Below are 55,721 nucleotides of genomic sequence, written 5' to 3'. Positions count from 1 at the left end.
TTGCTTCTGCGATCGGCGACGAGGCCGACGCTGTTCCGCTCCCCGCGGCGGACGCACGCCGCGGCCCTACCGCTGAGGACGGTCCGCATGAGATCACCGAGAAACGTCTCCCGAACCCGGCGCACGGCCCGAGGGTGTGCGCTGCTCGCGGCAGGGCTCCTGGCCCTGACCGGCTGCGGTGACAGCGGCGGAGGCGGCGGCGAGGCCGCCGACTATCCGAGCGAGGCCCTCCAGATCATGGCCCCGGCGGACCCGGGCGGCGGCTACGACCAGACGGCCCGGTCGATCGGCAGGGCGCTGACCGAGGGCGGTGTCATCGACACCGGCGCCGAGGTCTACAACGTCTCCGGCGGCTCGGGCACCATCGGCCTGACCCAGTTCGTCGGCGAGAACGCCGGCGATCCGCACCAGCTGATGGTCATCGGCAAGATCCTGGTCGGCGCCATCGAGCAGACCGACGCCCAGGTCTCCCTGGCCGACACCACCCCCATCGCCCGGCTCACCGCCGAGTACGACGCGATCGTGGTGCCCGCGGACTCCGAGTACGAGACCCTCGAGCAGCTCATGGAGGCCTTCCGGGCGGATCCGGGCGGCGTCGCGTGGGGCGGCGGTTCGGTCGGCGGCGTGGACCAGATCCTCGTGGCCCAGCTGGCGGAGGCCGCCGGCATCGAACCGTCCGAGATCAACTACATCCCCTACTCCGGCGGCGGTGAGCTGACCCCGGCCATCCTCTCCGGGGACGTGACCGCGGCGGCCTCCGGGCTCGCGGAGTTCCAGGACCAGATCGACGCCGGCGAGATGCGGCTGCTCGCGGTCTCCAGCGAGGAGCCCATCGAGGGCATCGACGCCCCGACCATCATGGACGCCGGCTACGACGTCTCCATCGCCAACTGGCGGGGGATCGTGGCGCCGCCGGAGATCAGTGACGAGCAGCGCGACGCAGTCGTGGGCATGGTCGAGGAGATGCACGGCACCGAGGAGTGGCAGCAGACCCTGGAGTCCAACAACTGGGACGACTACCTGCTCACCGGCGAGGAGTTCGCGGACTACATCGAGGAGGAGGACGCGGCCATCACCCAGACCCTGACCGATCTCGGGATCGTCGGGTGAGCTCCAGGCCCGCGCGCGCCGAGGCCGGCCCCTCCGGGGGCAGGCTCGGGACCAGGATCGCCGCCGTCGTCGTCGTGCTCGGCGCGGCGGTGGTCCTGGTCGACGCGATCCGCATCGCGAGCTCGGGCGGGTTCGGCCCGCAGCAGCCCGGCTTCTTCCCGCTGATCGTCGGGATCGGGCTGGTGGTCTTCGGGGTCGCGTTCCTGGTGCGCGCCACGGCGGCCCCGGACCGCGCCCTGCTGGAGCAGGCCGCGGAGGAGCACGCGCGCACGCACTGGCGGACCCTGTGGGCCGTCATCGGCGTGCTCGTCGTCTACGCCTTCCTGCTCGAGCCGCTGGGCTACGTCATCGCCACGGCGGCCTTCTTCGCGGTCGTCGCCCGGTTGGCGGGCAGCCGCCACCTGCTGCGCGACGTCGTCGTCGCCGTGCTGTTCTCCGCCGCCGTCTACTTCGGCTTCACCGAGCTGCTCGGCGTGCGCCTGCCGGCCGGCTTGCTGGAACCGGTGCTCTAGGAACCCATGGACGCTCTCTCCGAACTGCTCAACGGCTTCGCCAACGCGCTGGAGCCGCAGTACCTGCTCTTCGCGGCCGTCGGCGTCACCATCGGCACGCTGGTGGGCGTGCTGCCGGGCATCGGGCCGGCCCTGGCGCTGGCCCTGCTGCTGCCGCTGACCTACGGCTTCGACCCCACCGGCGCGCTGATCATCTTCGCGGGCATCTACTACGGCTCCCTGTACGGCGGCGCGATCACCTCGATCCTGTTGAACACCCCGGGGGAGGCCGGGTCCGTGGCCACGGCCATCGACGGCTACCCCATGGCCAAAGCCGGCCGCGCGGGGCCCGCCCTGGCCACCGCCGTCATGGGCTCCTTCTTCGCGGGGATCATCTCGACGCTGGGCCTGACCTTCCTGGCCCCGCTCGTGGCCAACCTGGCCAAGTCCTTCCAGGCCACCGACTACTTCGCCCTGATGGTGCTGGCGTTCGTCTCGGTCACCGCCCTGGTGGGCAACTCGATCATCCGTGGCATGGTCAGCCTCTTCGCCGGGCTGTTCATCGGCCTCATCGGCCTCGACTTCCTCACCGGCCAGCAGCGCTTCACGTTCGGCATGCCGGAGCTGCTGGGCGGGGTGGACATCGTCATCGTGGTGATCGGCCTGTTCGCCGTCGGGGAGGCGCTCTACGGGCTGGCCCAGCTGCGGCTGGCCAAGGCCGAGGCGGCCGTCGAGTTCTCCGGACGCGTCTGGCTGGACAAGGGGGAGCGCAAGCGGGTCTGGAAACCGTGGATCCGGGGCGGTCTGCTCGGATTCTTCTTCGGCTCGATGCCGACCGGCGGCTCCGAGGTTCCCACGTTCCTGTCCTACAACCTGGAGAAGCGGCTCTCCAAGCACCGCCACGAGTTCGGCAAGGGCGCCATCGAAGGCGTCGCCGGCCCCGAGGCCGCGAACAACGCCTCCTTCTCCGGGGTGCTGGTGCCGCTGCTGACCCTGGGCATTCCCACCTCGGCCACCGCGGCGATCATCCTGAGCGCCTTCCAGATCTACAACATCCAGCCCGGCCCACAGCTGTTCGAGAACTCCCCGGACCTGGTGTGGACCCTGATAGCGAGCCTGTTCATCGGCAACCTCATGCTGCTGGCGATCAACCTGCCGCTGGTGAAGCTGTGGGTGAAGCTGCTCTCGATCCCGAAGACCCTGCTGTACACCGGGATCCTCGTCTTCGGCGTGCTGGGCGTCTACTCGATCTCCGGCAGTCTGGTCGAGGTGCTCATCGTCTGCGTGATCGGGGTGGCCGGGTTCTTCATGCGGGTGTACGACTTCCCGGTGGCCCCGGCGATCATCGGCTCCATCCTGGGCCCCATGATGGAGACCCAGATGCGGCGGGCCCTGTCGATCAGCCAGAACGACTTCTCCGTCTTCTTCACCCGTCCGCTGACCGTGGGTCTGCTGCTCGTGGCCCTGGCAGTCCTCGTCCTGCCCTCGGTGCTGCCCAAGATCCTGGGGAAGCGCCGCAACGCCGACGAGGTGGGCGCGGAGTAGGTCTGCCGCTCCGCGGCTGCTTCCGTCCCCTCGCCGAGCGGCTCCGGCCCCCGAAGGGCCACGGCACCGCTGGAGGTCGTCCCCCGCAGGCCCCGGGGACGACCGACGGTGGACGGCGCAGCGCCGCCCGGCCCCGAGGGTCGGGCGGCGTTGCGGTGGGTCCTGCGGGGCGCCCGGCGGGCGCCGGGGCGGATCAGGCCATGCGCGGCGGCGCGAACCAGTGCTTGACCGGGGCCTTGAACGCGGTGACGAGCCACAGCACGTTGACCACGACCAGCAGCAGCCCGAGGACCGCCCCGATGATCCCCGTGCCGCTGAGGCCGACCATGGCGGTCGTCAGCAGCCCGAGGAGCACCCCGAGCGTGCTGAGGATCGCCAGGACGATGCCCAGCACGCGCGCCCAGTTCTTGCCCTTCTTGAGGAACACGTAGACCAGGGCGTAGAGGGCCAGGGCGACCACGATGACGACCACGGAGAAGATCACCCCCACGCTCTGGGTCTGGGCGATCTGCTCCGGGGTCAGGCCCGACTGCTCGTACGTGGCGGACATGTCCGCGCTCGAGGTCGTGATCAGCCCCAGCACCTGGTTGACCAGGTAGATCGCGGCCGAGACGAGGGTCAGGGTCAGGAGCCGCTTGACCTCGGGCGGGGCGGCGCCGGGGCGCCCGCCGCCGTACTGGCCGCCACCGTACTGGCCGGCTCCGTACTGGTCGCCGGACGCCTGGTACTGCGGCGGGCCGCCGCGGGGGTCCTCGGACTGCTGGGGATACGGGTTGCTCATGGAGATCTCCTTCGGGAAGAGGGGTACGGACAGGGCACAGGGAGCGCCCTCCCATCCTCTCCCACGGTGTGCGATCGCACCTCCGCCGGGAGGACGAGGCGTGTCCCGTCCGAGACCCACGGACCCGCGAGATTGCACGCGTCGGCGACCTCGGTGCCCGCGGTCGCCGACAGGTGCGATCTCGCGGAAAAGATCGAGGGAGGATCAGGCGGCGAGCCGTGCGTAGACCACGTAGTTGTCGTCGAACAGGCCGGTGGCGGGGTCGTAGCCGTCGCACGTGATCAGGCGCAGCTCCGCTCCCGCCGTGTTGCCGTACACGGCCCGGGTGGGGAAGGCGTTCTTGGCGTACTGCTCCCCGCGCTCGACGACGAACACCGCCGTGCTGCCGTCCTCCCGGTCGATCTCCACGGTGTCGCCGGGGGCGAGGCCGCGCAGCCCCGCGAAGACGCCGGGCCCGCCGCCGGTGGCGTTGACGTGGCCGAGCAGCACGGCCGGCCCCCGCTCCCCCGGCGTGGGCGACGAGGTGTACCAGGAGGCCGGGGCCCCGGGATGGGTGGGCGGCACCTCCAGGGAGCCGTCCGGACGCAGGCCCAGGTGCAGCAGCCCGGAGGAGGCGCCCACGGCGGGGATCCGCACCGCCACGGGCGCGGATTGCGCGAGCACCGGCGGCTGGGTCTCCGGCGCCGGAGCGGCGTCCGGGCCGGGAGCCGCCGTGCCGGGAGCGGCCGTCGGGGCGGGGGCCGGTGTCTGCGCCGGCGGGGCGGACACCGACGAGGACGCGGACGACGGCGGGGCGGCGGGCTGCGCGGGGGACCCGCCCGCGCAGCCGCTGAGCAGCAGGAGGACGGCCGCCGCAGGGACCAGGCGGCCCCTGCGGCGGCCGGCGGTCGGAACCGTCACGAGGACCGGCCCCGCCGCCCTACGCCCGGCCGGCGCGGCGCCGGCGCACTGCCACCGCCGCACCGGCGGCCCCCAGGACCAGGAGGCCGGCGGCGGCGGGACCACCGGCGGCGGCGCCCTCCTGCACGGCGGCACCGGTGTCGGCGCCGCCCACGGGGACCTCGCCCACCTGGGTGTACGGGTCCGCCCCGGGCACCTCGCCGGGCTGGGCGTCCGGTCCGGGGCCCGCGCCGGGGATCCAGTCGACGATGGTGTGGGTGTATCCCCCCGACTCGTTCTCCACGGGGATGCGGGTCGGGTCGTAACTCCACTCGGCGCTCTCGCACACGATGCCGTCCCCGTCGTCGTCGACGAGGCTCGCGCTGTGGCTGACCGAGCCGACGGGGATGTTGTGGACTCCGTAGCCGGCCGCCGTGGCGCAGTCGGTGAAGACCATCGGATCACCCGGTGCGGCCGCCGCCGGTGCTGCGGTCAGGGCCGCGAGCCCGATCGCCGTCGCCACTGCCGCGCCCGCTGCACTGTGCTTCATGGTGTCCCCTCGATTCTGGAAGTGCTGGTTTGCAAGCGCATCGTAGGCCGGGCACGGCCGCGCCGTCAGTGGCCGAATCGTGATGTTCGCCCGGGCGAACCGCCGAGGTGCCGGCCGTCCGGGGCCGGCCGGCGGCATCGTGACGCCGCCGGCCGGCTTCATGACGCGGCCGCGGGACTCCCCGGCACGGCCCCATCCCCCCGGTCCGGGACAGGACGGTGGTGGTGCGGGAGCGTCAGCGCGCTCGCGGCGGCCTCGTCGAGGACCAGCGTGGCGTGCGGGTGGAACTGCAGCGCCGACGCCGGGCACCGGGCGGCCACCGGCCCCTCCACGGCCGCGGCGACGGCCGCCGCCTTGCGCTCGCCCTGGGCGACCAGGAGCACCCGGCGGGCGTCGAGGATCGTGCCCAGCCCCTGGGTGAGGCAGTGGGTGGGCACGGCGTCGGGGCCGTCGAAGAAGCGCGCGTTGTCGGCACGCGTCTGCGCGGACAGAGCCGTGACGCGGGTGCGGGAGGACAGCGACGAGATCGGCTCGTTGAACCCGATGTGACCGTTGGTGCCGATCCCGAGGATCTGGAGGTCGATGCCGCCGGCCGCGGCGATGGCCTGCTCGTACTCCTCGGCGGCCTCCGCCAGGTCCGGGCGGGAGGCCTCGGGCGCCCGCACCCGCGCGGACGGCAGGCCCCAGGGGCGGGCGATCTCCCGGTCCAGGTAGGCGGCGTAGCTGCGCGGGTGGCCGGGCGCCAGGCCGACGTACTCGTCGAGCGCGAAGCACGTGAGCCGTCCCAGCTCGAGCGAGCCCTCCGCCCGCCGCCGGGCCAGTTCGCGGTAGATCCCGACCGGCGACGAGCCGGTGGCCACCCCCAGCACGGTGTCCGGCTGCGCGGCGATCCGGGCGGCGACGACGTCGGCCGCGTGCGTGCCGACGTCCGCGGCGGTCGGCACGATGACCACGTCCATCGAGCACCTCCCCTGTGGGCTGGGACGTCCATTCTGCTCGGACCCCTGCCCGGGGAGCCAGCCGGGCTCAGGCGTCCGGGTCCAGCTGGGACACCGCGTGCCGGACCACGGCGCCGAAGTCCGGGCCGGAGCCGGGGTTCGCGGCCACCGCCGCCGTGTAGAGGGCGGCCCAGGCTGCGGCGCGGCGCCACACGTCGTCGTCGTACCGGCCGGTCGTGTCGACGATCCCGCGGAAGGCCGCGCGCTGGGGCGCGTCGAAGGCCAGCCACGCGCCGGCGAGGTCGGACGCGGGGTCCCCGGCGCAGACGTCCCCGAAGTCGAGCAGACCTGCCAGCCGCCCGTGCCGGTGCACGAGGTTCCACGGGTGGGGATCGCCGTGCAGCCAGACCGGCGGCCCGGGCCACGGGGCGGCGCGCAGGCCGTCGTCGACGACGCCGCGGAGCCGTTCGGTCCGCCGGTCCTCGAGGGCTGCGGCCGCCGCCGGCCACGGTGGCGGCGCCGTGCGGAGCCGCGCGCCGAGCGGGACGCCCCGGTGGGGGTTGCGCGGAGCTTCCGCCGGAGCCGGCCGGTGCACCGCGGCCAGGGCGTGCGCCAGGTCCGCCGCGAGCCGGCCGCGGCGCGCCACCGGGAGGGTGGCCACGGCCTCGCCGTCGATCCAGCGGACCACCGTCCAGGGCCACGGGTACCCGGCCCCGGGCCGGCCGCGGAACACCGGCCGGGGCACGGCGATCCCCAGCGGAGCCAGCGGCGCGCCCGCCACGGCCGTCCACCGCGCCTCGTGCAGCAGGCACGGGACGGCGGCACGGCGCACCGGCAGGCGCACCGCGTGGGCCGTGCCGAGCCGGAACAGCGCGTTGTCCCAGCCCTGCGCCACCGGCGTCAGGGACCGGTCCAGGAGCCCGCGCAGCTCCTGCGGCAGCTGGGCCTCGAGCAGGCGGCGGACCTGGGCAGCGGTCGGCTGCACCTCGACCTCGGGCATGCTGGCCCCCTCCTCCCGGCTGCGTCGGCTCGAGCGCACCCTACTCCGGAGCGCCGGAACGAGCGCCGGAACGGGCAGCCGGAACGGGTCGCGGGACCGGGGGCCGGCGCCGGAACGGGGCGGACAGCAACATCGCCACCCGGCCGGAGCCGGGTGGCGATGTCAGGTCGGCGGCGGGGCGCTCAGCCCCGTGCCGGAGATCTCACGAGGAGATCAGGGCGTCATCACGCAATGACGGTGATGTTCGCGGCCTGGGGGCCCTTGGGGCCGTCCTGGGTCTCGAACTCGACGCGCTGGTTCTCCTCGAGGGAGCGGAAGCCGCCGGAGTTGATCGCGGAGAAGTGCGCGAACACGTCCTTGGAGCCGTCCTCGGGGGTGATGAAGCCGAAGCCCTTGTCGGCGTTGAACCACTTCACGGTGCCAGTAGTCATGGGGAACCTGTCTTTCTGGGAAACGGAGCGTCCCCGGCGATCGGGGTGCTCGGGCGTTGCGATGCCTGCCAAAACGTCTTCTCAGAAAAACTGCTGCGCCCGGAGTCGGGCGAACTGCTTGAACTGCAAGAACGAAACTTCAACAACTGGTCATGACTGTACAGGTGTTCGGTGAAAAGCACAGTGACGGCCCCCACGTGCCCCGCGCCCGCACCGGGAGCGCTCCGGAATCGTTCCCTCCGGCGCCCCGCGTCCCTAGGCTGTGACCATGGCCACACCAGAGACCCGCACCCGGCCCACCGTCAACTCGGACATGGGCGAGGGGATCGGCCTGCACCGCTTCGGCAACGACCCGGAGCTGCTGCAGATCGTGGACCTCGCCAACGTCGCCTGCGGCTTCCACGCCGGGGACCCGGACATCATGTCCGCGACCGTGGCCGCCGCCGTGGCCCACGACGTCGCGATCGGCGCCCACCCCTCCCTGCCGGACCAGTGGGGCTTCGGCCGCCGCGCCATGGTGCTCACGGCGGAGGAGGTCGAGTCGCTCGTCCGCTACCAGGTGGGCGCCCTCACCGGCTTCCTGCTCCAGCACGGTGCGGACCTGCACCACCTCAAGCCGCACGGCTCGCTCTACGGGATGGTCGCCAAGGACCCGGCGCTGATGGAGGCGGTCGCCGCGGTGGCCGCCGACTACGGCGTGGGCGTGCTCGGGATGGCCGGCACCGCGCACGAGTCCGTGTGCGCCGAGCGGGGCGTGCCGTTCGTGGCCGAGCTCTACGTGGACCTCGACTACAACGCCGAGGGCGGGCTGATCATCCAGCGCACGCCCCACGCCACCGACCCGCACGCCGCCGCCGACCGGGTGACGCAGGCCCTGACCGAGGGGGTGGTGCGGGCCGAGGACGGCACGGAGCTGCCGATGCGCTTCGAGTCCGTCTGCGTGCACTCCGACGCCCCGGGCGCGCCCGCGGTGGCCCGCGCCGTCCGCGAGGCGATCGACGCCCACCCGGCACCGGGCGCCTGACCCGACCCGCCCGGACCCGCTGCTCCCCGACCCTCGTCACCCGACCCGACCGAAAGGACCCGCACCATGGCCGAGATCCAGTCCCCGCTGCCCGGCGTCTTCTACCGCCGCCCCTCCCCCGACAAGGACCCGTTCGTGCGGGACGGCGACCCGGTGGAGACCGGGCAGGTCATCGGCCTCATCGAGGTGATGAAGCAGTTCTCGGAGGTCCAGGCGGACACCGCCGGCACGCTCCGGGCCTTCGAGGTGGAGGACGGCGACATGGTGAACCCGGGGGACGTCATCGCCGTCGTCACGGAGAGCTGAGCCGTGCCGATCGCCACGCTCCTGGTGGCCAACCGGGGCGAGATCGCGGTCCGGATCCTGCGCTCGGCCCGGGAGCTGGGCCTGCGCACCGTCCTGGCGGTGAGCGAGGCGGACCGGGAGTCGCTGGCGGCGGAGCTCGCCGACGAGGTGGCCGTGGTGGGGCCCGCCCCGGCGCAGAAGTCCTACCTGGACGCGGAGGCGCTCGTGGCCGCCGCCCTGGAGCACGGCTGCGACGCGGTGCACCCCGGCTACGGGTTCCTCTCCGAGAACTCCGCCTTCGCCCGGCGCGTGCAGGAGGCCGGGCTGACGTGGGTGGGTCCGTCCCCCGACGTCATCGACCTCATGGGCCACAAGACCCGGGCGCTCGAGGCCGCGATCGCGGCCGGGGTGCCCGTCCTCGCCGGCTCGAACGGTCCCCTCGAGGGCGACGACGACGCCGTCCTGGCGCTGGCCCGGGAGGTCGGCTACCCGCTCGTCGTCAAGGCCTCGGCCGGCGGCGGCGGGCGCGGCATCCGCCTGGTCCGCGCCGAGGAGGACCTGCTGCGGACCGTCGACACCGCCCGCTCCGAGGCGGGCGCGAGCTTCGGGGACCCCACGGTGTACCTGGAGCGCTTCGTGGAGCGGGCCCGGCACGTGGAGGTCCAGGTCCTCGGCGACGGGCACACGTTCCTGCACCTGGGCGACCGCGACTGCTCCCTGCAGCGCCGCTCCCAGAAGATCGTGGAGGAGGCCCCCGCCCCGGACCTGCCGGACGGGGTCCGCGAGCGCATCCGGGACTCCGCCGTGAACCTGGCCCGGCTGTGCTCCTACACCGGGGTGGGCACGGTCGAGTACCTCTACGACCCCGTCCGGCACGAGGCGGCGTTCATCGAGATGAACACCCGCCTGCAGGTGGAGCACCCGGTCACCGAGTTCGTCACGGGCGTGGACCTGGTCGCCGAGCAGCTCACGATCGCCTCCACCGGGCGGACGCGGCTGCGGCAGGAGGACGTCGTCCTCGACGGGCACTCCGTGGAGTGCCGGATCAACGCCGAGGACCCGGAGAAGAAGTTCATGCCGAGCCCGGGCACCATCAGCCGCCTCGACTGGCCGGAGGGACCCGAGTACCGCGTGGACACCGGCGTGCGCGCCGGGGACGTCGTGGCCCCGTACTACGACTCCCTGCTGGCCAAGCTGATCGTGCACGCCGAGGACCGGGAGACGGCCGTGCAGCGGATGGGCGCGGCCCTGGCCGCCACGCACGTGGAGGGGATCAGGACCACGGTGCCGCTGCTGCGGCGGCTCGTCCTGGACCCGGAGTTCGCGGCCGTGGCGCACCACACCACCTGGATCGAGACCGAGCTGCTGGGCGACCGGCCCAGCGGCGTTCCCGGCGACACACCCGACGAGGGGAGCGCACCATGACCGAGACCCTGTACCTGCCCACCGCCCGGTACACGTGGGGCGGTGACGAGTTCCTGTTCGTGGAGTTCGACGAGGCCATGAACCTCACCGCCAACTACCTGGCCACCACCGTGGCGCAGGGGCTCACCGCGCTGGACCTGCCCGGCGTGGTGGACGTCTGCCCCGCCAACGCGTCCCTGCTGGTGCGCTTCGACCCGGACGTCCTCGAGGCCGCGGACCTGAAGCGCCGCACCCAGGAGCTCGAGGGCCGGGCCCGCGAGTCCACGCAGTACACCGCCGAGACCCGGATCATCGAGGTCCCCGTCTGGTACCAGGACCCCTACACCGCCGAGGTCGTGGCGCGCTTCCGGGAGGGCTACCACCAGGATCCCTCCGGCACCGACCTCGACTACGCCGCGAAGGTCAACGGCCTCGCGGACGCCGCCGAGTTCATCCGGCGCCACCACGAGTCCCCGTGGCTGGTGTCCATGGTGGGGTTCGTGGCCGGGCTGCCGTTCATGTACCAGCTCGTGCCCCGCGACCGGCAGCTCGAGGTGCCCAAGTACCTCAGCCCCCGCACCGACACCCCTCCGCTGACCGTGGGGCACGGCGGCTGCTTCGCCTGCATCTACTCGGTCCGCGGGGCCGGCGGCTACCAGATGTTCGGCATCGCCGCCGCCCCCATCTACGACCCCGGGCAGGTCCTGCACGACTTCCGGGACTTCCTCATCCTGTTCAGACCCGGGGACCTCGTGAAGTTCCGGCCCGTCGACGAGGCCGAGTACCGCTCCATCCAGCAGCAGGTCGAGGACGGCACCTGGCGGTACAAGCAGGCGCCCGTGACCCTCGACGTCGAGGCCGCACTGGCCGATCCCGACCGCTACAACCGCACCCTTCTGGAGGCCCTCGATGGCGCTGACGATTGAGCAGCCCGGACTGCTGACCACCGTCCAGGACCAGGGGCGGATCGGGTACTACCACGTGGGCATCCCGCAGGGCGGGGCCATGGACCAGGAGTCCGCGCAGGCGGCGAACAAGCTGGTCGGCAACACCGCGGCCGAGGCCGTGCTCGAGTGCACCTACACGGGACCCTCCCTCACCGTGGACGTCCCGACGACGGTCGCGGTGACCGGCGCGGACGTCCCCGTGCTGGTCAACGGCGAGGAGCACCCGGCGTGGCGGCGGCTCGAGCTCGTGGCGGGGGACGCCGTGCGGTTCGGGGTGCTCCGCGGCGGCGCCCGCTTCTACCTGGCGGTCCGCGGCGGCATCGACGTGCCGGAGGTGCTCGGCTCGCGCTCCACCTACGCGATCGGGCGGCTGGGCGGGGTGGAGGGCCGGAAGCTGGAGGCCGGGGACGTGGTGCCCGTGGGCGAGCCCACAGGTCTGCTGCCCGAGGTCGAGGAGATCCCGGAGCGCCTCCGGCCCGCCTTCGGGAAGTCGTTGGAGCTGCGGATCATGTGGGGCCTCTACGACCACCTGCTCACCGAGGAGGGCCGGCGCCGGCTGGTCGAGGAGGAGTGGCGGCTCACCCCCGTGGCCGACCGCATGGGCCTGCGCTTCGAGGGCCCCGGTGTGGAGTGGATCCAGCGGGAGCAGCCCTTCGGGGCCGGCTCGGACCCCTCCAACATCGTGGACGCCGGCTACGCCGTGGGCTCCATCCAGGTCCCCGGCGGCACCCAGCCCATCGTGCTGCACCGGGACGCGGTCTCCGGCGGCGGCTACGCCATGGTGGGCACCGTGATCTCCGCGGACATGGACCTGCTGGCCCGGGCCGCCCCGGGCACGGTGACCCGGTTCCGGGCGGTGCCGATGGAGGAGGCGCTGCAGGCGCGCCGGGAGCGGGCCGAGCGGCTCGAGCAGATCTGGGCGCTGTGACCGCTCTCCGGGCCGGTCGTGCTGTCGAGCAGGAAGGACTCGCCGGCTGTTCCGGGAGTCCTGGAGCGGACCACTCCCGCTCAGCGGGTGGGCATCAGCAGGTGCCCACCCCGGAAGCGAGAGCGGTCAGGCGGCCGGGCCGGCGCCGACGGGCCCGTCGTAGCTCCGCAGCCAGCCGACGAGCTCGCAGAGGCGGGCCACGATGTGGTCGTGGTAGCGGCGCCCCTTGTCCTCGTCCAGGCCCAGGGAGGAGCTGAAGCTGCCGGTCGGGGTGAAGCGCCGCTGCTCCTCGCCGGACCAGATGATGTCCACGCCGTCGGGGGCGGGCCCGAACAGGTCGTCGCCCACGAAGCCGCCGAAGACCTGCTGGAAGTCCAAGCCCGCGCCGGTGAGCCGGTCGGTCCGCACGGAGCCCGGGATCCGGTGGTGGACGTGGGAGAGCTCGAGCTCCCCGGCGTGGTGCTCGTTCACCTCCTTGATGGAGGGCGCGGCGGAGCGGGCCAGGTGCAGCGGGTCGGCCACGGCGAACAGCACACCGGGCAGCTGCTCCTCGTGCAGCTCGCGCAGCGAGGTGGTCAGCGCGGGCAGGTTGGAGCCCTTGTGCCCGTTGATCAGCACGATCCGGTCGAACCCGTGCCGGGCCAGGCTCCGGCAGATGTCGCGGACCAGCAGCGAGAGCGTCCCGGCCGAGATGCTGAGCGTCCCGGGGAACCCGGCGTGGTGGGTGGAGTCCCCGTACCAGATCGGCGGCGTGCACAGGACGCCGGTGCGCCGGGCGACGTCCTCGGCCAGGGTGATGGCCACGTAGGAGTCGACGCCCAGCACGCCCGCGGGCCCGTGCTGCTCGGTGCTGCCCACGGGCACGAGCGCGATCCGCTCCCGTTCGAGGTAGCCGGCGACCTCCTCCCAGGTGAGGTCCTGCATCCAGACGGACGGCAGTCCGCCGGTGGTCTCCGACGACTCGGTCATGGTGGCCTCCTCCGCTGCGGGCACCGCTGTGCCCCTGGAGCCGACTGTAGGCCTCTCGGGCGCCGGGGTCACGGTTGCTAGGGTCGGAGCAGAACGGACAGCGCCCCGGCGAGCACGGCCGTCGCCGTCACGCCCCGGCGAACCCCACCCGGCAGGCAAGGACACCCCATGGCACCGAACCCCGACCCGCGACTCACCCAGGCCGCCTACCAGGGCGCGGCCCTCGAGGTCGACCGGGACTTCTACGGACGCATCGGCGCCGAGACGGACCGGCGCACCCTGGTCCGGGAGCTGACCGTGCCCATCCGCTCGGGCGCGGCGTGGGAGGTGCCGGCCGGGCACGTGTGCCGCATCGCCACCGTGGAGGGCCCCCAGGTGGGGGACCTCAACCTCTGGAACCGGCACGACCCCCGGGAACGGTTCTGGGCCTCCCGCACCCGGCAGCTGCAGGCCGCCCACGTGAGCACCTTCGACCGGCTGTGGTCCACCCTGCCGTTCCTGCGCCCGATGGCCACGATCGTGGGCGACACCCTGGCCGGCTACGGGGTCGACGCCGAGGGCGGACGCGTGCACGACACCCTCGGCACCCGGTGCGACCCCTACGTCTCGAGCATGCTCAACGGCGTGGACTTCGACTACCACTGCCACTCCAACCTCGTCCGGGCCGTGCTGCCCTGGGGCCTCACCGAGTTCGACGTCCACGACGTGCTCAACGTCTTCCAGTGCACCGGGCTCAACGCCGACGACCAGTACTTCATGAAGACCTGCCCGGCCGCCCCCGGCGACCACTTCGAGTTCTTCGCCGAGCAGGACCTGCTCGTGGCGCTCTCCACGTGCCCGGGCGGGGACCTGTCCAAGCCGATGTTCGGCCCCGGCGTCACCGACCCCGTCGAGATCTGCCACCCCCTGGCCGTGACCGTCCACGCCCTCGACGACGAGCTGCTGCAGGGCTGGTCCGAGCCCGCCTCCCCGGACTACCGGGGGGCCCACGGTCTCACGCACCGGCCGTGGGGCACTCCCTGAGCCGGGGGCGGGAGCCCGGATGAAGGAGGCCGGACGAGGGAGCCCGGGGAGCGGTCCGGGGCAAGTCGGCGCAACTGTGGACAGGACGTGGATCGATCAGGTAATAACCCGCTGTTAGTATTGACGCATCACGCAGGTGATCAGCCGGGGGGCTGAGCCGCCGCGTGAGGATCGCGTCGCAGCGACCGGCCGGAAGGCCGTCGGCAGGACGTCGATCAGGATGCCGCCGTCCTGGTGGCAGCGGGCCTCGGACCGTTCGGTCAGTCGTCGGGGGGCGACTCCCCTGCCACCGGGACGCGCAGGCCCCCGCCCGCACCACCCGCCCGGGGAGCCCGCCGGTCAGGCGAAGGCGAAGAGCGGCGGGAAGACCACCACCACGATCGCGGCCCACACGCCGTAGACCGGCAGGTAGCGGGTCTGCCAGCGCTCCAGCACGGCGAACGGCCGCCGCCCCCGCAGGCATCCGGCGCTCAGCCAGCCCGCCCGGAGCAGGTGCACCAGCAGCAGCAGGTTCAGCCCGAGCGCGGCGATCTTGTTGGGGCTGGAGCCGAACTCGGCGATCCGGGTCAGCATGGCGGTCAGCATCACCGCGTCGACCGCCAGCGCCGCGACGACGAGCACCAGCTGCAGGCCGTCGAAGAGACCGGGCGGCTCGAGCGGGTCCCGGGCGGAGATCGAGTAGAGCAGCAGGGCCAGGACGAGCACCAGGATCGCGTCCATGAGGATCAGCAGCCCGCGGTCGACGTCGACCAGCCCGCCGGCCGCCGTGAGCACCGCCAGGAGGGCCAGCAGCATGACGATGGTCAGCGGCGTGAACACTCGCGTGAGGACGGGGGCGATGTTCTCCACGACGTTCTGCTTGGCCTCGACCAGCCACGCGGCCACGACGAGCGCCCCGGGCACCGCGAACGGCAGGATCCAGTCCTCCATCACCGGCTCCAGGTCGATGCCGACGACCTGCAGGGCCCCGAACGTGAGCCCCACCAGCACCGCCCCGCCCAGGGCCAGGAGCGTGTAGTAGATCACGAGCTCACCGGTGAACCGGACGAAGTCCATCCGCCGGCCGTCGGAGCGCCACCTCCCGCCGACATAGGCCACTCCGGCCAGCAGCCACAGCACCACCGGGGCGTGCAGGGCGGCGAGCAGCTCCGTGGACCCGCCGGGGGCGAAGGGGTAGACGTTGAGCACGACCGCGAGCACCGCGAAGGGGACGAGCAGCCCCACCAGCACGCGGGCGGTGAGCCGGCGCTTCCACGCGAAGTACGCGCCGAGGAAGGGCAGCACGAGCAGGCCGAGGTTGCGGGCCAGCACCGCCTCCTCGCCGGACCAGGCCATGCCGGCCCGGACGGCCAGACCCGCGCCGACGGCGAGCGCCAGGACGATCCCCAGCTCCCGCCACGAGGGCGCGCCGGCGTCCCCGGCGTCCTCGGGCACGAGCACCAGCTGCTTCCACAGCCGCTCGGAGTGCTCCCGGGCGAACTCGTGCGAGACGGCGTCGAGGTTGCCCATGCGCTTGATCGCGACGAGGAAGGCCTCGTCGTCGTCGAGCCCGGTGGCCCTCAGGTCCGCGACCTGCTCGCGCAGGTGGTCCTCGAGCTCGTCGACGTCGGCCGGGGAGATCGCCTGGCGGCGCTGGACGTAGCCGCGCCACCGCCCGATCTGGGCCTCCTGCTCCGCGTGCAGCTCCATCACGCCCACCTCTCCGTCGTGGCCGGCGGCTGCTGCGCGGCCTGCCACACCTGCCGCAGCGCGTCCGCCACCACGGTCCACTGCTCCTGCCGGTCGGCGAGCGCGGCCCGGCCCGCCGGCGTGATCGCGTAGTGCTTGCGCCGGCGCCCGGCCTCGGACGTGCCCCACGAGGAGGACACGTAGCCGAGGCGCTCGAGCCGGTGCAGCAGGGGGTAGAGCATGCCGTCGGTCCACTGCATGGAGCCGCCGGAGAGTTCGCTGACGCGCTTGAGGATCGCGTAGCCGTACAGGTCGCCGTCCGCCAGGATCCCCAGCACGAGCGGGGTGGCCGAGGCGGCGACCAGGTCCTTGTCGATGCGCATCGCGCCTCCTATACCTAGTTCTGTTAGGTATTGAACCCTAGCAGCGCTAGGTATGGCAAGGAGGCGCCGGGAACGACGCCGCGGAGGGCACGGACTGGGCACCGAGCCCTCCTGCCCCTACAGTCGAGAACACGTTGCGAATGGAAACACATGCGGAAGGTGGTGGCCCGTGAGCACGCAGCTCCCTGAGCCCGGCCTGGCCGGACTGCCGCTCAGCACGCCGCTGGAGGCCGAGGTCTACCGCTCCCGCGGCGTCTACGCCTGGTGGCTGGACACCGCCCGCTCCCCCTCCCCGGAGGCCGCGGGGCTGCGGCTGCCCGAGGTGCCGCGGCTGCGGCACGCCTCCGGCCGCGCCGAGCTGCTCTACGTGGGCCGCGCCCGGCGGGACCTCCACAAGCGGATCACCGGCCAGCACCTGCGGCGCACCCGCTCCTCGGCGCTGCGGCGCACGCTGCTGGCCGTGCTCCTGCCCGGGGACCCCTCCTGGCGGGCGGGCGCGGCCGTGGACGGGCGGGGCCGGGTGGTCCTCGACGCGGAGCACGAGCAGCGGCTCACCGCCTGGATGCAGGAGCACCTGCTCCTCGGCTGGGCGCGGTGCGAGACGAAGGACGAGGTCGACGCCCTCGAGCAGCGCTGGATCGCCGTGCACCAGCCGGTGCTCAACACCGAGGCCACCAGGCACGGGCCCGAGCTGACCGAGCTCAAGCGGGTCTTCCGCGAGGGCCTGCCCGTCCGGACCTGAGGCTCCTGAGGAGCGGCCCGGCAACGGCGCAGGACCGGCGCTCAGCCGGACAGCCCTGACGGGCGAGCCCGGCCGGTGCGCCGCGCGGCCGGCGGAGTCGCGGGCACCGGCCCGCACTCAGCCGGGTCGGGGGGACCTCCCGCGCTCAGCCGTCGCGGCGGGGACGCCGGCGCCAGGCGGCCCAGTCCGCGGAGATCGCGTCCGCGGTGCGCAGCAGGTGGGGCAGGTACTCGTCGGTGAGCGTCTCGAGCGGGGTCTCCGCGGCGTGGACCGTGATGTTGACGGTGGACTCGACCCGCCCGGACTCGTCCGTGACCGGCGCGGCGATGGAGCGGACCCCGGGGGCGAGCTCCTCGTCGGCCACGGCCCACCCCCGCTCCCGCACGAGCTCGAGCTCCTCGAGCAGCCGCGCACGATCCACGGGACGGGTCCGGACGGAGGACCGGGACGGCGTGTCGAGCGCGGCGTGCACGTCCGCGGCCTCGAGCCCCGCGAGCAGGACCTTGCCCTGGGAGGTCACCGCGGCGGGGAACCGGGTGCCGAGCTCCACGCGCAGGGCGATGATCTTGGGCACGGAGACCCGCGCGGTGTAGACGATGTCGGCGCCGTCGAGCTGGGCCATGGAGGAGGACTCCCCCGTCCTGCCCACCAGCGCCTCCAGGTGGGGCCTGGCGATGTCCCAGAGTCCCAGGGAGTCCACGTAGGACATCCCGAGGTCGACGACGCGGACGGTGAGCTGGAACTCCCGGTCGACCTGCCGGACGAACCCGAGCTCCTTGAGGGTCAGCAGCAGCCGGTGCGCCGTGGGCCGGGCCAGCCCGGTCGCCGAGGCCACCTCGGTCAGCGACATCCGCGGCCGGTCGGCGCCGAAGGCCTGGATGACGTCCAGCCCCCGGGCGAGCGCCTCGACGAAGCCCGCGGTCTCGCTGCGACCCGACATGTCCGCCCTCTTCCGTCCGTGGTGCCGCGCCCCCGGTGAGCGGCGCAGCCACCAGTCAGTGTAGGCACCCGCACACCGGACGCCTGTCGCTCGCAATCAACCCTTGACACGTCACCGAACATGGACGAGAGTGATCTCCAACATAACGGACATCTATCCGCATAGCGGACACCAGACTTTCGGAGGCGCTCGTGAACAGCACCGAGGACCCGCCCGCCGGGACGGCCCGCCCGCTCGAAGGGGTGGTGGTCGCCGACTTCTCCCGCGTGCTGGCCGGCCCGTACGCCACGATGCTGCTGGCCGACCTCGGGGCCGAGGTGATCAAGGTGGAGGGCCCCGGCGGGGACGACACCCGCACGTGGGTCCCGCCGGTCCGCCCGGACGGGGTCTCGACCTACTACACCGCGATCAACCGCGGCAAGAAGTCCGTGGTCCTGGACTTCACGGACGCCGACGACCTGGCCACGGCCCAGGCCCTGGCCCGGCGGGCCGACGTGGTGATCGAGAACTTCAAGCCCGGCGGCCTGAAGCGCTTCGGCCTGGACTACGCCGCGGTGGCCGAGGCCAACCCGGCGGTGGTCTACTGCTCGATCAGCGGCTTCGGCTCCGCGGAGGGTGCCTCGCTGCCGGGGTACGACCTCATCGTCCAGGCCATGTCCGGTCTGATGAGCCTCACGGGTGATCCGGACGGATCGCCGTTCCGGGCGGGGATCAGCGTCTTCGACGTCATGGCCGGGCTGCACTCCACCATCGCCGTCCTGGCCGCCCTGCGCCACCGGGACGCCACCGGGACCGGTCAGCACCTCGAGGCCAGCCTGATGGCCTCCGCGATGAGCGGGCTGGTCAACCAGACCGCCGCCTACGTGGCCGGCGGGGTGGTGCCGCATCGGATGGGCAACGCCCACCCCAGCCTCTTCCCCTACGAGCCGCTGCCCACCGCCGACGACGACCTCATCGTCACCGCGGGCAACAACGCCCAGTTCCGCAGGCTGTGCACGGCGCTGGGCATCCCCGAGGTCGCCGAGGACCCCCGGTTCGCCGAGAACGGCGACCGCACCGCGAACCGGGAGCAGCTGCGCCCCCTGCTCGTGGAGCAGCTGCGCAAGCACCCCGCGAAGCACTGGTTCGCCGAGCTCAACGAGGTCGGCGTGCCCAACGGTCCCATCAACACGATCGGGCAGGGCGTGGAGTACGCCAAGGAACTCGGCCTGGAGCCGGTGGTGAGCGCCGGGACGGGCGACCGGGCGGTGCCGGTGGTGCGCCACCCGGTGACGTTCTCGGCCACCCCGCCGCGCTACGACCTGGCCCCGCCCGAGCTGGGCGAGCACACCGACCAGGTCCGCGCCTGGCTCAGCACGCCGGAGGCCACCCCGACCACCGCCACGACCACCGTTCCGCGGAAGGAGTCCTGATGACCACCGAGCCCGAGCCGGCACTGCGCTTCCCCACGTCCCTGGGCACCTCCAGCGCCACGGAGATCCGGCTGCTGGGCCAGGACCTGGCCCAGGACCTGATGGGCAAGGTCGGCTTCGGCGAACTGGCGTTCTGGCTGGTCGCGATGCGCCGGCCCACCGCCGGCGAGGTGCGGGTCTTCGAGTCCGTGCTCGTCGCCCTGGCCGACCACGGCTTCACCCCCACCGCCATCGCCGCCCGCGTCACCTATCTCAGCGCCCCGGACTCCGTGCAGGGCGCGATGGCGGCGGGTCTGCTCGGGGGCGGGTCCCGCTTCCTGGGGGTGACCGAGGACTGCGGGCAGTTCCTGGCCGCCACCCTGGCCGCCCGCGAGGGCGAACTGCCCGGCACCGACGCGGAGTGGGACGAGATGGCCGCGAAGGCCATCCGTGCCCAGAAGGCGGCCGGGAAGTTCGTGCCCGGCCTGGGCCACCCCAACCACAAGGATGGCGACCCGCGGACCCCGGTGCTCATCGGCATCGCCGAGGAGGAGGGGCTGCGCGGCCCGCACCTGCGGCTGTTCGAGGCGATCGGGCGGATGAGCGGGCCGGTCCTGGGCCGGCGCCTGCCGCTCAACGGTGCCGGGGTCTGCGGGGCGGCCCTGGCCGACCTGGGCCTGCCCACCGACCTGCTGCGCGGCTTCGCCCTGCTGGCCCGCTCGGCCGGGCTGCTGGGCCAGATCGCCGAGGAGAAGCGCCACCCGATCGCCCAGGACATCTACACGGCCGTGGACCGCCACGCCGTCTACGTCGAGCCCGGCGAGACCCCGAACGCCTGAGACCCCGAACCACCCGAGCAGGAGAAGACGACCGATGGCTGATCTGACGGCCGTGCTGGCCAGCACGCACCACCCGTTCTACCTCCGGGCCACCACCGACCACTCCGAGAACCGGATGCCGCAGGCCGACGAGTGGCAGCGCAAGGTCGAGGCCTACCGCGACACCCTGACGGCCGCCGAGCCGGACGTGCTGGTGATGGTCGGCGCCGACCACTTCCACCAGTTCTTCCTGGACAACTACCCGACCTTCCTGATCGGCAAGCAGGAGAAGTACGACGCGACCTTCTACAACGAGGTCCGTGAGTTCGGGCTGCCCGAGTACCTGCTCGACGGCGACGTGGAGCTGTCCAACCACCTGCACGAGGAGCTGCTGGAGGCCGGCTTCGACTTCTCCTTCAGCCACGAACTGAAGATCGACCACTCCATCGTCTGCCCCATCATCACCGTGCGCCCGGAGGCCGATCTGCCGGTGGTGCCCATCTACACCAACATCTTCGCCCCGCCCCTGCCCTCCCCGAAGCGGTTCTGGGACCTCGGTCGGGCCATCCGCAGGATCATCGACGCATGGCCCTCCGACAAGAAGGTCGCCGCCATCGGCACCGGCCACCTGTCCCTGGAACTGGGCGGGCCCCGGATGTTCGGCGAGCACGGCCCGGACCCGGCGTTCGACGCGAAGGCCATCGAGTGGCTGTCCACCGGCAACATCGAGGCGATCCTGGCCGACGTCACCCACGAGTCCATGGCCGCGGCCGGCAACGCCACCCACGGGTTCATGGACCTGATCCTCATGATGGGCATCGCCGGCCCCGAGGAGGCCGACTACGTGGACCAGCTGGACCTCTTCCACACCCGGGAGATGTTCATGACCTGGTACCCGGGCAAGACCGAGCAGCAGGCCGCCGCGGCGGCCCGGGCCGCCGCGTCCTCCGGGGCCGTCCTCGGTCCCGTCCGCGCCGGGCAGGACACCGGGCAGGACTCCGCGAAGGACTCCGTGAAGGAAGGTGCGTCGGCATGAGCAAGTACTACGTCAACAAGTTCCTCTACACCGTGGACCGCGACCCCGCCTGGGTCGCCCGGTACAAGGCGGACCCGGCGGCCGCGATCACCGCGTGGGAGGAGGAGGTCGGCACCTGGCTCAATGCCGCGGAGAAGACCTCGTGGCTGTCCTTCACCGAGGACGAGCGCCGGGCCCTGGAGACCTACGACTACGAGTGGCTGTTCGCCTACGGCGCCCACTTCTTCCTCTACCTCACCCTGTTCATCGGCCTCTTCGACGAGGACTGGGCGCGGGAGTTGGGCCCGCTGTCCTACCAGCGGAACTGGGCGAAGCGGCTCGAGGCCTGGACCGGCAAGCCCTATCCCTCCGTGGCGCTGTAGGCGCCCGGACGGTCGTGAACGGAGGTCGTCATGGACGAGGGCATCCTGCTCCTGCGGGTCCTGCTGGGCCTGGTCCTGCTGGCCCACGCCGCGCAGAAGTCCCTGGGCTGGTTCCAGGGCCTCGGGCTGTCGGTGATGGCCGGGGCCTTCGAGTCCCTGGGACTGCGTCCGGGGCGGCCCATGGTGCTGATGGCCAGCATCACGGAGGCCCTGGCCGCGGTCTCCCTGCTGCTGGGCCTGCTCACACCGCTGGGCGCCGCGGCCGCCGCCGGGACGATGGCCGTGGCCGGCGCCACCTCCCAGCTCAGCGCAGGCTCCTTCTGGAACGCCCGGAAGGGCGGTGAGTACCCCTACGTGCTCGCCGTCGCGGCCCTCGTCCTGGCCTTCACCGGCGCCGGCGCCTGGTCCGCCGACGCGTGGCTCGGCGGCGCCGCTCCGGGACTGGCCCCGTTCCTCGGCGGCACGGGGATCGGCGCGGCCGCGTTCCTGCTGGCCGCCGTCGCCGCGCTGCTCTTCCTGTGGGTCGTCCTCCGCCGCAGCCCCGCGGCGCCCCCGGGGTGAGCCCAGCCCGTCCACCCGTCCTGCAGCACCCACCAGCATCCACCACCAGCACCCACCACCCAGGAGTCGACCGTGACCGCTGAAACCCGCACACCCGCCCCCGGCCAGCCCGTCGTGTTCCGCCACGGCACCGTCCTGACGATGGACGCGTCCAAGCGGGTGCTCACCGACGCCGACGTCCTCGTCGTCGGCGAGAACATCGAGGCCGTCGGCCCCGCCCTGGAGGTGCCCGAGGGCACGTTCGAGATCGACGCCGCCGGGGGCGTGATCATGCCCGGGATGATCGACACGCACCGGCACATGTGGCAGACCGCGATGCGCGGCTACGGGGCGGACTGGACGCTCACCCAGTACTTCGTCTGGTACTACCTCGAGCACGGGACCGCGTTCCGCCCCGAGGACATCGCGGCGGGCAACCTGCTCTCGGCCTACGACGCCCTGGACGCCGGTGTGACCACCAGCGTGGACTGGTCCCACGGGCTGAGCACCATCGACCACGCCGAGGCCGCGCTGGAGGCGCTCGAGGGGACAGGCGGGCGATTCGTCTTCGCCCCCGGCAACATCTTCGCCGGGCCCTCCGAGTGGACCGCCTCCGCGGACTTCAAGAACTTCGTGGAGCGGCGCAACCCGCGCTCCGACATGCTGAAGTTCCAGCTGGCCTTCGACGTCACCGGTGACCCGTCCTTCCCGGAGAAGGGCGCCTTCGAGGTGGCCCGGGAGCTGGACCTGCCGGTGACCACGCACGCCGGGGTCTGGGGCGCCACGAACGACGACGGCGTGCGGCTCATGCACGAGCACGGCTTCATGACCCCGGGCACGGTCTACGTCCACGCGGCGACCCTCAGCCACGACTCCTACCAGCGCATCGGTGCGACCGGCGGGTCCGTGTCCCTGTCCACGGAGAGCGAGCAGAGCTGCGGGCAGGGCTACCCGCCGTCCTGGGTGCTGCGCCAGCACGACATCCCGATGTCCCTGTCGATCGACACCAGCGTGTGGTTCAGCAGCGACCTGTTCGTGGCGATGCGCGCCACCCTCGGCGCCGACCGCTCCTACGAGCACCTGCGCGCCCACGAGGCCGGCGAGACCGTGACGCACTCGGCCCTGCGCGCCGAGCACGTGGTGGACTGGGCCACCCGCGGCGGGGCCACCGCGCTGTCGCTGGACCACGCGGTGGGCAGCCTCGAGCCGGGGAAGAAGGCCGACGTGGTGCTCATCAAGAACGACGCCTCGCCCGCGTCCTTCCCGATGCTCAACCCCTACGGCCACGTGGCCCTGCAGGCCGGCCGTGGTGACGTGCACACGGTCCTGGTCAACGGCCGGACGGTCAAGCACGAGCACCGCCTGCTCGACGTCGACCTGCGGTCACTGCGCTCGAAGGTCGAGGCCACCGTGGAGCACCTGCGCGCCACCCTCGGCGAGGAGGCCTGGGAGAAGGGGATGAACCCCGACATCCCCGAGACCAGGATCCTGGACAACCCGTACATGTACACCGACTACCGGGACGCCTCCACCCACGCGAAGGCGACCTGACGGGCCCCGCGACGCCCAGGACGCGGCGGTAGAATGGGCGGCCAGGAAGCACGTGGTCGTCGGGGGCCGTCATGAAGAACACCGGGAGCAGCAGCGGCGCCACCGTGTGGGTGGTCCTGATCGCCGTGGTGGTCTTCTTCGGCCTGTTCCGGTTCCTGCTCCTCGGCGGCGCCGCCCTTCTCGGCCTGGCCCTGGCCGGGCTGCTGGTCTGGCTCAGCGCCGGCTTCATCACGAGCCGGACCCGCGCCACCCGGCAGACCGCGCCGACCGACGACGACGCCGACGCCGACGACGACGACGAGCAGCCGGCCGGTCCCCGCTGGTCCGGGCAGCCGTCCGCGGAGGAGGCCCGGGCGGCCGGGGCGTCCAACATGCGCACGGCCTGGATCTCGTGGCACCTCCGCTCCCTGCCCCGGCCGGAGGAGAGCAGGGACGCGCGGCTCCTCACCGGGACCCTCTCCGTGGTGCCCCAGGCGGACTGGGACGCGGACCGGCTCCGGCAGCACGGCCGGGCCCTGTGGTCCCTGCGCGGCAGCGCGCGACGCCACGGCCTCATCGACCAGGTGGACGCCCGCCTGGACCGGGTGGTCGCGATGATCTCCGACGCGACCGACGAGGAGTTCGACACCAGCCTCGGCCAGGTCAACGACCAGTACCTGTACCACCCGGACCGGGCCGTCCGCACCGCCTACCTGGAGGGCGGCGCGCTGGGCGTGGAGCACATCATGGACGCCGTCACCGCCGCCCGGGCCCAGGCCCGCGAGGACGCCGCCACGAGAGCCGCCGCGGAGTCCCTCGCGAAGCAGCGAACCGCCGCACTGCGCGCCCTGCGGGAGACCCGCCGGCCCACCGAGGACCGGGACGCCCGCGCCGCCTGGGAGGAGGAGGCCCGGAAGCTCGAGGAGTGACCCGGCAGCATCGGGCCGATGGTGGTGCCCCTGGAAACGCAGAGGCGAGTGACTCCTATGGACAAGAAGACGCCCCGGTACAGGGTCGGCCTCACTCACGCCTTCGACGAGCTGGTGACGCCGAACTCTGACGGCACCTACAGCATTCGCCTTCCGAGCGAAGGGAATCGCGTCATCGTGGTGCCCTCGAGGTCGAAGGCCGAGATCATCGCCGAGGCCGAGGCGTTGCGGATCAAGCTTTCCGCCGCCTGACAGAGCCCAGCACCCGACGGCGGAGCGTCGGCACGGGTGATCCCTTCCGGCGCCCCGCCGTCGCGCCGGGTCGGCGTCACCGGGGGTGGTGGGACTCCTCGAGCTCGAACACCGGCGTGGGCATACCCTCCATCCGGGCCTTGAGCTGCAGGGCGAGGTACTTGGAGTAGTGCCTGCTCTGGTGCAGGTTTCCGCCGTGGATCCAGAGGTTCTCCACGTTGGTGGGCTTCCACATGTTCCGCAGCTCGCCCTCCCAGGGCCCGGGGTCCCGGGTGGTGTCCGAGCCGTAGCCCCAGCACTTGCCGACCCGGTCGGCGACCTCCGGGGAGACGAGGTCCGCGAGCCACTCGTTCATGGACCCGTACCCGGTGGCGTAGACGACCAGGTCCGCCGGCAGCTCGGTCCCGTCGTCGAGGACCACCGCGTCCTCCGTGAGGTGGTCGACCTGGCCGGAGACCAGCCGGACCCGCCCGTCGATGATCAGCTGCGAGGCGCCCACGTCGATGTAGTACCCGGAGCCACGGCGCAGGTACTTCAGGAACAGCCCGGAGCCGTCCTCCCCGAAGTCGAGATCGAAGCCGGACGACTCCAGCGCCGCGTAGAAGTCCTCGTCCCGGCGGGCCATCTCCTCGAACGCGGGCCGCTGGACGTCCGGCAGGACCCGGTACGGCCACGACGCGAACAGCATGTCTGCCCGGTCCGTGGTGATGCCGGCCTCCAGCGCCTCCTCCGAGTAGAGCGGTTTCAGAACGAGGTCCATGAGCGACTCGCTGCGGGAGATGTGAGTGGAGGAGCGCTGGACCATGGTGACCTCGGCCCCGTGCTCCCAGAGGTCGGCGCAGATGTCGTGGGCGGAGTTGTTGGACCCGATGACCACGGCCCGCTTGCCCGCCCAGTCGTCGCCGCCGGCGTGGGCGGAGGAGTGGTGCTGTGCGCCACGGAAGACGTCCGCACCGGGGAACTCGGGGATCCTCGGGTACCCGGAGACGCCCAGTGCGAAGACGAGCTGAGTGGGGTGCAGGGTGATCTCCTCGCCGTCGCGATCGACGACGACGGTCCAGGTCCCCGTCTCCTCGTCCCACTCCGCCGACCGGCACTCGGTCTTCGCCCAGTAGTTGAGCTCCATGATGTCGGCGTAGTGCATGAGCCAGTCGGCGATCTTGTCCTTGGCGGGGAACACCGGCCAGTCGTCGGGGAACGGCAGGTAGGGCATGTGGTCGTACCAGACGGGGTCGTGCAGGTGCAGGGACTTGTAGCGGTTGCGCCAGGCGTCTCCGGCCTTCTCGTGCTTGTCCACCACGATCGTGGGGATGCCGAGGCGCTGCAGCCGGGCGGCCAGGCCGATGCCGCCCTGTCCGCCGCCGACGACGAGGCAGTACGGCTGCTCGGTCCGGCCGAGGGCCTCCTCCCGCGCCCGGCGCCGCTCCAGCCAGGTGGTGCGCTCCCGGGTGATCTCGTGGACGACGCCGCGGTCCCGGCGCGGCCCCTTCTGCTCCTCGAACCCGCGCAGGTCCTGCAGCGTGGTCAGCAGGGTCCACGCCTTCCCGTCGCGCAGCCGCAGATAGCCCCACCCGGACCCGGCGGAGGTCTCGAAGCGCACCCAGCACTCGGTCACCCCGTCCGCCGTGGTGGGCTCACCCTCGACCTCCCACCCAGAGGGCCGGACGTGCGGCAGGGTCTGCGCGAGCATCCGGCAGATCTGGTCGCGGCCCTCCAGGGTCTTGAGGTTCCAGGTGAACGCCAGGAAGTCGCGCCAGAAGCCGTCCTCCTCGAACAGCGCCGCCGCCGCGTCCGCGTTGCCGGCCGTGAGGGCTTCCTCGAGCGAAGCCAGCCAGGTGCGGGCGATGTCAGTCCCGGCGCGCACGCCGGTGTCGGTCTCGGTCATGGTTCCTCCTCGATGTACGCCGGACGCCCCGTGGCATAGGCTCCGATGTGATGCGTGTCACCACTGTGGGGCCGTGGGGGTTTCCTCGGCGTTGCATCGGGGACGAGCGCAGAGGACGGAGGAGCGCGCTGTGGACAGCTGCGGATCGACGAGGACACCGGAACGGGTGCGTTCCGCCTGGGAGCGGTGCGCCGCCCGCGGCATGTCCCGCGACCTGGACGGCCCGCGGGAGGTGCTCCCGGACCACGAGATCGAGCACCAGCGGACGCTCTCACCGCTGGGGTCGCACGTCGACCTCGTCGCGGATCTCCTGGGCGTCGCCCGTGACACCGCGGAAGCCCGGGTCGCCGTCCTCACGGGACCCGATGGCACGGTGCTGTGGCGGCGCGGGGGACGCTCACCGCTCGGGCGCGCCGACAGGCTCGGCTTCGTCGAGGGCGCCGGCTGGGACGAGCACGGCGTGGGCACCAACGCGATCGCCCAGGCGCTGCGCAGCGGGGCCGCGGAGGAGCTGCGCGGAGCCGAGCACTTCGCCCGGTCCCACAGCGACTGGGACTGCACGTCCGCCCCCGTGCGTCACCCGGGCAGCGGAGAGGTGCTCGGCGTCATCGACCTGTCCGGGCCCCGAGGCAGCGCCACCCCGGACACCAGGGTTCTGGTCCGCTCGGCCGCGCGGGTCGTCGAGACGCTGCTCACCGCCCAGACGGCCTCTGGACACCCCGCTGGCACGACCGGCACGCCGCCCCTGGAGCTGCGCCTGCTCGCCGAGCCGGCCATGGCCCGGGTGGGCGGCGGGGACTGGTTCCCCCTGCCGACGCGGTCGGCGGAGATCCTCGCGCTGCTCAGCCTGCGCGAACGCGGGTGGAGCGCCGAGGAGATGGCCTACGAGCTCTACGGCGAGCACGGCACACCGGGGACGGTCCGCACGGAGATCCACCGGGTCCGCCGCCGGCTCGGGGCGGTGATCACCACCGGGCCCTACCGGTTTGCCGACCCGGACGCAGTCACCAGCGACGTCCTGCGGCTTCGGGCCGCGCTCGAACAGGGCGAAGTCGCCCGGGCGCTGAACATCTACCGGCAGCCGCTGCTGAGGTCCTCTGACCTGCTCACCATCGAGGAGTGGCGGTCCGCGCTGGACCGGGAGACCGCGGAGGCCGTGCGGCGCAGCGGCGATTCCCGGTTCGAGGCCCGCTGGTCCCACACCGAGATGGGGCACGCCTACCGGCGCGGATGAGCCGGGGCGGAGGCACGACGGCAGCTGGCGGACCGGCCGGATGCCGGCGATCCCCCGCACCGTTCACGGCCCGGTGAACGTCGGTGAATCCGGTGAATCTTGTGAATGCTGCTCCGGGGCGGGGTTCCGGCCTCAGCTCTCCGGCCACGGAGCGTCCGGTCTCGTCGTTCGGGGCGCGCCTCACTCCCGGGCCGTCAGGAGCGGGTCCATCCACACGATGTTCCACCGGTGGCCGTCCGGGTCGGCGAACACCCGGTGGCTCGTGTAGCTGTCGTCCTTCCGGTGCCCCGCGGTGGCGCCGGCGGCGACCGCCCGCTCGACCAGGACGTCGACGTCCTCGGGGATGTCGACGAGCAGGGCGAAGCTTCCGCTCACCGTGCGGCGGGGATCCGCGAGCTCCTGGTCCTCGCCGACGGCCTGCTGCATGAACCGCCGCTCGACGAGCGTGACCCCGAAGTCCTCGCCGAGGTCCAGGACCATGCTGTGCCCCTCGGCCAGGCCGGGCGCCGTCCGCCAGCCCAGGGCCTGGTAGAAGGACCGTGAGCGCTCCAGGTCGGCGACGGGGACGTGGGGAAAGAACTTGTACGCCACGGGAACTCCTGGAGCATCGACGGGCCGGGGTTCCATGCTCCTCCTGCCCTCCGATCGGCACAACGGTGCGACCGCGCGGCGGCGAGCCCGCAGGCGCCGGGGCCTCCGCCGGGCTGCGGAGGCCCTCGGCGCTCACTCGGGCCAGGCGTTCTCCTGGATGACGCGCACGAAGTCCTCCCGGTGGAAGTCCGGGTCGAAGTGGGCGAGCACGTCGTCGTTCATGGTGCCGAAGGTGGTGTCGGGACGGTCGGACATGCCGTCGTAGAACGCGCGGAGGATCTTGTTCTTGAAGTCCGGCCGGGGGTGCGCGGCGACGACCTCGGCGCGGTGCTCCTCGGAGATCTGGTCCAGGTCCAGGCCCAGCACGTCGGTCTCCACGCCGAGGGTGACCACGGCGACCTCGGGCTCCAGGTGCAGCGGGATCTCCGGGGTGGTGTGCAGGGCAATCGCCAGCCACACCCGGCGGGCCTCCGCCGCGGAGCGTCCGTGGTCCCGCAGGAACGCCTGCGCCGCCGCGGCGCCGTCGATCTCGAAGCGCTGGTTCTGGGTGCGGTACTCGTCGGTGAGGCCGAGGTCGTGGAACATCGCCCCCACGTAGGCGAGCTCCGGGTCCACCTCGAGCCCGCGCGCGGCGGACTTGAGCATGCCGAAGAGGAAGACCCGGCGGGAGTGGTTGAACAGGCTCTCGTCGGCGGCCCGGCGGACCAGCTCGGTGGTCTCGCGGACGAGGGCGGAGTCCGGAACGGTGATGCCGGCGATGGTCTCGGCCAAGGTGTCTCCTCTGCTCGGGTGTGTGGTGTCGTGCGGAACCGGCGCGCGGCCGGTCCTCTCCTCACTCTCTCAGGTTGCTCGCTCAGGCGGGCGAGCAGCGGGACCGCAGGATCGAGATGCCCTCGCCGGTCAGGTCGTCGCAGTACGCCGCGCGGCCGGCCATCGCCATGACGATCGCCAGGGTGGGCCCGCTGACCAGGGGCCCGGATCCGGACTCGAACGGGCCGTCGGTCGCCACGAGATGCAGGCCCTGGGCGGCGCTGCGGCTGGGCACCGCGAAGTCCTTGCGCACGAAGAACCGTGCCACCGCGGTCACGGTGTCGACCGGGGGCGTGCGCTGCAGGCCGAGCGGGCGGCGGACGTCCTGGCCGTGCACGACGACCTCCCCCAGCCACGCCGCGGTGTCCTTGGAGGGTGCCACGGTGCTGCCGACCACGGCGCGGAAGCGCCGGAGCGTCTCGGCCGGGGTGGCGCCCCGGTGCTCCTCGAGCCGCCGCTGGTTGTGCAGGTCGAAGTCGAAGCGGGCCCCCAGCACGCTCCGGAGCCAGCGGAGCCGGCCGGTGCTCGCGGCCGCGGTGAGGTGGGCGACGACGTCCTCCACGGTCCACCGACCGCACAGGGACGGCGCCGCCCACTGCGCGCGGTCCAGGCCGGCCAGGTCCTCGGCCAGGCGTGCGCGCTCGGCGTGGACGGCCGCCCACAGGTCCTTCCGGCTGCTCGGCTCCATGTGCCCCATCGAAGCACACGCCGGGGTGCCGGGGCCTGCGGTGTCCGCCGGTGCCGATAGCGTGGCAGAGGAGCCGCACCCCCCAGGACAGCACCCCCGACCGCACGAGGAGCCTCGATGACGAGCATCCGTTTCCTCCACACGAGCGACTGGCAGCTGGGCATGACCCGGCACTACCTCGAGGGCGAGGCCCAGTCCCGGTACACCGGCGACCGGGTCGAGACGATCCGCCGCATCGGGGAGCTGGCCCGCGCCCGGGACTGCGCGTTCGTGCTGGTGGCCGGCGACGTCTTCGAGCACGCCAACCTGAGCCGGCGGGACGTGGGGCGCGCCCTGGACGCCATGGGCTCGGTGCAGCTGCCGGTGTACCTGCTGCCCGGCAACCACGACCCCCTCGGGCCGGGATCCCTCTACGCCCAGGAGGCCTTCCTCGGCGCGAAGCCGGAGAACGTGGTCCTCCTGGACGAGGTGGGCCCGTGGCCCGTCGCCGAGGGCGTCGAGCTGGTGGCCGCGCCCTGGCGCAGCAAGCGCCCCGACGCGGACCCGGTCGCCCCGGCCCTGGAGGGGCTGGCGGCGGACGGGACGCTGCGCGTCGTCGTCGGCCACGGAATGCTCGACGAGCTCGACCCCGACCGCACCTCCCAGGTCACCGTGCGCCGCGCGCCCCTGGACGAGGCGCTGGCCGGTGGGCTGATCCACTACGTGGCGCTCGGCGACCGGCACATCCGCTGGCCCGAGGACGACCGCGGCGCGATCCACTACTCCGGCACCCACGAGTCCACGGGCTTCCGCGAACCCGGCCGCGGACACGTCCTCGAGGTGGCGCTGGACGGCTCCGGCGCCCGGGTGACCTCCCACGAGGTGGGGCGGTGGGAGCACCGGGTGCTCGAACGCCAGCTCGACGGCGCCGGCGACGTCGAGGCGCTGCGGGCCGAGCTCGCCGCGCTCACCCCGAAGGAGCGGATCATCCTCAAGACCGTGTTCACCGGCACCCTGAACCTCTCGGAGTCCGCGGAGCTGGACCTGCTGCTCGAGCAGCAGGCCGAGGTCTTCGCGAGCCTCAACGCGTGGGAGCGGCACACCGACCTCGCGGTGGTCCCGGACCAGCACGAGTTCGAGGACCTCGACGTCGGCGGGTACGCCGCCGAGGCCGTCACCGAGCTGCGCGAGCTGGCCGCGTCCGAGGGCGAGGACGCGCCCGCCGCCGGGGACGCCCTCAGACTCCTGTACCGACTCGTGGGAGGACCTGCCCGATGAAGCTGCACCGTCTCCGGCTGGAGAACTTCCGCGGCGTGACCGCCCGCGAGGTCGAGTTCCCCGACGCGGGGGTCGTCGTGCTGACCGGCCGCAACGAGATCGGCAAGACCTCGATGATCGACGCACTGGACGCGCTGATCGAGCTCCCGGACAACAGCAAGCACAAGAAGATCACCGGGGCGAAGCCCGCCGGCCGGGACGTGCCCGTCCTCGTGGAGGCGGAGTTCTCGATCGGGCCCACCCGGGTCGTCTACACCAAGCAGTGGCTGAAGCGGCCGTCCACGACCCTCCGCCACGTGGGCGGGGACGGCCGCACGCTCACCGGCCGCGAGGCCCACGACGCCGCCGAGCAGCTGTGGGGCGGAGCCGACACCGCGCTGTGGAAGGCCCTGCGCTTCATGCAGGCCGGCGGGCTGACCCAGAACGCCCTCACCGACAGCGCGGCGCTGCGCCGGGCCCTGGAGTGCCACGCCGGCCAGGCCCAGGGCGACGACCGCGAGGTCGCCTCCCTCTTGGAGCGCGTGCGCGCCGAGTGCGACAAGTACTGGACCTCGACCCGGAAGAAGAACGCCCGGTTCGTCCAGGCCGAGACGGACTGCCGTGCGGCCGAGACCGCCGCCGCGGAGACCGCCGAGGAGCTGCGGGACATCACGGTGGTCGAGGAGGAGCTGGCGGAGCTCACCGAGGTGATCGCCGCCACCGGCCGGAAGCTCGGCACCGCCCGCGCGGAGAAGACGGAGCTGGACCGGGCCGCCGGGGAGATCGAGGCCGTCCAGCGGCAGCGGCAGGAGGCGCAGCGCCGCCGGGACGCGGCCCGGGCCGAACTGGACCGGGCCGGCGAGCGCTCCGCCCGGCGCGCGGAGCTCGTGGCCGCGCTCACCGCCGACGAGGAGCGCAGCACGGCGCTCGCCGGGGACCTGCTGGCCTGCGAGCAGGAGCTCGCCCCGGTGCGCGAGCACGCCGAGGAGGCCGAGGAGCGCCGGGCCGCGGCCCAGGCCGCGGTGCAGGAGGCCCGCGCCGCCCACCGGTCCGCGCGGGAGGACCGGAAGCACCTCGACGACGTCGAGCGCCACCGCCGCGCGCTCGAGATCCTGGACTCCCTCGAGGCGGTCCGGGCGCAGCTGGCCGAGCTGGGTTCCCGCCCCGGCACCGAGATCGACGAGGAGATCGTCGACGAGCTCGAGCGGGCCGAGCGGGCGGCGGAGAGGGCCGAGGCGGAGCTGGCGGCCGGCAGCGCCCGGGTGGAGCTCACCGCGCTGGGCCGCGCACGCCCGATCGTGCGCGGCGGCGAGACCGAGGAGGTCGGCCCGGAGGAGCCGTGGTCCGTGCCGGTGACGGACGAGGTCGAGGTCGAGATCCCCGGCGAGTGGCGGGTGCGGGTCCTCCCGGAGCAGGGCATCGAGACCCGACGGGACGCCGCCCGCACCGCCCGCGAGCGGTGCGCCGCGCTGCTGGCGCGGCACGGCGTCGGGTCGGTCGCCGAGGCCCGCGCGGAGTGGCGCGAGGCCCAGGAGCTGGCGCAGCAGGTGCGCGAGGCCGCGGCCCAGCGCGACCGCCTGCTCGGCGGCGAGGACGAGAGCCGCCTGCGGGACGACCGGGACCGCCTCGCCGCCGCGATCGAGCAGTACGGCGGCCGGCGCGACGACGCGGTGCCGCTGCCGGCGACCGCAGCTGCCGCCCAGGAGACGGTGGAGGCCGCCGAGGCCGCCCTCACCGAGGCCGAGGACGCCGTGCACCGCGCCGAGGCGGCCGCCGAGGCGGCCCGGTCCGCCCTGCAGTCCGCCCAGACCACGCTGCACTCCCTCCAGGGCGCCGCGCTCGAGCAGGAGCGGGCCCTCACCGCCGGCAGGGCCCGGCTCGAGGACGCCCGCCGCGAGCTGCCGGACGAGGACCTCGACCGTGCCGCGACCGCGGCGGCCGAGGCGCTCGCCACGGTCCAGGAGGAGATCGAGGCTCACGAGGCGGCCCTCGCCGGACTCGACGCCGACCGGGTGCTCGGGGACCGGCAGCACGTCGCGGACGAGATCGAGGGGCTCGAGACGCTGCTGGCCGAGCGGCGGGGCCGCCACAACTCCCTGCAGGGCCGGCTCGAGGGCATGGGCCGGGACCGGGTGCAGCTGGCCCACGACCAGGCCGGGACGCGGCTCGAGGCGGCCCGGCGCCACCTCGCCGGGGTCGAGCGACGGGCCGAGGCCGCCCTGCTCCTGGAACGGACCCTGCTGGAGCACCGCGAGCGCGCCCACGCCCAGTACGTCCAGCCGTTCCGCACCGAGGTCGAGCAGCTGGGCAAGGCGGTCTACGGACCGGACTTCGAGGTCCTGGTGAGCGGGTCCCTGGAGGTCGAGCAGCGCAAGCTCCACGGCGACTGGCTGCCGTTCTCCGCCCTCTCGACCGGGGCCAAGGAGCAGTTGGTGATCCTCATCCGGCTCGCCACCGCCCTGCTCGTGGACCCGGAGGACGGCGTGCCGGTGCTGCTCGACGACGCCCTGGGCCACTCCGATCCGCAGCGGCTCCGCCGGCTCGCCTCGGCCATCACCACCGCCGGGGAGCGGACCCAGGTGATCGTGCTGACCTCGAACCCCGAGCGCTTCGTGAACCTGCGGGAGGCCCACCGGATCGAGATGTGAGCCCGGCCGGAACCACCACGAGTCGGGCGCTCGGGATCCCGGGCCCACCGGTGCGTTCCCGGGTGCCTCTGTCACACAGGGACGGCTCGAGGCGCGGCTCGGTATGATTTGCATCAGTACTCGCCGGCCCTCGCAGCACGTCCGCGGTCGGTGCCCCTGCCGGCAAGGAGTCGCGGACATGGTGCGTCCCGGATTTCGTCTCGTCCGCTCGGTCCTCGGAGTGCTGGTGGCCCTGGTGCTGCTGGGCGCCGCCGGTCTCGCCCAGGCCGGCACGGCTCCGGTGCGCGCCCAGGCGCCGCCGGGGGCTCCGCAGGTCGTCCCGCTGAGGGTGCCGCAGGCCGAGCACGGCGGGGCGGTTCCGTTCGCGGACGTGCCCACCACCCACGATTTCTACGAGGAGATCTCCTGGCTGGCCCAGACCGGGATCTCCACCGGCTGGTCCGGGCCCGACGGCACCCGGCTCTTCCGCCCCTACCAGCCCGTGCTGCGCGACCAGATGGCCGCCTTCCTCCACCGTCTCGACCCGCTCCTGCCGGGCCGGGGCGTCCCGACCGCTGAACTCGGCACCGGCTACGAGGCGGCCTACGCGGTCCGGACCGACGGCACCGTCTGGGCCTGGGGCGGCAACTACGCCGGTCAGCTGGGCAACGGCACCACGACGAACTCCTCTTTCCCCGTCCAGGTCGCCGGGCTCTCCGACGTCGAGAGCCTGGCAACGGGCGGTGCCTCCGTGTTCGCCCTCACGGCCGACGGCGCCGTCTGGGCGTGGGGCGGGAACCACGCCGGGCAGCTCGGGATCGGCACCACGGCGGGCTCCCCCGCCCGGGTCAGCGTCCCCGTCCGGGTCACGGGACTTCCCGGGGTCGAGAGCCTCGCGACGAACGGACGCTCCTCGTATGCGGTGACCACGGACGGAACGGTGTGGGCCTGGGGCTCGAATGCCTTCGGCGAGCTGGGCAACGGCAGCACGACGAACTCCTCCGTCCCGGTCCGGGTCACGGGACTGCCCGGGGTCGAGAGCCTGGCGGCGAGCGGTGCCTCCGCGTACGCCCTGACCACGGACGGAACGGTCTGGGCCTGGGGCTACAACAGGAGCGGTGAGCTGGGGAACGGCACCACGACGAACTCCTCCGTCCCGGTCCGGATCGCCGGACTGTCCGGGGTCGAGAGCCTCACGACGGGCGGTTCCTCGGTCTACGCGCTCCGCTCGGACGGCACGGTCCGGGCCTGGGGCGGCAACCACGCCGGTCAGCTGGGCAACGGCACCACGACGAGCTCCTCCGTCCCCGCCCAGGTCACCGGGCTCTCCGGGGTCGAGAGCCTCGCGGCAGGCCTCGCCTTCGCGCAGGCACTGACGGAGGACGGCACGGTCCAGGCCTGGGGCGGCAACTACGCCGGTCAGCTGGGCAACGGCACCACGACGAACTCCTCCGTCCCGGTCCGGGTCACCGGGCTCCCCCAGGTCGAGAACGTCGCGGTGAACGGCTCGTCCGCGTACGCCGTCACGGCGGACGGCACGGCCTGGGCCTGGGGTCTGAACGGATTCGGGCAGCTCGGGGACGGCACCACGACGAACTCGTCCGTCCCGGTGCAGGTCGCCGGCCTCCCCCCGGTCCGGGAGCTCGAGCCGATGCACCTGGCCGCGCACGCGCTCACGCAGGACGGCACGGTCTGGGCCTGGGGCCGGAACCAGGTGGGGCAGCTGGGCACCGGCACCACGGCGGACTCCCCCGTCCCGGCCCGGGTGAGCCGGATCAACGGCTGACCTGTTGCGTGCGGCGCACCGCCCACCGGGCGGCGGCGCGTCACGCGGATCCGGAGGAGTCCCCCACCGGGCGAGCCTCCAGGAGCCCACGAACATGGTCCGGTGCAGCCGGTCCACGTGCTGATGGGAGATCTGCACGGCCGTTGCAGCGTCGCGTGCGGCCAGTGCCCGGACCAGCCCGATGTGGTCGTGGTTCGACACGTGCAGCTGCTCGATCAGGTAGGGGATGACGTAGCCGTACAGCTGCTCGAGCACCTTCAGGTACTCCGCCGTGGCCGTCCCGACGGCGGCGACCTCCGCGACGGAGCGTCCGCGTCGCCTGACCAGCACCCCTCCGATCCGCAGCGGCTCCGCCGGCTGGCCTCGGCCATCACCACCGCCGGGGAGCGGCCCCGGGTGATCGTGCTGACCTCGGACCCCGAGCGCTTCGTGAACCTGCGGGAGGCCCACCGCATCGAGATGTGAGCCCCCTCGGGGTCAGGAGGTCGGCCCTCCACCCGAGGGCGCCATCGGACCCACCACGCGGTAGGTCGCACAGACGAACGCGCGATTGCGGGCCACGTCCGTCAGCTCCAGGTCGAAGCGGCGGGGGAACAGGGGGCGGCCGGCCCCGAGGGTGACCGGCGCGATGGAGACCATTAGCTGGTCCAGGAGTCCGGCCTCGGCGAACTGGGCGGCCAGGTCGCCGCCGCCGACGACCCCGCGGCACGGGGATCCCTGCCGTGGCCGGTGCCCGAGCGGCTGTTCACCCTCCATCATCGTCGGTCGCCGGTGACGCACAAGAGCTCCTCGGCCACCCGGCCCTCCCGCCGGCCCGGGCGGAGACACATCCGTCCCGCCCGCTCCTGGTCGCCGTCCGTGTGAGGTGACGCACATAGAATCGACACCGACGACATGAGGGGTGACATGAGCATCGAGGACGAGCACCGCTCCCGGGACGCCGCACAGCCCACGAGACGGCAGGAGCCCGGCCGCGGGACCCCACCGGTGTCCGGAGCCCACGCGGCAGCGCTGCAACGGGCCCTGGACGAGGTGCGGAAGGTCGGGATCGAGGCGAGCGAGCTGCTGCGCCGGGAGGGCCTGAAGCCGGCCAAGCTCGCGCACGTTCCGCGCGGCGCCAGGTCCTATCCCCTGGTCGGCCACGCGTTCTCCCGGGTGGCGTGCGGCCACGGGTGGCACGTGGTGCGCGGCGTGGTCGTGGGCACGGACGGCCGGCTGTGGGCGCGCCGACGGGAACACGGCGCCACCCCGCAGCAGGACCTGGGCGCGTGGCGGCTGGACGTCGAGCCGCCCGGTGACGGACTCGAGCTGCCTCCGCCCGTGCAGTTCGACGGGACCTCCCTGCACACCCTGCGGAGGATCTCCGAGCACGAGTGCCTGAAGGTCGACCTCATCGACCGCCTCATGGACGGCTACGCCCGGCTGCTCATCCTGCACCACCGCCGGAGGTCATGAGCGGCGCGAGCGGTTCCGGAGCAGGCCCAGGAGCACGATGACGGCCAGCAGCATCACCATGGCCGCGTAGCCGACGGCCGTGGGCACCAGGCCCGCCGCACCCGCGACGGCCCCGGCCGCCACGGCCGGGATGCTGTGCGAGAGGTAGCTGACCACGTAGATCGCCGAGAGCAGCCCCGCCCGCTCGTGCGGTGCCGCCTGCGGCAGGAGCAGGCGCAGGACCCCGAGGAAGCCGGCCCCGAAGCCGACGCCGGCCAGCACCGTGGCCGCGAGGTACAGGCCCACGGACCCGACGGCGAGCGCCGCGATCGTGGCGGCCATGCCCGCCACCAGAACGCTCATGCCCACGGCGAGCACCCGCCGGGGTGCGGTCGAGCCGAAGAAGAGGATCGCGATCCCGCCGGTGCCCGTCAGGGCCGCGACCACCACGCCGGTGAGCACCACGGAGTCCGCTCCGGTCAGCGAGCGCACCAGGCTGGGGCCCAGGGAGATGATCAGCCCGCCCAGGGACCAGCACGCGGCCGCGGCGGGCAGCACCCACACCGCCGAGCGCCGCACGGCCGGTGGGAAGGAGACGCGCGGGCGCAGCGAGGCCAGCGCCCCGGGGACCCGCTCCACGGTCTCGGGGCCGAGCGCTGTGCCGACGACCTGCAGCACCAGCAGCCCCAGCAGCACCAGGTAGACGGCGTCGATCATCCGCGGGGCGGCCGCGACGATGAGGCTCGAGGCCACCGCTCCCCCGGCCAGGCCCAGGATCGGCCCCGCCCCGGTGAGCACGGTGCCCAGCCCCCGGCGGCCCTCCGGCTCGAGCTCGATCACGTAGGCCCCGAGGGCGCCGGTGGCGGTGCCGGTCGCCACGCCCTGGACCAGGCGGGCCGCCACCAGGGTGGCCTCGCTGTCGGCGGCCACGAACACGACCATCGCGGCGATCTCCAGGACCAGGGCGGCCAGCAGCACCGGGCGGCGCCCCAGGTGGTCTGACAGCGACCCCACCGTGAGCAGCGCGGTCAGCAGGGCCACCACGTACGCGGCGAAGATGACGGTCAGCACGACCGGCGGGAAGCCCCACAGCTCCTGGTACAGCGGGTACAGCGGACTGGGCGCGCTGGAGGCGGCCAGGAGCACCACGAGCACGGACGCCTGCACCCAGAAGGCCGCACGGGCGGACAGCACGGGACCACGACGAGGTGCGGCGGCGGAAGCGGCGGGCATGCGGACCTTTCGGGACGGACCGGGGCAGCGCGAGGGCTGCGATCGAAGCTCACGGTAGCGCCCCGGAGGCCCCGCAGGAGATTCGCGCCGCCCCGGCGGGATGCCCGTGCCCGGCCCCGGCCCTCCGGGTGCCCGTCCCCCGGTGGATCAGGGGTAGAGGCCGCGGGTGCGGTGGGCGTCGGCCACGCACTCCACGGCGGTGACGGTGGCGGCCTCACGCAGCGTGAGGTCCCGGGCCGCGGCGACGTCGAGCAGGTGGTGCCACGCGGAGAGCATGCGGTGCTCGAGCCGGTGGTCGACCTCCTGGCGGGACCACCAGTAGGCCTGGTTGGACTGCACCCACTCGAAGTAGGAGACGATCACGCCTCCGGCGTTGGCCAGGATGTCCGGGACGACCAGCACCCCCTTCTCGGTGAAGACCCGGTCGGCGTCGGCGGTGGTGGGGCCGTTGGCGCCCTCCACGACCACCCGGGCGCGGACGTCGCGGGCATTGGCGCCGGTGAGCACCCCTTCCACGGCCGCGGGCACCAGGAGGTCCACCTCCAGGGTCAGCAGCTGCTCGCCGGGGATCTCCTCGGTCCCGGGGAAGCCGCCGACGGAGCCGGTGGCGGCCACGTGCTCCTGGAGGGCGCGGATGTTCAGGCCCTCGGCCTGGTGGACGGCCCCGTACTGGTCGGAGACGGACACGACCTTCACCCCGGCCTCGGTGAGGAACAGGGCGGCGTCAGCGCCGACCTTCCCGAAGCCCTGCACCGCCGCGGTGGCCCGCGCCGCGGGAATGCCGACGTGCTCGAGGGCGGCCAGGGCGATGTGCACCACCCCGGCCGAGGTCGCCGAGGCCCGGCCCAGGGACCCGCCGAGGCTCACCGGCTTGCCGGTGACCACCCCGGGCACGGTGTAGCCGGAGGAGACCGAGAAGGTGTCCATCATCCAAGCCATGGTCTGCTCGTCGGTGCCGATGTCCGGGGCGGGGATGTCCTTGTCGGGGCCGATGATGGGCAGGATCTCCGAGGTGTAGCGGCGGGTCAGCCGCTCGATCTCGGGGCGGGAGCAGCGGCGGGGGTCCACGGTGATCCCGCCCTTGGCGCCGCCGTAGGGGACGTCGATCAGGGCGCACTTCCAGGTCATCCACATCGCCAGGGCGCGGACCTCGTCGAGGTCGACCCGCGGGCTGTAGCGCACCCCGCCCTTGGCCGGGCCCCGGGAGACGTTGTGCTGGACCCGGTGGCCGGTCAGCACGTCCACCGAGCCGTCGTCACGGCGCAGCGGGATGGACACGGTCATCTCCCGCCGCGGGCGGGCCAGCAGGGCGTGCAGGCCCGGGCCGTAGCCCAGGGTGGCCACGGCGGAGGCCGGCTGCGCCTGGGCGTCGACCAGTGGGCCCGTGGTGTGGGAGGTGGTACCCATCTCGGGCAGGGACGGCACGTCGGTGGTCATGGCAGCTGGTTCTCCTGGCGGCAGGGAAGGGAGGGCGCGGCACGAGCAACTCCTGCCGGCGGCAGTGTGACGTGCACAACACCAGTGTGCGCCCCGGGAGCCATCAGGAACAGTGACGATTAGTGGGCAGAAATCATCAGAATCGCTTCCCAAACAGATACTGATGCCTGAGGCCCTGAGCGGACCGAGCCATGCCCGAGCCGCTATGCCCCCGCACGAAGAGCCGATTTCGAGCAGGAAGAATCCAGGGAACAAGAGTGAGGTATTACACCTCTGTACGCTACGCTGATGCCCGGGAGATCCACATCACAGGCCCGTGTGGTGTCCAAGCCCCCGGGCCGCGGCCCGACGATCCACCGCCTCCCACCCACCACCGCAGACCGTCCGACCGTCTGGAGAACCGCCATGAACCCCACAGCCCCTCCCGCCCGCTCGTCCGCGGTGATGCCGGCATGAGCCCCTCCGCTGCCGTTCCGATGTCCGTGCCGACGGCCGTGCCGGTCGTTCCCCGCGTGAGCGTGGACGAGGCGCTCGAGGGCTTCTTCGGCCCCCTGGTCGACGTCCTCGAGTCGATCGTGTTCTTCGCCGTCCCGATCGGCGAGGCTCAGCTGCCGCTGCTGGTCGTGTGGCTCTTCGGCGGCGCCGTGTTCCTCACGGTCCTCGTCGGCTTCAAGCCGTGGCGGGATCTGCCGCACAGCCTGAAGATCATCCGCGGCCACTACAACCGCTACGACGACCCCGGCCAGGTCACCAGCTTCCAGGCCCTGGCCACCGAGCTCTCCGGCACGGTGGGGCTGGGCAACATCGCCGGCGTGGCCGTGGCCATCTCCATCGGCGGGCCCGGCGCCTCCCTGTGGATCATCATCGCCGGGCTGCTCGGCATGTCGGTGAAGATGGCCGAGGCCGTCCTGGGCCAGAAGTACCGCCGGGTGCACGCCAACGGCACGATCTCCGGCGGACCCATGTACTACCTGCGCGACGGCCTGGCCGAGCGCGGGCTGCCGCGGCTGGGCAAGGTGCTCTCCTACGCCTTCGCGGTCTTCATGATGATCGGCGCCCTGGGCGCGGGCAACGTCTTCCAGGCCAACCAGCTCGCCGCCCAGGTGACCCTGGCCACCGGGGGCGAGGACAGCTTCTTCGCCGGCTCGGCCTGGCTGATCGGCCTCGGCGTGGCCGTCGTCGCCGGCACCGTGATCCTCGGCGGCATCACCTCGATCGCCCGCTGGACCAGCAAGCTCACCCCGCTGATGGCCATGCTCTACCTCGGCTGCGTGCTCGTGATCCTCGCCGTGAACATCACCCAGCTGCCCGCGGCGATCGGCCTCATGTTCTCCAGCGCCTTCACCGGGGAGGGAGTCACCGGCGGCCTGGTCGGGGTGGCCATCATCGGGATCCAGCGCGCCGTGTTCTCCAACGCCGCCGGGGTGGGCACCGCCGGGCTGGCGCACTCCGTGACGAAGAACCGCCGGCCGGCCCAGGAGGGCTTCGTGGCCGCCTGGGAGCCGTTCATCGACTCCGTGGTCATCTGCACCATGACCGCCCTGGCCGTCATCGTCACCGGCCAGTACCTCAACACCTCGTCCGACGGGGTGGGCATCACCACCGCGGCCTTCGCCACGGTGAACTCCGTCTTCCCGTACCTGCTGACCGTCTGCGTGGTGCTCTTCGCCTTCTCCACGATCCTCAGCTACTCCTACTACGGCAAGAAGGCCACCGGCTATCTCTTCGGCGACAGCTGGATCGCCGAGCGCCTCTACGACCTCGTGTGGGTCGTCATGATCGTGGTCGGCGCGGCCGTGTCCCTGGACACCGTGATCCGCTTCTCCGACGCCATGTTCTTCCTGATGACCGTCCCGAACCTGCTGGGCGTCTTCCTGCTCGCCAGGGTGATCCGGAGGGAGGTCTTCGGCCACCGCGAGGATCTGCGCACCGGCCAGCTGCCCCTCGTGGCCCACGCGGACCGCAGCACCATCATGGGCCACCCCACCACGGGGGCCCGGGCGGACACCGGCCCGAGCGTGGTGGAGACGTGATCCGCCGCGCCGCCTTCCGCACCACTTCCTGCGACCTCCTGGAGAGCCCCCGATGACCCCGACCGACATCCATGACATCGCCGTCGTCACCGCCGGCCAGGTGCCCGAGCACCTGCCGATGACCCGGGCCGTCGCCGCCCTGGAACAGGCTCTGCGGGACGGGCTGGACCCCGCGGCCGCCCTGCCCCGCAGCAGCGTCCCGCTGGAGAAGGGCAGCTTCCTGCTCATGCCCGGAGAGCACGGCGGATACGCCGGCGTGAAGGTGCTCACGGTCGCCCCCGGGAACTCCCGGCGGGGGCTGCCGAAGATCCAGGGCAACTTCCTGCTCTTCGACGCCGACACCCTCCGGCCCCTGGCGCTGATCGAGGGCACCGCGCTCACGGCCATCCGCACCCCGGCCGTCTCCGCCCTGGCCGTCGACCACCTGGCCCCCGCCGGGAGCGCCGCCCTGCTCGTCTTCGGCACCGGGCCGCAGGCCCTGCACCACGTGCGCGCGGTCGCGGCCGTGCGGTCCCTGACCACGGTGACGGTGGTCGGCCGGACGGAGACGAGCACCGACGCGTTCGTCGACGGGCTGCGGGCCGAGGGCCACGACGCCCGCCGCGGCACGGCCGCCGACGTGGCCGGGGCGGACATCATCACCTGCTGCACCAGCGCCCGGGAGCCGCTCTTCGACGGCTCGCTGGTGCGGGACGACGCCGTCGTCGTCGCCATGGGCTCGCACGAGCCCGACGCCCGCGAGGTCGACGACGAGCTGGTGGCCCGCAGCACCGTCTACGTGGAGGACATCGCGACGGCGCTGCGCGAGGCCGGCGACGTGATCATCGGCATCGAGCACGGGGCCATCGCTGCGGAGGACCTGCACGAGCTCGCCGACCTGGTCCGCAGCGGCCCCCGGCCCCGGACCGGTCCGGCCTTCTTCAAGAGCGTGGGCATGGGCTGGCAGGACCTGGTCACCGCCCGCGTCGTCTACGAGGACCTCGACAGCATCGAGGACTGAGGACTCCCCGCCCGTCCGGGCGCCGGAACGGTCCGCCCCGGCGCCCGGACGGCACCCCCACGCCCCCGGAAGGAACCCCATGAGAACGATCGTCATCGGGGCAGGAGCCATCGGCCTGTCCTCGGCGTACTACCTGCGCAAGAGCGGCGTCGAGGTCACCGTCGTCGACCCGGCACCGCCCGGGTCCAAGGCCTCGGCGCACAACGCCGGATGGGTGGTGCCCAGCATGTCGACCCCGGTCCCGGCCCCGGGCGTGCTGCCCCAGGCGCTGCGCTGGATGCTGCGCCGGGACAGCCCGCTCTACGTCTCCCCCGTCCTCGACCCGCAGTTCGCCCGGTTCATGCTCACCATGCTCCGCCACTGCACCACCGCCCGGTTCGAGGCCGGGCTGAAGGTCCTGGCCGAGCTCGGCGCGGAGACCCTGCAGCTGTTCGACGAGATGGCCGCCGACGGGGTGGAGTTCGAGAGCCACACCGGCCCCCTGACCATGCTGTTCCGGGACGCCGCGAAGCTCGAGGCCCACATCGGCGAGCTGGAGACCATGGCCGCCCTCATCCCCGGCTTCTCCTGGCGGGCCCTGGACCGCTCTGGCCTCGACCGGGAGCTCCCCGAAGTCGCGGACGGGGTCGCCGGCGGGCTGCAGACCCTCGGGGACCGCTCCCTGGACCCCGCCTCCTTCACCGCCGGCCTCGCCGCCGCCTGCGCGCGGGAGGGCGCCGAGTTCCGCCTGGGCCGCTCCGCCTCCCTGCGGCAGGAGGCGGACGCCTCCGTCTCGGTGGTCGTCGGCGACGAGGTGCTGCGCGCCGACCGCGTCGTGGTCGCCGCCGGGGTCTGGACCGATCAGATCCTTCGGGGGATCCACGAGCGCGTGCTGCTGCAGGCGGGCAAGGGCTACGGCTTCGACCTGCCCCTGGAGGCCGGCGGCCCGGCGCACCCGCTGTACCTGGCGGAGGCCAAGGTGGCGGTCACCCCGCTGGCCACCAAGGTCCGCGTCGCCGGCACCATGGGCTTCGGGGGCCTCGACGAGACCATCAGCGCGGTGCGCGCCGGAGGGATCCTCGCCGGCCTGCCCGCCTACTTCACCCGGTGGCCCGACCTCTCCACGAAGCCCCAGCCGTGGACGGGGCTGCGCCCCATGACCCCCGACGGGCTGCCGATCATCGGGCCCCTGCCGCGGCAGCCGCACGTGCTGGTGGCCACCGGCCACGCCATGCTGGGCATCAGCCTCGCCCCGCCCACGGGCCGGCTGATCGCGGAGATGGTCACGGGCCGGTCCCCCGCACGGCACCGGGCAGCGCTGGCCGCCGACCGCTTCTGACGGGCCGGGGCGGCCGGCCCCGCTATCCTGGGTGTGAAACCTTAAGCACCGCGGGAGGGAGGGGAACACCATGAGCATGCCGCTGACCTGGAACGACACTCCGGGGGAGTCGGTCGCCCGGCAGAGCTACCGGGAGCAGGCCGCGTGCATCATCCGGGCGCAGATCATCTCGGGACGGATCGAACCGGGCTCCCTCTACTCCATCGGGGAGATCGCCGAGAAGCTCAACGTCTCGATCACCCCGGTGCGCGAGGCCCTGCACGATCTCGCCCGGGAGGGCCTGATCGAGATGAGGCGCAACCGCGGCTTCCTGGTGCGCACGCCCTCCGGCCAGGAGCTCGACGAGATCGTCCAGATCCGGGCCATGCTGGAGGTCTCCGCGGTGCGGGAGATCACCGAGCGCGGCCTGGTCACCGACTTCGCGCCGCTGCGCCGGCTGAGCCGCAGGACGATGGTCTTCGCCGAGGCGGGCGAGTGGGTGGGCTTCCTGGACACCGACCGCGAGTTCCACCTGTCCCTCCTCGCCGCCCTGGGCAACCCGAAGCTGCTCGAGCTCGTCGGCTCCCTGCGCGACCAGAGCCGCCTCTTCGGCCTCGACAAGATGGCCGGCTCGCCCGACTTCGTGGAGTCCACCCGGGAGCACGAGCTGCTCCTCGACGCCGTGGAGGAGGGCGACGCGGAGCGGGCGGCGTCGATCATGGCCCAGCACCTCCGGCACGTCCGGGGCGTCTGGGCCGGGGAGAGCGAACCGGAGCAGGCCTGACCCGAGGTTCCGTCCGCGCTCCGCCCTCCTCGCGGTCGGGCCTGACCCGAGGCCCCGGCCGCGATCTAGGGTTCGCTGCGGCGGCGCACGATCTCGGTGATCCAGACGGGCGCGAACGGGGACGTGCAGTTCGGCGGCGTCGGGTAGTCCTTGAGCACCTCCAGGCGCTCCCCGATCTCGAGGGCCCGGGCCCGGTGCTCGGGGTGCTCGATCCCGATCTGCGCCAGGCAGGAGTTCATCGCCCACTGCAGACGCTCCGGGGCGTCCTGCATCTCCGCCTCGATGACGTCGAGCAGGCCGGCGAGGTCGAGGCCCTCGGGCCGCTTGCCCACGCGCTCGGTGGTCAGCGCCCAGCCGGCGCTCGCCACCACGGGATCCGGATCGGCGAACCAGGCCAGGCGCAGCTCCTCGGCGTGCGGGCTCTTCCGCACCACGTAGTTCACGAACCAGTCGTGCACCTTGGGGATCCGCGCATCGCGCAGCATGGCGTCCAGCTCGTCCCGCTCGAACGCCTTCGGGCGGCAGATCAGCAGCGCCAGCAGCCGCGCCGCGGTGTCCCCGGTCTCCCAGAGCCGGCGCGCGAGGTCCTGCTGCGTTCCCAGCCGTTTGGCGACCGCCCGCAGCTTCGTGAGGTTCACCCCGTGGTCGTCGCCGTGCCGCTCGTTCACCGCGCGCACCCTCGGGTCCTCGAGGGCGGCCAGCTCGGCCAGCACCTCGGCCACCGTCGTCTCGGCCACCTCGGCCTCCTGTCCGTCTCGGGTGCATCCCAGCCTATGAGGGACGCGACGCCGGCGAGCGCTCCCGTCGTCGTCGGCCGCCCCGGGCGTGGCGCGCGGTCCGCGAAACCGACGGGCCCGGCTGTCCCCGTTCTCGATCGCGAAGGAATCCGCCACGTCCTCGACGCACGGCATTCACGGCGTGCTGGTCCGCTGTTCGGATTGCCCTGGTGGGCTCGGTCGACGGAAGCACCCCCGACCCCCGTGAGGACAGCACCGAGATGACGACAGCACAGACCCCGACGACGGCACCGGTAGGACGCCGAGGACTCCTGAAGGCCGGCGGGGCGATGGGCGCCGCCGCCGCCCTGTCCGCGCTGATGGGCAACACCGCCCACGCCGCCCAGGGGCGTGCGCACGGCGACGACACCATGCAGGCGCCGGACAACGGCGGCTACGGACCGCTGCGGACCGCTCCGGGCGGTGAGCTGCTGCTGCCGGCCGGCTTCTCCTACGTGGCCTTCGGCCACACCGGCACCCCCATGAGCGACGGCACGCCGACGCCGGGCAAGCACGACGGCATGGCCGCGTTCGACGGCGGGAACGGCATGATCCACCTGGTGCGCAACCACGAGCAGGCCGAGGGACCGGCCTTCGGCGCGCGCAGCTACGACCCGAACGCCGCCGGCGGCACCACCAACCTGGTCTTCGACCCCGCCGCCATGGCGCTGGTCAGCACCTGGCCGTCCCTGACCGGCACCATCCGCAACTGCGCCGGCGGCCCCACCCCGGCGGGCACGTGGCTGACCTGCGAGGAGACGTTCACCGGCCTGGACGTGGCGCACCCGCACGGCTACGTGTTCGAGGTCCCCGCGGACGCCACCGCGCCGGTGGACCCGGTGCCGCTCAAGGCGATGGGCCGGTTCACCCACGAGGCCGTCGCGATCGACCCGAGGACCGGCATCGTCTACGAGACGGAGGACCGCGGCACCTCGGGGTTCTACCGGTTCCTCCCGAACGACCGGGACAAGCTCTCCGCCGGCGGGACGCTGCAGATGCTGGCCGTGAAGGACCAGCCGCAGTACGACACCCGCTACAGCCAGCGCGTCGGCAAGCCCCTGCCGGTCGAGTGGGTCGACATCGCCGATCCGGACCCGGACAGCACCGACACCCTGGCCGTGTTCAAGCAGGGCCACCAGCAGGGCGGCGCGGTCTTCGCCCGGCTCGAGGGCGCCTGGTACGGGGACGGGTCGATCTACATCAACTCCACCAGCGGCGGCGACGCCGGTCTCGGCCAGGTGTGGGAGTACCGGCCCCGCGGGAACTCCGGCGGCCAGCTGGTGCTGGTCTACGAGTCGACCGACCCGGAGGTGCTGCAGGCCCCGGACAACCTCTGCGTGTCCCCCAACACCGGCGGCCTGGTGCTGTGCGAGGACGGCGGCGGCAAGGACCTGCTGCGCGGGGTCACCACCGAGGGCCGGATCTTCGACGTCGCGGAGCTGAACTCCCCGAACACCAGTGAGCTGGCCGGCGCCACGTTCAGCCCGGACGGCCGGATCCTGTTCTTCAACGTGCAGAGCCCCGGCATCACCTACGCCGTCACCGGCCCCTGGGAGAACGGCGCGCTGTAGCCCGGCCGCCGGTGACACACAGCCGCTGCTCCGTGCCGGCCCTTGTCTCCGTGCCCTCGGGCGCGCACTGTGAGAGACACACCCGTGGGCGCACCAGCACAGGCCGGGCTCTGGGAGCAGGCCGGAGGAGAGCACTCCATGGCCCCTCGATCCGATCCGTCCCGGGGCGGTTCCCCGGCCCGGCGCCGCCCCGTGACGGTGTTCCTCGTCCTGGCGCTGGGCCTGGGCTGGGCGGCGCTGACGATTCCCGTGCTCGCCGGCCTCCCGATGGAGCCGTTCCTGCTGGTCCTGACCTACGTCGCGCTGCTGGGCTCGGCCCTGCTGGTGACCCGCCTGGCCGACGGGCCGGGCGGCATCCGGCGACTGCTGGGACGGGCCTTCGCCTGGCGCTTCGGCGCGGGGCGCTGGGCCGTAATCCTTCTGGGCATGCCGGTGCTCACGCTGGCCCTGGCGGCGGCGACCGGGTCCCTGCGCACCCCGCCGGACGGCTGGGCGGCGGAGGCGGGGTGGTACCTGTTCAACACCCTCGTCTTCGGGGCGCTGGTGCTGAACCTGTGGGAGGAGACCGCCTGGGGCGGGTTCCTCCAGTCCCGCCTCACCGCGCGGCACGGGCTCGCGGTCGCCGCGGCGCTCACCGCGTTGCCCTTCGCGGCGGTCCACCTGCCGCTGTACCTGGCCGAGGGCTGGAGCGCTGAGACCGCCCGGAACCTCGCGCTGCTCGTCCTGCTCGCGCCCGTCTACCGGTACCTGCTGGGCCTGCACCTACTCGACACGGGCGGCAGCGTGCTGGCCATCGGGATCCAGCACGCCGCCTGGAACGCCGCGGGCAGCCTCGGGGCGGTGGAGGGCGAGTGGCAGGTCATCGTGGCGGTGCTCCTGCTCACGCTCCTGCTCGCGCTGGAACGGCACCTCCGGGGCCGGGGCACCCGGCCCCTGGGCCGGGACGCCGAACGGCGGGCGGCCGCCGCCTGGACGGCCCCGGGCAGGACGGACCTCACGTCCGCCGACGACGGCGCGTGAGGGAGCGGGGTGCCGTCGGGCAGCGTGCTCCCCGGAGTGCCCCGCCTACGGGACGGACGGCCCGGAACCCGCGGAAGGGCGGGCACTGAGCTCCTCGGCGGTGTCCCGGGCGCGGTCGAGGACCTCGGTGCGCGGGAGCAGCCGCGCGAGCGTGGCGATCCGGTGCGCGCGCTCCGCGCCGAGCCCCTCCCGGACGGTGGCCCGCAGCGCCCGGTAGCGCTCGACGTCGGGGCCGGCCAGCCCGGGGGCCGACTCGGCCGTCTCGGCGGCGGCGAGAACCAGCTCGGCCGCGTCCGGGCGCCCGGCGGCGGCGAGCAGCTCGGCGAGGATCCGCAGCGTGGTCCACAGCTGGGGCCAGTGGCCGGCGCGCCGCTGGAGCTCGAGCAGCGTGCGCGCCAGCTCCAGGGCCTCCGCCGCCCGCCCGGTCCGGGTGAGCGCGGAGAGCAGCGCCACCCGGGCGACCGCCGAGACCTGCTCGGCGCGCACGCCGTCGGCCAGCCGCGCGGCCTCCCGCAGGACGTCGGCGGCCGCCTCCGGGTCGGCGGGCAGCAGCACCTCCCCGCTCGCGTAGAGGGCGAACGCGACCCGGGACGCCGCGCCGCTGCGCTCGGCCGCCCGGCGGGCCGCGGCCGCGTGCTCCTCGGCCATCTGCTTCGCCCCGTCCGCCGCGTGCGCCAGCGCCAGCACCGCGTGGGCGTCGACCGCGTACGCGTCCGGCAGGCCGGAAATCGCCAGGACGTCCCGCCAGCAGCGCGCGGCCTCGCCCCGGTCCCCGGCGTACATGGCCGCGATGCCCCGGGCCGCCAGCGCCAGGTACCGCTCGGCCGGCGTCGCGGCCGCCCGGAGGGCGCGGGACCCGAGCCGGCGCGCGCGGGCCGGCTCACCGCGCTCGTCGGCGGCGAGCGCGGCGGCCCCGAGGGCGAGGGCGGCGGCCGCGGTCCCGTCGAGGCCGGGGTGCTCCCCGACCCGCAGGGCCAGCTCGGACAGCACCGGGCCCGGGACCCAGTGCACGCACAGCCCGAGGGCGCCGACCACCCGGGCGGCCGGCTCGAGGTGCCCGGCCGCGAGGGCGCCGGCGACGGCGGAGGCCAGGTCCCCGCGGGCGAGCTCGAGCCCGCGCAGCGCCGTGCCGCACGCGGGACCGGCCGCCTCGCGGGCGCACCGCTCGGCGTGCCCGGCCGCCCAGGCCCAGAAGGCCGCGGCCGTGCCGTCGTCGGCGCGCTCGGCGGCGAAGGCCCGGATGATCCCGAGCAGCCGGTACCGCGTGGCCGCGCCGTCCTCCACGGGCAGCACGAGCGAGGCCTGGACGAGCCGGGCGAGCCCCGCCCGGGCCTCGCCCGGCTCCGGGACAACCTGCTCGGCGGCGTCGAGGTCGAAGGTGCCGGTGAACGCGGACAGCCGGCCGAGCAGCGCCCGGTCGGGCGGGGCGAGCAGGGCGTACGACCGGGCGACGACGGCCCGCAGCGGCCCGTGCGCTCCGTCGTCGAGCTGCAGACCCGACCCGATGCCCTCGAGGACGGGTCGGACGCCGAGCGCGGCCGCCTGCACGGCGGCCAGTTCCAGGGCCAGCGGGAGGCCGTCGAGGCGGCGGCACAGCTCGCCGATGTCGTGCAGGACCGGCGCGGGAAACGGGGCAGCCGGCCGGACGCGGCGCAGCCGGTCGAGGAACAGCCGCACGGAGGCGGTGAGCGCGGCCCGGTCCGGGGCGTCCGCCGGGTCCGGCAGCGGCAGCGGCGCCAGCGGGAGGACCTGCTCGGCGGGCAGCTCCAGCCGGTGCCGGCTCGTCGCCAGGACGTGGACCCGCGGCGCCGCCCGGCCCACCGCTTCGGCCAGTTCGCGGACCTCACCCAGGACCCGCTCGCAGCCGTCGAGGACGAGGACGAGCGAGGAGGCCGCGAGGTACTCGAGCACCGCCGTCCGCAGCTCCCCGGCCGCGCCCAGGCCCAGGGCCGCCGCGACACGGGCGTCCGCCTGCGCGGGGGCGGCGTCGTCGAGCTCGACCACCACGGCCGGGCGGGCGAGCCGCCGGGACAGTTCGGGCAGGGCCTCGGCGACGAGCCGGGACTTTCCGATCCCGCCGGGACCGGTGACGCACACCAGGCGGTGCGCGGCCACGGCCAGCAGCAGCTGCTCGACGTCGTCCTCCCGCCCGACGAAGGCGTCCCCGGCCGGCCGCCAGGCGGGCGGCACGGGCGGGGCGGACGGCACCGGCCGGGCCGGTGGCGCCGGGCGCGCGGGCGACGACGGCGGCCCCTCCGGCAGGTCGTGGCCGAGGATCCGCAGCTGCAGCTCCCGCAGGGGTGGTGCGGGGTCCAGACCCAGCTCGCCGGTGAGGGTGCGGCGCAGCGCGGAGAACCGGTCGAGCGCCTCCGCCGCCCGGCCGGCACGGTAGAGGGCGGTCATGAGCAGCCCGTGGGCCCGCTCCCGCAGCGGCTGCCCGGCGACGAGCTCCTCGAGCGCGGACACGGCGTCGTCGACGGCCCCCGTCTGCAGGGCCAGCACGGCCCGGTCCTCCACGGTCCGCAGCCGCAGCTCCTCCAGCCGCGCGGCCTCGGCCACCGCGAAGCCGCGGTCGGCGAACTCGGCGTAGGCGGGGCCGCGCCACAGCGCCAGCGCCTCGTCGAGCGTCCCGGCCGCCCGGTCCGGCGGCAGTCCGGCGGCCCGCCGGCGGAGCGCCTCGAAGCGGCCGGCGTCGACCGCCCCGTCCGGCAGCGCCAGGCAGTAGCCCGCCGGTCCCGCCCGCACGGCCTCCCCGCCCAGGACCGCGCGCAGCCGGGACACCACGGTGTGCACGGCGCCGCGCGGCCGGGCGGGCACCACGTCATCACCCCACACCGCCGCGACGAGCGCGTCCACGGAGACCGGGTGCGGGGCGTGCACGGTGAGCGCGGCCAGGGCCGCCCGCGGCCGCGCACCGGGCAGCGCGGCGGACGTCCCGGCGCGCCGGACCTCGAGCGCCCCCAGGACGCCGATCTCCACCGGGTCCTGTGCCATGTTTCCCATTGTCCGCCGCTGACCGCGCGATGAAAGGTCCGTGACAGGGCCGGGGAGCATCGTGGGCACCAGGCCCACGACCACGAAGGAGGTGCCGTCATGGCTGCCCCACCCACCACTGCCGGCGCGCTGACGCCCGAGGCGCTGGAGCGACTGCGGAGCCGGACCCGCGGACGGATGTACCTGCCGGAGGACCCCGGCTACGACGAGGCCCGCGCCGTGTACAACGCCATGATCGACCGGCGGCCGGCGCTGGTCCTGCAGTGCCAGGACGTCGCCGACGTCATCGCCGGGGTCACCGCCGCCCGGGAGACCGGCCTGGACCTGGCCGTGCGCGGCGGCGGGCACAACGGCCCCGGTCTGGGCACCTGCGAGGGCGGGATCGTGCTGGACCTCGCCCCCATGGACGGGGTGCGGGTGGATCCCGCCGGCGCCCGCGTCGTCGTCGAAGGAGGGGCGCGGTGGGGCGACGTCGACCACGCCACGCACGCCCTCGGGCTCGCCTGCCCATCCGGGATCATCTCCACCACCGGGGTCGGCGGGCTGACCCTCGGCGGCGGGATGGGCTACCTGACCCGCAGACACGGGTTGACGATCGACAACCTGCTGGCCGCCGACGTGGTGCTCGCCGACGGGACCCTCGTGACGGCCGACGCCGAACACCACCCCGACCTGTTCTGGGCGCTGCGCGGCGGCGGGGGCAACTTCGGGGTGGTCACCGCGTTCACCTTCCGGCTCCACCCCGTCGACACGATCGTGGGCGGGCCCATGCTGTGGCCGGTCGAGCGCGCCGCGGAGCTGCTGCGCTGGTACCGCGACTTCCTGCCCTCCGCCCCGGAGGACCTCAACGGGTTCTTCGCCTTCCACATCGTGCCGCCCGCCCCGCCGTTCCCCGAGGAGCTGCACCTGCAGCGGATGTGCGGGGTGGTGTGGTGCTGGACGGGCCCGGCGGAGGACGCCGAGGCCGCGCTCGCCCCGGCCCGGGCGCTGCAGCCGGCCCTGGACGGCGTGCAGCCGATGCCCTATCCGATGCTGCAGACCGCCTTCGACGCCCTGCTGCCGCCGGGCGACCAGTGGTACTGGCGGGCCGACTTCATCGGGGAGATCCCCGACGAGGCGGTGGAGCTGCACGCCCGGCACGGGGCCACGCTGCCCACGGTGCAGTCGACCATGCACCTGTACCCGATCGACGGCGCCGCCCACCGCCCCGGCCGCACGGACACCGCGTTCAGCTACCGCGACGCCACGTGGGCCATGGTCATCGCCGGCGTCGACCACGACCCCGCCCGGGCCGCGGAGCTGCGCGAGTGGAGCGCGGGGTACTGGGACGCCATCCACCCGTACTCGCTCGGCGGCGCCTACGTGAACATGATCATGGAGGAGGGCCAGGACCGGGTGCGCGCCGGCTACCGGGAGAACTACGACCGGCTGCTGGCGGTGAAGCACCGCTACGATCCGGACAACCTCTTCCACGTCAACCAGAACATCCGCTGAGCCGCCGGGCCGGGGAGCGTCCGCCCCGGCGCCACCCGCCCCGCACCGGGAGCGGACGACCCGAAGGAGCCCCATGCACACCGGTCCCCGCGTCCTGGTCCTCGGCGCCGGCCCGGCGGGCCTGGCCACCGCCGCCGAGCTGCGCGCCCGGGGCGTGCCGGCCACCGTGCTCGAGCGCGGCCCGCAGCCCGGCGCCGCCTGGACGGGCCGCTACGACGCCCTGCGGTTCAACACCTCCCGGCGCCACTCCGCCCTGCCCGGGGCGCCCTTTCCGCGCGAGTACGGCCAGTTCCCCACCCGCGACCAGTACATCGCCTATCTGCAGCGCTACGCCGCCGACCGCGGCCTGGCCGTGGAGACCGGCGTCGAGGTCTCCCGGGTCCGCCCCGACAGCGGCGGCTGGTGCGTCAGCACCTCGGCCGGCGAGCGGCACGCCGAGCACGTGGTGGTCGCCACCGGCGCCCTCAACCGGCCGAAGCTGCCGGCCTGGGCCACCGAGGACGCCTTCGACGGCGAGGTCCTGCACGCCTCGGCCTACCGCAATCCCGCACCCTTCGCAGGGCGCACGGTGGTGGTCGCCGGCGCCGGCACCAGCGGAATGGAGATCGCCCACCAGCTCGCGGCCGGCGGTGCCCGGCGGGTGCTGCTGGCCGTGCGCACCCCGCCCAACATCCTCCTGCGGGAGCTCCACGGCCTGCCCGGCGACCTGCCGGTCCCGCTGCTGCTGCGCCTGCCGGACGCGCTCGTGGACCGGCTGCTCTTCGCCCTGCAGCGCAGGACGGTCGGGGACCTCAGCGCCTACGGGCTGCCCCGCCCCACCGAAGGCGCCATGGCCTCGATCAGGAGCCGCGGTGTCACGCCGGCGATCGTCGACGCGGAGGTCCTCGACGAGATCCGCAGCGGAGCGATCGAGTGCGTTCCCGCGGTGGCCGGGCTCGACGGCGACAGTGTGCTCCTGGCCGGCGGCCGGCGCGAGCCCGCCGACACTGTCATCGCGGCCACGGGCTACCGGACCGGCCTGGAGGACCTCGTCGGCGGCCTCGGGGTGCTGGACGAGCGCGGCCTGCCGCGGGACGGCACCGGCCGCGAGGTGGCCCCGGGCCTGCGGTTCATCGGCTATGTGTTCCGCCCGGGCCTGACCGGGTACGTCGGGACGATCGCGAAGCGGGTGGCGCGGGAGATCGCGGCCACGACCGCCTGACCGGATGGTCCACCGCGGCGGGCGCACCGGCGCAGAGCTGCTCTCCCGCCGTCGTCGCGGAACGGCCGGCCTAGGCGGGAAAGCTCCCCTGCCCGGCGGTTCTGTCCAGGTACTTCTTGATGCAGTGGACCGCCCCGAGGTTCTCGGCGAACGGGTGGAAATCCCCGAGCATCGTGACCTCGAAGCCGAGGGACTGCCAGACCTCCCGGTTCGCCTCGTCCGTCCTGGCCAGATCACTCCATGCGCCGTGCCCATAGGTGGGCAGCCACACACGCTTCGTCCCGTCGCTCCCGATCTGCGTCAGGGCGTTGTTGCCGGTCGCGAAATACCAGGTGCGCAATCGGTCAGCCGGGTCGTCCACATGGGTGAGCGGAAGAGGATTCCTGTGGACGTCGAAGCCCAGGGCGCCCAAGTGGAGTGCGATGTTGTCGAACACTTCCTGCATGGCCCCGGGCCAGAGCGGCACGTCCAGAATCTGCGCCGCCATCCGGGGGTCTCCCACGAGCAACCGGTATCGGCCGTCGGCTCCCCTGCCCGCCAGGGTGATGAACATGTCGATGTGGAAGAGAGGCTGGACCGTTCCGGCCTTGTTGCCGAAGTGGACGATCTCCTGCCATTCCGTCCCATCGACCGTGATCGGCCGGACCGCCTGACCCGGTACGGGAACAGTGCTCCCCACGTAGTGCATCACCCGGGACTTGTCCAAGTACTCCGAGTACAGGCGTCGAACGGTGGCCGGGGGACTTTCTCCCGGAGCCGGGATGATCGCTTGATACACGTAGCTCAGCGAGTTGGCGGGATAGTCTGCGCCGATCAGGAAGAAGTCGTCGCCGATGAGCAGGTTTCCCCCCTGGAAGTAGAGAGGGGCTTGGGTATGACTCATGTCGGTGTGATTGCTCACGATGTCCGCGAGGAGTGCATCCGCATAGCGGGGGAAAGAGAACGGCTCGACGAAGGCCGGGGTTCCCGCACCCTCGTCCTGCACGATGGCATAGCCGTCCTCGGCCCACACCGAGAAGTGCAGATGGTCCGCGACGGCGATGACGTGGACGTCCCCTGGCCGGTCGGCGTCGAACCAGGCGCGCACTTCGGCATCGACGGATTCGTGGGTGATCACCTCGAGGTCGACCTCCGGGCCGAGCTTGGACACCAGGTCCCGGTAAGCAGCTGCCAGCGGGTTCGGGCGGCCGTCGACGTCCGTGACGGCATAGGAGGGGATGGCCAACAACATCCTGCCGATCTCCCCGTGGGTGCTCGACACCAGCCGCGGATTCCTGGGAACCCGTCTGGCGGCCTCTGTCTCCGCGGCCTCTGCCATGACGGTGCGCGCGAGGTAGAGCTGTCGTTGCCCTTCTTCGGGTACATCCCCTTCGGTGCGCGGTCGGAGTGCCGCCACTTTCGGGTAGTGCCTTTCCATCTTCTGCTCCGGCATGCCGATCTCCCCACGGACGCGCGCGAACGATGTTCCCTGAAGCATGAGCCGAACTCGAGGGGATGGGAAGATCGGAATGCAAGATGAAGAGCCAGGCGGTACCGACGGGGCCAGAGGGTGATTCCGGTGCCGAACGGCGAGAGGCCGCCGTTACGGGCAAGGAACCCGGCTCGCGTTGATGTGCACTAAGACCTGGTCTCATAACTCTTCTACCTGACGCAGTCGGCGGAAGTTGATGAGCGTGACGGCGAGCAAGAGCAGC

General features: G+C 73.3%; 52 protein-coding genes. 32 read left to right on the top strand and 20 right to left on the bottom strand.

Annotated elements, in window-relative coordinates; genetic code table 11:
* Positions 1-87: 87 nt before the first annotated feature.
* Genes ACPYN7_RS11610 through ACPYN7_RS11600 form a run of 3 tightly spaced genes read left to right on the top strand, consistent with a single transcriptional unit; the run spans position 88 to position 3,146 of the window.
* Positions 88-1,110 carry a Bug family tripartite tricarboxylate transporter substrate binding protein gene (locus ACPYN7_RS11610; protein WP_424347759.1) on the top strand — a complete coding sequence of 341 codons (1,023 nt, stop codon included), beginning with the start codon at positions 88-90 and terminating at the stop codon, positions 1,108-1,110.
* Positions 1,107-1,622 carry a tripartite tricarboxylate transporter TctB family protein gene (locus tag ACPYN7_RS11605; protein WP_058872964.1) on the top strand — a complete coding sequence of 172 codons (516 nt, stop codon included), beginning with the start codon at positions 1,107-1,109 and terminating at the stop codon, positions 1,620-1,622. The genes ACPYN7_RS11610 and ACPYN7_RS11605 overlap by 4 nt, the downstream gene beginning before the upstream one ends.
* Before the next feature lie 6 nt (positions 1,623-1,628).
* Complete coding sequence (locus ACPYN7_RS11600; RefSeq protein WP_424347758.1) at positions 1,629-3,146, top strand: tripartite tricarboxylate transporter permease; 1,518 nt, start codon at positions 1,629-1,631, stop codon at positions 3,144-3,146.
* Between the two features lie 193 nt (positions 3,147-3,339).
* Here ACPYN7_RS11600 and ACPYN7_RS11595 read toward each other — a convergent pair whose 3' ends face one another.
* From ACPYN7_RS11595 to cspE, 6 genes are all read right to left on the bottom strand, one after another.
* Positions 3,340-3,927 (bottom strand): hypothetical protein, encoded by a 588-nt coding sequence (locus ACPYN7_RS11595; protein WP_424347757.1) that lies wholly within the window; start codon positions 3,925-3,927, stop codon positions 3,340-3,342.
* Between the two features lie 204 nt (positions 3,928-4,131).
* Positions 4,132-4,827 (bottom strand): class F sortase, encoded by a 696-nt coding sequence (locus tag ACPYN7_RS11590; protein ID WP_424347756.1) that lies wholly within the window; start codon positions 4,825-4,827, stop codon positions 4,132-4,134.
* A gap of 19 nt (positions 4,828-4,846) precedes the next feature.
* A complete protein-coding gene (locus ACPYN7_RS11585; protein ID WP_424347755.1) occupies positions 4,847-5,356 on the bottom strand; it encodes a hypothetical protein in 510 nt (169 codons plus the stop codon).
* 158 nt (positions 5,357-5,514) lie between these two features.
* Entirely contained in the window at positions 5,515-6,315 is an 801-nt protein-coding gene (nagB, locus tag ACPYN7_RS11580; protein ID WP_424347754.1) for a glucosamine-6-phosphate deaminase, read from the bottom strand.
* A 67-nt stretch (positions 6,316-6,382) separates the two neighbouring features.
* Positions 6,383-7,294 (bottom strand): phosphotransferase, encoded by a 912-nt coding sequence (locus ACPYN7_RS11575; protein WP_424347753.1) that lies wholly within the window; start codon positions 7,292-7,294, stop codon positions 6,383-6,385.
* Positions 7,295-7,518: 224 nt separating this feature from the next.
* Entirely contained in the window at positions 7,519-7,725 is a 207-nt protein-coding gene (gene cspE, locus ACPYN7_RS11570) for a transcription antiterminator/RNA stability regulator CspE (protein ID WP_058872958.1), read from the bottom strand.
* A 268-nt stretch (positions 7,726-7,993) separates the two neighbouring features.
* Between cspE and ACPYN7_RS11565 the strand changes: the two genes are divergently transcribed.
* The 5 genes from ACPYN7_RS11565 to ACPYN7_RS11545 all read left to right on the top strand — a co-directional run bounded on the left by ACPYN7_RS11565 (position 7,994) and on the right by ACPYN7_RS11545 (position 12,313).
* Positions 7,994-8,749: a 5-oxoprolinase subunit PxpA gene (locus ACPYN7_RS11565; RefSeq protein WP_424347752.1), complete on the top strand. Its 756-nt coding sequence runs from the start codon at positions 7,994-7,996 to the stop codon at positions 8,747-8,749.
* Positions 8,750-8,815: 66 nt separating this feature from the next.
* Entirely contained in the window at positions 8,816-9,055 is a 240-nt protein-coding gene (locus ACPYN7_RS11560; RefSeq protein WP_058872957.1) for an acetyl-CoA carboxylase, read from the top strand.
* Positions 9,056-9,058: 3 nt separating this feature from the next.
* On the top strand, positions 9,059-10,459 hold the full coding sequence (locus ACPYN7_RS11555; RefSeq protein ID WP_424347751.1) for an acetyl-CoA carboxylase biotin carboxylase subunit: 1,401 nt from the start codon (positions 9,059-9,061) through the stop codon (positions 10,457-10,459).
* Positions 10,456-11,364 carry a 5-oxoprolinase subunit B family protein gene (locus ACPYN7_RS11550; RefSeq protein ID WP_424347750.1) on the top strand — a complete coding sequence of 303 codons (909 nt, stop codon included), beginning with the start codon at positions 10,456-10,458 and terminating at the stop codon, positions 11,362-11,364. Before ACPYN7_RS11555 ends, ACPYN7_RS11550 begins: the two co-directional genes overlap by 4 nt.
* The gene (locus tag ACPYN7_RS11545; RefSeq protein ID WP_424347749.1) at positions 11,348-12,313 is read left to right on the top strand and encodes a biotin-dependent carboxyltransferase family protein; all 966 of its coding nucleotides are present in this window, start codon (positions 11,348-11,350) and stop codon (positions 12,311-12,313) included. Before ACPYN7_RS11550 ends, ACPYN7_RS11545 begins: the two co-directional genes overlap by 17 nt.
* Before the next feature lie 126 nt (positions 12,314-12,439).
* Here ACPYN7_RS11545 and ACPYN7_RS11540 read toward each other — a convergent pair whose 3' ends face one another.
* On the bottom strand, positions 12,440-13,282 hold the full coding sequence (locus tag ACPYN7_RS11540; protein WP_424347748.1) for a creatininase family protein: 843 nt from the start codon (positions 13,280-13,282) through the stop codon (positions 12,440-12,442).
* Positions 13,283-13,450: 168 nt separating this feature from the next.
* Here ACPYN7_RS11540 and ACPYN7_RS11535 point away from each other — a divergent pair, with 168 nt between their 5' ends.
* Positions 13,451-14,305 carry an urea carboxylase-associated family protein gene (locus ACPYN7_RS11535; protein ID WP_424347747.1) on the top strand — a complete coding sequence of 285 codons (855 nt, stop codon included), beginning with the start codon at positions 13,451-13,453 and terminating at the stop codon, positions 14,303-14,305.
* Between the two features lie 339 nt (positions 14,306-14,644).
* Here ACPYN7_RS11535 and ACPYN7_RS11530 read toward each other — a convergent pair whose 3' ends face one another.
* Complete coding sequence (locus ACPYN7_RS11530; protein WP_424347793.1) at positions 14,645-15,994, bottom strand: permease prefix domain 1-containing protein; 1,350 nt, start codon at positions 15,992-15,994, stop codon at positions 14,645-14,647.
* A complete protein-coding gene (locus ACPYN7_RS11525; protein WP_058872951.1) occupies positions 15,994-16,356 on the bottom strand; it encodes a PadR family transcriptional regulator in 363 nt (120 codons plus the stop codon). The genes ACPYN7_RS11530 and ACPYN7_RS11525 overlap by 1 nt, the downstream gene beginning before the upstream one ends.
* Positions 16,357-16,525: 169 nt before the next feature.
* On the opposite strand from ACPYN7_RS11525, the gene ACPYN7_RS11520 reads away from it, so the two are divergent.
* Complete coding sequence (locus tag ACPYN7_RS11520) at positions 16,526-17,098, top strand: GIY-YIG nuclease family protein (protein ID WP_058872950.1); 573 nt, start codon at positions 16,526-16,528, stop codon at positions 17,096-17,098.
* 145 nt (positions 17,099-17,243) lie between these two features.
* On the opposite strand, the gene ACPYN7_RS11515 is transcribed toward ACPYN7_RS11520, so the two are convergent.
* On the bottom strand, positions 17,244-18,038 hold the full coding sequence (locus ACPYN7_RS11515) for an IclR family transcriptional regulator domain-containing protein (protein ID WP_424347746.1): 795 nt from the start codon (positions 18,036-18,038) through the stop codon (positions 17,244-17,246).
* Between the two features lie 191 nt (positions 18,039-18,229).
* Here ACPYN7_RS11515 and ACPYN7_RS11510 point away from each other — a divergent pair, with 191 nt between their 5' ends.
* The 8 genes from ACPYN7_RS11510 (at position 18,230) to ACPYN7_RS11475 (ending at position 24,896) form a co-directional block, all read left to right on the top strand.
* The gene (locus ACPYN7_RS11510; protein ID WP_424347745.1) at positions 18,230-19,450 is read left to right on the top strand and encodes a CaiB/BaiF CoA transferase family protein; all 1,221 of its coding nucleotides are present in this window, start codon (positions 18,230-18,232) and stop codon (positions 19,448-19,450) included.
* A complete protein-coding gene (locus tag ACPYN7_RS11505; RefSeq protein WP_058872947.1) occupies positions 19,450-20,268 on the top strand; it encodes a citryl-CoA lyase in 819 nt (272 codons plus the stop codon). Before ACPYN7_RS11510 ends, ACPYN7_RS11505 begins: the two co-directional genes overlap by 1 nt.
* A 34-nt stretch (positions 20,269-20,302) precedes the next feature.
* Positions 20,303-21,283: an extradiol ring-cleavage dioxygenase gene (locus ACPYN7_RS11500; protein WP_082696929.1), complete on the top strand. Its 981-nt coding sequence runs from the start codon at positions 20,303-20,305 to the stop codon at positions 21,281-21,283.
* Positions 21,280-21,645, top strand: a complete 366-nt coding sequence (locus tag ACPYN7_RS11495; protein ID WP_058872946.1) for a hypothetical protein — start codon at positions 21,280-21,282, stop codon at positions 21,643-21,645. Before ACPYN7_RS11500 ends, ACPYN7_RS11495 begins: the two co-directional genes overlap by 4 nt.
* A 30-nt stretch (positions 21,646-21,675) precedes the next feature.
* Positions 21,676-22,206, top strand: a complete 531-nt coding sequence (locus ACPYN7_RS11490) for a DoxX family membrane protein (RefSeq protein WP_424347744.1) — start codon at positions 21,676-21,678, stop codon at positions 22,204-22,206.
* 72 nt (positions 22,207-22,278) lie between these two features.
* Positions 22,279-23,736, top strand: a complete 1,458-nt coding sequence (locus tag ACPYN7_RS11485; RefSeq protein ID WP_424347743.1) for an amidohydrolase family protein — start codon at positions 22,279-22,281, stop codon at positions 23,734-23,736.
* A 71-nt stretch (positions 23,737-23,807) separates the two neighbouring features.
* Positions 23,808-24,644 (top strand): hypothetical protein, encoded by an 837-nt coding sequence (locus ACPYN7_RS11480; protein WP_424347742.1) that lies wholly within the window; start codon positions 23,808-23,810, stop codon positions 24,642-24,644.
* A gap of 57 nt (positions 24,645-24,701) precedes the next feature.
* A complete protein-coding gene (locus ACPYN7_RS11475; protein ID WP_424347741.1) occupies positions 24,702-24,896 on the top strand; it encodes a hypothetical protein in 195 nt (64 codons plus the stop codon).
* A 76-nt stretch (positions 24,897-24,972) separates the two neighbouring features.
* On the opposite strand, the gene ACPYN7_RS11470 is transcribed toward ACPYN7_RS11475, so the two are convergent.
* Positions 24,973-26,781: a flavin-containing monooxygenase gene (locus ACPYN7_RS11470; protein ID WP_424347740.1), complete on the bottom strand. Its 1,809-nt coding sequence runs from the start codon at positions 26,779-26,781 to the stop codon at positions 24,973-24,975.
* A 166-nt stretch (positions 26,782-26,947) separates the two neighbouring features.
* Here ACPYN7_RS11470 and ACPYN7_RS11465 point away from each other — a divergent pair, with 166 nt between their 5' ends.
* Positions 26,948-28,015 carry a GAF domain-containing protein gene (locus tag ACPYN7_RS11465; RefSeq protein ID WP_424347739.1) on the top strand — a complete coding sequence of 356 codons (1,068 nt, stop codon included), beginning with the start codon at positions 26,948-26,950 and terminating at the stop codon, positions 28,013-28,015.
* Positions 28,016-28,195: 180 nt separating this feature from the next.
* On the opposite strand, the gene ACPYN7_RS11460 is transcribed toward ACPYN7_RS11465, so the two are convergent.
* The 3 genes from ACPYN7_RS11460 to ACPYN7_RS11450 all read right to left on the bottom strand — a co-directional run bounded on the left by ACPYN7_RS11460 (position 28,196) and on the right by ACPYN7_RS11450 (position 30,113).
* Positions 28,196-28,606 carry a VOC family protein gene (locus ACPYN7_RS11460; protein WP_058872939.1) on the bottom strand — a complete coding sequence of 137 codons (411 nt, stop codon included), beginning with the start codon at positions 28,604-28,606 and terminating at the stop codon, positions 28,196-28,198.
* Positions 28,607-28,738: 132 nt separating this feature from the next.
* On the bottom strand, positions 28,739-29,377 hold the full coding sequence (locus ACPYN7_RS11455; protein WP_424347738.1) for an HD domain-containing protein: 639 nt from the start codon (positions 29,375-29,377) through the stop codon (positions 28,739-28,741).
* Between the two features lie 82 nt (positions 29,378-29,459).
* Positions 29,460-30,113, bottom strand: coding sequence for a maleylpyruvate isomerase family mycothiol-dependent enzyme (locus tag ACPYN7_RS11450; RefSeq protein WP_424347737.1), 654 nt, complete (start codon positions 30,111-30,113; stop codon positions 29,460-29,462).
* Positions 30,114-30,221: 108 nt separating this feature from the next.
* Here ACPYN7_RS11450 and ACPYN7_RS11445 point away from each other — a divergent pair, with 108 nt between their 5' ends.
* The 4 genes from ACPYN7_RS11445 to ACPYN7_RS11430 all read left to right on the top strand — a co-directional run bounded on the left by ACPYN7_RS11445 (position 30,222) and on the right by ACPYN7_RS11430 (position 36,218).
* Positions 30,222-31,361, top strand: a complete 1,140-nt coding sequence (locus ACPYN7_RS11445) for a metallophosphoesterase family protein (RefSeq protein ID WP_058872928.1) — start codon at positions 30,222-30,224, stop codon at positions 31,359-31,361.
* Positions 31,358-33,988, top strand: a complete 2,631-nt coding sequence (locus ACPYN7_RS11440) for an AAA family ATPase (RefSeq protein WP_424347736.1) — start codon at positions 31,358-31,360, stop codon at positions 33,986-33,988. The genes ACPYN7_RS11445 and ACPYN7_RS11440 overlap by 4 nt, the downstream gene beginning before the upstream one ends.
* Positions 33,989-34,166: 178 nt before the next feature.
* Positions 34,167-35,753: an S-layer homology domain-containing protein gene (locus tag ACPYN7_RS11435; protein ID WP_424347735.1), complete on the top strand. Its 1,587-nt coding sequence runs from the start codon at positions 34,167-34,169 to the stop codon at positions 35,751-35,753.
* A gap of 102 nt (positions 35,754-35,855) precedes the next feature.
* Entirely contained in the window at positions 35,856-36,218 is a 363-nt protein-coding gene (locus tag ACPYN7_RS11430) for a hypothetical protein (RefSeq protein WP_424347734.1), read from the top strand.
* 12 nt (positions 36,219-36,230) lie between these two features.
* Here the strand turns inward: ACPYN7_RS11430 and ACPYN7_RS11425 are convergent, their stop codons facing one another.
* On the bottom strand, positions 36,231-36,512 hold the full coding sequence (locus ACPYN7_RS11425) for a dihydrofolate reductase family protein (protein ID WP_424347733.1): 282 nt from the start codon (positions 36,510-36,512) through the stop codon (positions 36,231-36,233).
* A gap of 147 nt (positions 36,513-36,659) precedes the next feature.
* Between ACPYN7_RS11425 and ACPYN7_RS11420 the strand changes: the two genes are divergently transcribed.
* The gene (locus tag ACPYN7_RS11420; RefSeq protein ID WP_424347732.1) at positions 36,660-37,208 is read left to right on the top strand and encodes a hypothetical protein; all 549 of its coding nucleotides are present in this window, start codon (positions 36,660-36,662) and stop codon (positions 37,206-37,208) included.
* Here the strand turns inward: ACPYN7_RS11420 and ACPYN7_RS11415 are convergent.
* Positions 37,203-38,420 (bottom strand): MFS transporter, encoded by a 1,218-nt coding sequence (locus ACPYN7_RS11415; protein WP_424347731.1) that lies wholly within the window; start codon positions 38,418-38,420, stop codon positions 37,203-37,205. The two genes, ACPYN7_RS11420 and ACPYN7_RS11415, sit on opposite strands and share 6 nt — an antisense overlap.
* A gap of 147 nt (positions 38,421-38,567) precedes the next feature.
* Positions 38,568-39,857: a Glu/Leu/Phe/Val family dehydrogenase gene (locus ACPYN7_RS11410; protein WP_424347730.1), complete on the bottom strand. Its 1,290-nt coding sequence runs from the start codon at positions 39,855-39,857 to the stop codon at positions 38,568-38,570.
* Positions 39,858-40,309: 452 nt separating this feature from the next.
* Here ACPYN7_RS11410 and ACPYN7_RS11405 point away from each other — a divergent pair, with 452 nt between their 5' ends.
* The 4 genes from ACPYN7_RS11405 to ACPYN7_RS11390 all read left to right on the top strand — a co-directional run bounded on the left by ACPYN7_RS11405 (position 40,310) and on the right by ACPYN7_RS11390 (position 44,971).
* Positions 40,310-41,890 carry an alanine/glycine:cation symporter family protein gene (locus ACPYN7_RS11405; RefSeq protein WP_424347729.1) on the top strand — a complete coding sequence of 527 codons (1,581 nt, stop codon included), beginning with the start codon at positions 40,310-40,312 and terminating at the stop codon, positions 41,888-41,890.
* A 52-nt stretch (positions 41,891-41,942) separates the two neighbouring features.
* A complete protein-coding gene (locus ACPYN7_RS11400) occupies positions 41,943-42,890 on the top strand; it encodes an ornithine cyclodeaminase family protein (protein WP_424347728.1) in 948 nt (315 codons plus the stop codon).
* Between the two features lie 79 nt (positions 42,891-42,969).
* Positions 42,970-44,208, top strand: coding sequence for an FAD-dependent oxidoreductase (locus ACPYN7_RS11395; RefSeq protein WP_424347727.1), 1,239 nt, complete (start codon positions 42,970-42,972; stop codon positions 44,206-44,208).
* Positions 44,209-44,278: 70 nt separating this feature from the next.
* Positions 44,279-44,971 carry a GntR family transcriptional regulator gene (locus ACPYN7_RS11390; RefSeq protein WP_424347726.1) on the top strand — a complete coding sequence of 231 codons (693 nt, stop codon included), beginning with the start codon at positions 44,279-44,281 and terminating at the stop codon, positions 44,969-44,971.
* A 65-nt stretch (positions 44,972-45,036) separates the two neighbouring features.
* On the opposite strand, the gene ACPYN7_RS11385 is transcribed toward ACPYN7_RS11390, so the two are convergent.
* On the bottom strand, positions 45,037-45,708 hold the full coding sequence (locus ACPYN7_RS11385; RefSeq protein WP_424347725.1) for a DNA alkylation repair protein: 672 nt from the start codon (positions 45,706-45,708) through the stop codon (positions 45,037-45,039).
* A 260-nt stretch (positions 45,709-45,968) separates the two neighbouring features.
* Here ACPYN7_RS11385 and ACPYN7_RS11380 point away from each other — a divergent pair, with 260 nt between their 5' ends.
* On the top strand, positions 45,969-47,318 hold the full coding sequence (locus ACPYN7_RS11380; RefSeq protein ID WP_424347724.1) for an alkaline phosphatase PhoX: 1,350 nt from the start codon (positions 45,969-45,971) through the stop codon (positions 47,316-47,318).
* Positions 47,319-47,456: 138 nt separating this feature from the next.
* Entirely contained in the window at positions 47,457-48,338 is an 882-nt protein-coding gene (locus tag ACPYN7_RS11375) for a type II CAAX prenyl endopeptidase Rce1 family protein (RefSeq protein WP_424347723.1), read from the top strand.
* A gap of 45 nt (positions 48,339-48,383) precedes the next feature.
* On the opposite strand, the gene ACPYN7_RS11370 is transcribed toward ACPYN7_RS11375, so the two are convergent.
* Positions 48,384-51,332 (bottom strand): BTAD domain-containing putative transcriptional regulator, encoded by a 2,949-nt coding sequence (locus tag ACPYN7_RS11370; RefSeq protein ID WP_424347722.1) that lies wholly within the window; start codon positions 51,330-51,332, stop codon positions 48,384-48,386.
* Between the two features lie 99 nt (positions 51,333-51,431).
* Between ACPYN7_RS11370 and ACPYN7_RS11365 the strand changes: the two genes are divergently transcribed.
* Complete coding sequence (locus ACPYN7_RS11365) at positions 51,432-52,826, top strand: FAD-binding oxidoreductase (protein ID WP_424347721.1); 1,395 nt, start codon at positions 51,432-51,434, stop codon at positions 52,824-52,826.
* A gap of 73 nt (positions 52,827-52,899) precedes the next feature.
* Positions 52,900-54,027 carry a flavin-containing monooxygenase gene (locus tag ACPYN7_RS11360; protein ID WP_424347720.1) on the top strand — a complete coding sequence of 376 codons (1,128 nt, stop codon included), beginning with the start codon at positions 52,900-52,902 and terminating at the stop codon, positions 54,025-54,027.
* A 70-nt stretch (positions 54,028-54,097) separates the two neighbouring features.
* Here the strand turns inward: ACPYN7_RS11360 and ACPYN7_RS11355 are convergent, their stop codons facing one another.
* Positions 54,098-55,459, bottom strand: a complete 1,362-nt coding sequence (locus ACPYN7_RS11355) for a hypothetical protein (RefSeq protein WP_424347719.1) — start codon at positions 55,457-55,459, stop codon at positions 54,098-54,100.
* Positions 55,460-55,721 lie beyond the last annotated feature (262 nt).

The sequence above is a fragment of the Kocuria sp. CH-021 genome (assembly GCF_049716185.1).
Taxonomy (GTDB): Bacteria; Actinomycetota; Actinomycetes; order Actinomycetales; family Micrococcaceae; genus Kocuria; species Kocuria cellulosilytica.
Note: the sequence above shows the minus strand (reverse complement) of the source record. Positions and strands in the feature narration are given on the sequence as shown.

Coding starts and splice junctions, on each gene's coding strand:
- cspE (WP_058872958.1), bottom strand. CDS start 7,725: ATGACTACTGGCACCGTGAAGTGGTTCAACGCCGACAAGGGCTTCGGC.
- ACPYN7_RS11575 (WP_424347753.1), bottom strand. CDS start 7,294: ATGCCCGAGGTCGAGGTGCAGCCGACCGCTGCCCAGGTCCGCCGCCTG.
- ACPYN7_RS11440 (WP_424347736.1), top strand. CDS start 31,358: ATGAAGCTGCACCGTCTCCGGCTGGAGAACTTCCGCGGCGTGACCGCC.
- ACPYN7_RS11360 (WP_424347720.1), top strand. CDS start 52,900: ATGCACACCGGTCCCCGCGTCCTGGTCCTCGGCGCCGGCCCGGCGGGC.
- ACPYN7_RS11525 (WP_058872951.1), bottom strand. CDS start 16,356: ATGCGCATCGACAAGGACCTGGTCGCCGCCTCGGCCACCCCGCTCGTG.
- ACPYN7_RS11500 (WP_082696929.1), top strand. CDS start 20,303: ATGGCTGATCTGACGGCCGTGCTGGCCAGCACGCACCACCCGTTCTAC.
- ACPYN7_RS11565 (WP_424347752.1), top strand. CDS start 7,994: ATGGCCACACCAGAGACCCGCACCCGGCCCACCGTCAACTCGGACATG.
- ACPYN7_RS11470 (WP_424347740.1), bottom strand. CDS start 26,781: ATGACCGAGACCGACACCGGCGTGCGCGCCGGGACTGACATCGCCCGC.
- ACPYN7_RS11610 (WP_424347759.1), top strand. CDS start 88: ATGAGATCACCGAGAAACGTCTCCCGAACCCGGCGCACGGCCCGAGGG.
- ACPYN7_RS11595 (WP_424347757.1), bottom strand. CDS start 3,927: ATGAGCAACCCGTATCCCCAGCAGTCCGAGGACCCCCGCGGCGGCCCG.
- ACPYN7_RS11405 (WP_424347729.1), top strand. CDS start 40,310: ATGAGCCCCTCCGCTGCCGTTCCGATGTCCGTGCCGACGGCCGTGCCG.
- ACPYN7_RS11365 (WP_424347721.1), top strand. CDS start 51,432: ATGGCTGCCCCACCCACCACTGCCGGCGCGCTGACGCCCGAGGCGCTG.
- ACPYN7_RS11560 (WP_058872957.1), top strand. CDS start 8,816: ATGGCCGAGATCCAGTCCCCGCTGCCCGGCGTCTTCTACCGCCGCCCC.
- ACPYN7_RS11425 (WP_424347733.1), bottom strand. CDS start 36,512: ATGATGGAGGGTGAACAGCCGCTCGGGCACCGGCCACGGCAGGGATCC.
- ACPYN7_RS11400 (WP_424347728.1), top strand. CDS start 41,943: ATGACCCCGACCGACATCCATGACATCGCCGTCGTCACCGCCGGCCAG.
- ACPYN7_RS11390 (WP_424347726.1), top strand. CDS start 44,279: ATGAGCATGCCGCTGACCTGGAACGACACTCCGGGGGAGTCGGTCGCC.
- ACPYN7_RS11475 (WP_424347741.1), top strand. CDS start 24,702: ATGGACAAGAAGACGCCCCGGTACAGGGTCGGCCTCACTCACGCCTTC.
- ACPYN7_RS11480 (WP_424347742.1), top strand. CDS start 23,808: ATGAAGAACACCGGGAGCAGCAGCGGCGCCACCGTGTGGGTGGTCCTG.
- ACPYN7_RS11415 (WP_424347731.1), bottom strand. CDS start 38,420: ATGCCCGCCGCTTCCGCCGCCGCACCTCGTCGTGGTCCCGTGCTGTCC.
- ACPYN7_RS11355 (WP_424347719.1), bottom strand. CDS start 55,459: ATGCCGGAGCAGAAGATGGAAAGGCACTACCCGAAAGTGGCGGCACTC.
- ACPYN7_RS11505 (WP_058872947.1), top strand. CDS start 19,450: ATGACCACCGAGCCCGAGCCGGCACTGCGCTTCCCCACGTCCCTGGGC.
- ACPYN7_RS11585 (WP_424347755.1), bottom strand. CDS start 5,356: ATGAAGCACAGTGCAGCGGGCGCGGCAGTGGCGACGGCGATCGGGCTC.
- ACPYN7_RS11420 (WP_424347732.1), top strand. CDS start 36,660: ATGAGCATCGAGGACGAGCACCGCTCCCGGGACGCCGCACAGCCCACG.
- ACPYN7_RS11515 (WP_424347746.1), bottom strand. CDS start 18,038: ATGTCGGGTCGCAGCGAGACCGCGGGCTTCGTCGAGGCGCTCGCCCGG.
- ACPYN7_RS11380 (WP_424347724.1), top strand. CDS start 45,969: ATGACGACAGCACAGACCCCGACGACGGCACCGGTAGGACGCCGAGGA.
- ACPYN7_RS11450 (WP_424347737.1), bottom strand. CDS start 30,113: ATGGGGCACATGGAGCCGAGCAGCCGGAAGGACCTGTGGGCGGCCGTC.
- ACPYN7_RS11600 (WP_424347758.1), top strand. CDS start 1,629: ATGGACGCTCTCTCCGAACTGCTCAACGGCTTCGCCAACGCGCTGGAG.
- nagB (WP_424347754.1), bottom strand. CDS start 6,315: ATGGACGTGGTCATCGTGCCGACCGCCGCGGACGTCGGCACGCACGCG.
- ACPYN7_RS11550 (WP_424347750.1), top strand. CDS start 10,456: ATGACCGAGACCCTGTACCTGCCCACCGCCCGGTACACGTGGGGCGGT.
- ACPYN7_RS11535 (WP_424347747.1), top strand. CDS start 13,451: ATGGCACCGAACCCCGACCCGCGACTCACCCAGGCCGCCTACCAGGGC.
- ACPYN7_RS11445 (WP_058872928.1), top strand. CDS start 30,222: ATGACGAGCATCCGTTTCCTCCACACGAGCGACTGGCAGCTGGGCATG.
- ACPYN7_RS11545 (WP_424347749.1), top strand. CDS start 11,348: ATGGCGCTGACGATTGAGCAGCCCGGACTGCTGACCACCGTCCAGGAC.
- ACPYN7_RS11490 (WP_424347744.1), top strand. CDS start 21,676: ATGGACGAGGGCATCCTGCTCCTGCGGGTCCTGCTGGGCCTGGTCCTG.
- ACPYN7_RS11375 (WP_424347723.1), top strand. CDS start 47,457: ATGGCCCCTCGATCCGATCCGTCCCGGGGCGGTTCCCCGGCCCGGCGC.
- ACPYN7_RS11370 (WP_424347722.1), bottom strand. CDS start 51,332: ATGGCACAGGACCCGGTGGAGATCGGCGTCCTGGGGGCGCTCGAGGTC.
- ACPYN7_RS11435 (WP_424347735.1), top strand. CDS start 34,167: ATGGTGCGTCCCGGATTTCGTCTCGTCCGCTCGGTCCTCGGAGTGCTG.
- ACPYN7_RS11530 (WP_424347793.1), bottom strand. CDS start 15,994: ATGGAGCTGCACGCGGAGCAGGAGGCCCAGATCGGGCGGTGGCGCGGC.
- ACPYN7_RS11395 (WP_424347727.1), top strand. CDS start 42,970: ATGAGAACGATCGTCATCGGGGCAGGAGCCATCGGCCTGTCCTCGGCG.
- ACPYN7_RS11495 (WP_058872946.1), top strand. CDS start 21,280: ATGAGCAAGTACTACGTCAACAAGTTCCTCTACACCGTGGACCGCGAC.
- ACPYN7_RS11410 (WP_424347730.1), bottom strand. CDS start 39,857: ATGACCACCGACGTGCCGTCCCTGCCCGAGATGGGTACCACCTCCCAC.
- ACPYN7_RS11540 (WP_424347748.1), bottom strand. CDS start 13,282: ATGACCGAGTCGTCGGAGACCACCGGCGGACTGCCGTCCGTCTGGATG.